The organism is Bergeyella porcorum (assembly GCF_042427575.1).
Taxonomy (GTDB): Bacteria; Bacteroidota; Bacteroidia; order Flavobacteriales; family Weeksellaceae; genus Bergeyella; species Bergeyella porcorum.
On the sequence record NZ_JBHMFD010000001.1, the window covers coordinates 288,356 to 346,026 of the forward strand.

Here is a 57,671-nt window from a genome sequence, read left to right on the forward strand (position 1 = left end):
AAATACAACAATTCGTTACCAGTCAGCATATCTATTCGGGTACGCGTATCGCTTTGGCAATTGTAATTCCGAGCGTTATTTTAGCCTACTTGGGAGTACTGAAAGAATTTTTCCTCTTTCCATTGGGTACCAGCTTCGTAGGACTTACAGATATGGTAGGCCCTTTCATCAGACGCCGAAATGCTCTGATTTTATCTGTTTGCTTATTCATTTTCATAGCCATCACTGCTACCATTCTGAAGGATGTACCTATTTTGGTTTACGCTGAAATTGCTTTCTTTGGAATTTTTCTCACAATGCTGGGGGTATATGGGCAGAGGCTTACCTCTGTGGGCGGTTTGGGTTTGGTGGTCTTATCCATTTTCATAGATGGACATCTTATAGGTCAAAATCCTGTGCATAGCCTTGTGGCTTTTTCGCTTGGCTGTATATGGTTTTTCGTGGTCTTTATGGTGATGACGAAACTGCAACCCTACAAGCTGCCCAGTCAAATGATTGGCGAAAACTATATCCAACTTGCCGAATATCTGAAACTGAAATCACGGTTTTATCAGAAAAATGCAGATATAGAAACCTTGCAAAGAGAAGTTATTGCCAAGCAAGTGATCATCAAAAATCTACAAGAAGATACCAGAGAGGTGGTCTTTAAGACCAGAACCATTGTCAATGAATCTACTACCACTAGCCGACTGCTGATGCTGTTGTTTCTCAATGCCATAGACCTCTATGAAAAACTCATCACTAGTGAGCTGAATTATCAAAAACTTCACCAGAAGTTTGACCACCACTCTATCCTTCCCAAGGTACACTCTTTTCTCAATCTATTGGCAGAGGAACTTGTGAACATTGGTATTGCATTGCAAAGTGGCACCAAAGCTAAAGCCATCAGAAACATCAATGCAGAAATAGACGCCATCTACCAAGACTATTATCAACTCCGAAATAAAGAAATGAGTGCCAATACGCTAGAAGATTTTATGTCTCTTAGGTTGGTATTTCTCCGCTTGGGCGAACTTTCTAATGAGGTAAAAACCATCTATCGCGTATTTTCTCAGGATTTAAAAAATGCCAAAAGCCTTTCCACAGGATTGGATTTTGAAAAATTTGTTCCAAAGCAAGAAAAGCTCAATTCCAAAGTATTTTTTAATAATTTTTCCTTAAAATCTGGGATGTTTCGCCACGCCATTAGGATTACCACAGCATTGCTGGTAGGCTATTCTATTTCCAGATTAGAGTTTTTGGGTATAGGGCATTCTTATTGGATTCTCATTACCATCATCGCCATTATGCGTCCTGCATATAGCACCACCAAGCACCGCAATATTCTACGCCTTTATGGTACCGTTTCTGGAGCTATGGTAGCGTATCTTATCCTCATAGGCATTGAGAGCGATTCGGTAAAGCTGGGCATCTTACTATCCTCTATGATTCTCTGCTTTACCTTCCTGAAAGACAAATATGCGTGGGCAGTATTCTTTATGACGATTTATATTTTCATCAGTTTTAATTTCCTTAATCCGGGAAATATCAATCTGATTTTCAAAGACAGAATCATAGATACAGCCATAGCGGGTGTTATTGCTTTTGGAGCAGCTTATTTTGTGCTTCCCGTTTGGGAGCATACCATCAATAGTGTATTGATGCAGAAAGCAGCGAAGTCTAATCTTATCTACTTCCAAAATGTGTGGGAACGGTTTACCAAAAAAATACCTCATAGCGAAAGTTATAAAATTGCCAGAAAAGACGCGATTATCAACCTTGCCAATCTATCGGATAACTTCCAAAGAATGCTTTCTGACCCTAAAAATCAGCAGAAGAAAATGCAAGCGGTACACCAGTTTGTAAATACCTCTCATCTCATCACGGCATACACGGCATCACTAGCCCAATACGCCAACTCCGAGAATGAGTTTGAAGAAATAGACCACGAAAAATGGTACAAAAAGATTAGTTTTGAACTGAAACGCATCACCTTGCTTCTAGAGGATAAAAAGAACCTAATTCCTGAAGAATTGCCACAGGAAGAACCAGAAAATATCTTGGAAAACCTTCTCCAGCAGAGAAAACAAGAAATCAGCGAAAATGAGTTTTTTGACATTCGTGACCCTAAACGCATCACCAAACTTACCGAACTGAAAAACATCCAAGAAATCCTTGAGCTCCTCTGCGATGTAACCCACGAACAACGAAAAGCCGTGGAACGATACATTGAAGTAAAACAATAAAAAAACTCCTCCTTTAAATAATTTCAAAGGAGGAGACTTATTAGCCATTACTTTTTGCTTCTTCGAGCAATGGTTTCATTCATTTCATTAAAGACTTGGGCTACGGTGGCAGCAAAGCTTTGATGTTTTCCTACCTCTTTCGTTGCGATAAGATAGTTCATTAATTTCACATTCAATAAGTCTAAAAGTGGCTTTTTCAATGATGATGCCGATGGCGTAGCACCCAGCTCAGAAAGGCTTTTTTCGTACGCCATTCGTTCTGTATTGAAGGTGGTTTGTCGCTCTTGCAGTTCTTCTAAAATCTCCTTTACACCGGCTAATTTTTCCACCAACGCTAGTGCCGACTCTGTGGAAAAATCGCGAAGCATAGAGTCTATGTGTCCCGACTGGCTGGCGTAGTTTTCCCGTATCACTTTCAGTCCGTAGCGTTCAAAAATCGTGAGCAGTTGCTCTGCACTTTCCCTGATTTCCGCTGTGCGAAGCGAGGCGTAGCCCACCAAGGCATTTTTTAAGTCGCGGATGGTGTTGTCGCGTTGCTCATCCAATTCTTCCAGTTTAGAGATGGCGTTTTCCTTTTTTATGGCTATGGATAGTGCCAATGCTTGCTCTTTTATTTGGTCAAATAATGGTTTGAAGAACGAATCTTCCGCCAAGGAAGTTTCACTTTTGTAGATTTCTACTAGCCTTGCTGATACATCTGCCAGCTCGGCAACTCTTAATCGGTTGTTTAGTCTTTTCATTTTTAATATTATTTAAATGGATTTGATTACAAATATAAATAAAATTATTTAAAAATTTATTAAAAATTTTAGCCCGAAGTTTCCCTCTTGTTGAAACTACTTTTGAGCAATTGCTCGAAGCTTCCCCCAAAGTGAAATAAGGTTTGAGCAACTGCTCGAAGCTTCCCCCAAAGTGAAATAAGGTTTAAGCAACTGCTAGAAGCTTCCCCCAAAGTGAAATAAGGTTTGAGCAACTGCTCGAAGCTTCCCCCGAGGTGAAACAGGCTTCGGGATTTTCCTGATGGAGGGGCATTTAGATTAGAATAAATCCTAATTTGTAAAGGCATAAAAAAGGCTTTAACCGAACTATTGGGCTAAAGCCGTTTGCTTTTCTCTTTTTGGTATCGGGCTAAAGCCCGACGCTATTGATATTTTTGCAATTTTTAATGATAAATAAAACCCTATTCTACTGATGTTTTTATGAGTCATATAATAACAAAAAACTACCTCACCACCGCAAAATAGCCATCTTCCATTGGGCTTACTTTCGCGGTATAGACATCGGTAAACTGCTCATCAAAAACGCAACATTGTATTGAGGAAAGGTCATTCAGAGAAAAAGGCTCTACTTCATAATGCTTCTTCAAAGACCAATATTTAGAAGGGTGAAGTTTGTACAACGCCTCTTTAATTGCCCAAATTACCGTGAGATATTCGGTTTCTTGTTCAGATGGTAGCCATTCTTGTTCTCTATCGGTAAGAAATTTATGTTTTATTTTCAAAATTTTAGGCTGTATTTTTTCCCAATCTATCCCAATATTTTGTGTAGAAATAGCCAATGCCGCCCACGGGAAAGAATGCGAGATGGAAATTTTAAAATCTTCTGGAGAAAGGCGTGGCTGCCCATTGTCTTCATAGACAATCTGATGCTGGGGCAGTTTCAGCTTCAGCATCTGGCGTACCATCATATATTCTTTTTGTTTTTTAGGGTGCAGGACTTCTATCTGCTCTTGGCGATGAGGTTCTACAAGATGCTGAAAACAAAAAGCATCAGTTTCATCGTATTTCCAAACGAGTATTGTAGTGTCTTGATGGGATAGTTCTTGGTATAAAGGCATATTTTGATACGCAAAATTAAGTTCGTAAATTTGCGAAAATTTTTTGAATTAATGGAAACAAAAACCCAATACCTTCCTTATAAGGTAAAAGATATTTCCCTTGCAGAATGGGGAAGAAAGGAAATAGAATTGGCAGAGGCAGAGATGCCAGGGCTTATGGCAATCCGCGAAGAGTATGGCCCTTCGCAACCGTTAAAAGGTGCCAGAATTGCAGGTTGTCTGCATATGACCATTCAGACCGCTGTACTCATAGAGACTTTAGTGGCTCTGGGTGCAGAAGTTACTTGGTCTTCTTGTAACATTTTCTCTACGCAAGACCACGCCGCAGCAGCGATTGCCGCTGCGGGTATTCCTGTGTACGCTTGGAAAGGGATGACGGCAGAGGAGTTTGACTGGTGTATAGAGCAGACTTTGTTCTTCGGAGAAGAAAGAAAACCGCTTAATATGATTTTGGATGATGGTGGAGACCTTACCAATATGGTGTTTGACCAATATCCAGAATTAGCGAAAGAAATCAAAGGACTTTCTGAGGAAACTACTACAGGTGTTCATAGACTCTATGAAAGAATGAAAAACGGAACGCTTTTAGTGCCTGCCATCAATGTTAATGATTCTGTTACAAAATCTAAATTTGATAACAAATACGGTTGTCGCGAGTCTGCTGTAGATGCCATCAGAAGAGCTACCGATGTAATGCTTGCCGGGAAACGCGTAGTGGTTTGTGGCTATGGTGATGTGGGGAAAGGTACGGCGGCTTCTTTCCGTGGAGCTGGTTCCATTGTTACCGTTACAGAGATAGACCCTATCTGTGCATTGCAAGCTGCTATGGAAGGCTATGAAGTGAAAAAATTGGATACCGTAATAGAAACGGCGGACATCGTGATCACCACCACGGGGAATTTCAACATTGTGAGGGCTGAGCACTTCAAAAAGATGAAAGATAAAACCATTGTTTGCAACATTGGTCACTTTGATAACGAAATTGATATGGCTTGGCTGAATGCCAACTACGGTGCTACTAAGACAACGGTAAAACCTCAAGTGGATATTTATAATATTGATGGCAATGATATTATTATCTTAGCTGAAGGGCGTTTGGTAAACCTAGGTTGTGCTACGGGACATCCATCGTTTGTGATGAGTAATTCGTTCTCCAACCAAACATTGGCTCAGATTGAACTTTGGACTAATGGTGAAGCTTACGAAAACCAAGTGTATATGCTTCCTAAAAAATTAGATGAGAAAGTGGCAGCACTTCACTTGAAAAAGATTGGAGTAGAGCTAGAAACCCTTTCTGCTGAGCAAGCCAAATACATCGGTGTAGAAGTAGAAGGACCTTTCAAACCTGAGTATTATAGATACTAAAAAAAATAATCTACTGAAAAACAATATCTTGACCTAAAAAACATAAAAATATTTAAAATTTTCTACGAAGAATACTTTTTGGCACGGATATTGTTTCTATACAAACAGATTCTCATGTTTAATTTGAGTTTTCATGGTTATTAGTTTTTACCCAGCTTCGGCTGGGTTTTTTGTTTTATCTTATGGCTTGTTCTTCGGCTTCTTCCATCAGTTTTAGGTAAGTCATATAGCGGGATTCCTCTATTCCCCCCTCTTCTATAGCTTGTAAAACTGCACATTTAGGCTCATTGATATGCAAGCAATTATGAAATTTACAATCCCTTCCCTTTTCAAAAATTTCTGGAAAATAATGCTGTATTTCTTCTTTTTCTACATCTATCATTGCAAACTCTCTCACTCCTGGAGTATCTATTACAGCTCCTCCAAAATCCCAAAAGTGCATCTGTGCAAATGTGGTGGTATGTTTTCCTTTCAGATGGGTTTCTGAAATTTCCCCTGTTTTCAAATTCAAATCAGGCTGTAGGGCATTGACCAAAGTAGATTTTCCACTTCCTGAATGTCCAAAGAATACGGAGGTTTTATCTTGAATCAAGGTTTTTAAATGGGATAAGTTTAATTTTGAATAAGATGAGATTTCTAAGGTTTCATAGCCTATTTCTTGATAAATGGTTTTAATCTCTTCTACAATTGCCCATTCTTCTTCCTCCAATACATCTATCTTGTTGAATAATATCAAAGGCTGAATATTATACGCCTCACAACAGGCTAAAAATCGGTCTAAAAATCCTAATGAAGTCTCTGGATGTTTCAATGTGAAAATAAAACACGCCAAATCTATATTAGAGGCAATGATATGAGCTTCCTTGGAAAGGTTTACCGATTTTCTGATGAGATAATTTTTACGAGGTTCTATTTTGGTAATCCACGCAATGTCATCTTGCTCTAGCTGAAATTCTACCCAGTCGCCCACCGCCAAAGGATTGGTTAGCCTTGTTTTGAGCAACTTAAATTTTCCCCGAATGCGGGCTTCGTAGATGGTATGCTGCTGGGTATCTAACACTTGATACCAGCTACCCGTGGATTTTATGATTAATCCTTTCAAATTCATACGCTTGATTCCTTAAATTCAAAACAAAAAGGCTAAGTCCACACCCTTAGCCTTCTTTACCTTTTTAGTGAGATTTTATCATTACATTGTTCTGTACCTCAATAGATTCTTCGTGAATGGCTTTGAAGATTTTTTCTATAAACTCTTGAGACATTCCCGTTTCTGCTGCTTTTTGAGAGGCATATTCCGTAATCTCTTTCCAGCGTTCTGGTTGGAAGATGGCAATATTATTTTCCTTTTTCACTTGCCCTATTTTTTCGGCAATTTTCATCCTTTGGGAGAATAGTTCTATGAGATTAAAGTCTATATCCGAAATCAATGTACGGTGTTTGCCCAATTCATCCTCGTATCCAGAAATATCTGAATTTCTAATCTGAAAATTAGAAATCATCTCAGCCAAAACTTCTGGCGTAATCTGCTGTGCTGCATCACTCCAAGCTTCATCTGGCGAGCAATGGCTTTCTATAATGGCACCACTGTATCCCACATTAAGAGCTTCCTGAGCTACCGCTGCCAGCCCCGTTCTATTCCCACAGATGTGAGACGGGTCCACCAGCATTGGGATATTCGGAAATTGATTTTTGAAGTCCAAAGCGATTTGCCAATTGGGAATATTTCTATATTTCGTTTTTTGATAACTTGAAAATCCTCTGTGGATTACCCCAAGATTATGAATGCCTTGCCCCAATAGCCTTTCTAGAGCACCTATCCAAAGAGCTAAATCTGGATTGACTGGGTTTTTCACCAATACGGGCTTATCTGTTCCACGAAGTGCCATCGCAATTTCTTGCACAGTAAAAGGGTTCACCGTAGAACGAGCTCCAATCCAAAGAATATCTACATCTGCTTCCAAAGCGGCAAATACGTGATGGGCATTGGCAACCTCCGTAGCCGTTTTAAAGCCAAATTCCTCTTTTACTTTTTTAAGCCAATTCAGTCCGATAACACCCACGCCCTCAAAGCCATTGGGTTTAGTTCTTGGTTTCCAAATGCCTGCTCTGAAAATAGGAACACCAGCCCCAGAGTTTTTTATTCTCTGAGCCGTTTCTAGCATTTGGCTTTCGCTTTCTGCACTACAAGGTCCTGCTATGATAAGTGGCTGATTGAATTCATTAATCCAATCATTTTTTAAATCTTTTAATTCCATATTAAATAAGTAAAATAAAGCTAAAAGCATTCTTTTAGCCTAAAAATAAAATGCAAATAAATAAAATAATTATGAGAAATCAAATTTTAGTAAATCATCTAAATCCTTCAGTAACGGATTTTTCTCCATCATTTTTTCAAAAAGGCTTCTTTTGGTTTCTATTTCCTTTTTCAAAGCGACATCCATTTGATAGATTACTTCTATCTTAAAATGTTTTACTTTATGCTTGAAATGATTGAAAAAATTGCCTTGTACCTTTGAAAACTCAGCCCTTGCTGTATCTGAAGGGTAATTGACTTGTATGGTATTTTCATCTTTCTTAGAGAGTCTAAAACCATAGATAGCATTGAAAATGAGAGGCTCTTTTTTCCTAAGTTCCCCTAGAAACAATCGCCATTCCTCTCGCAAATCCGTTTCGGTGAAATGATTGGTAGGCAAAGATTCTTCATTGCCTTCCTCTAAAACTTCCTCTTCTTGCTCCGTTTCGTTCAACTTGGTTTCAATGCTAAATTTCCCTGCTCTTTTCCCATTGGAAATGGGCGCTGTAGCCTTCTTTATAGGAGAAACCTCTTCTTTTGAAGGTTCTATAGCCTTTGCTGGTGTTTTTTCTTTAGATTGAATAAGCTCTTCCGCCGCTTTCTCAAGGAGTGGTGCTAAGATTCTGAACTTTTTTTTTTAGAATTTCCCTCTACCGATAGCGATGCCAATTGCATCAACGCAATCTCCACCGTAAGTCTTGGGTTTTTAGAATTTTTATAATTGATATCTGCGTGGTTGCATATCTCTATAGCGTCTATTAGCTCTTGTGCCGTCCAACTTTTGGCTTGAGTGGCAAATTTTTCCTTAGTTTTTTCTCCTACTTCAATCAGATTGAGTGTTGTAGGATTCTGTGCCATCATCAAATCTCGGAAGTGATTGCCTAATCCTCCAATAAAAATATGAGCATCAAATCCTTTTTTAATGATTTCGTTAAACGCAGACAAAAGCCCAGAAATATCATTCGCTTTAGCTAAATCTGCAATATTAAGATATTGGTCGTAATCTAAAATATTGAGAACCTCAGCAGCCTTGGTAAGGGTGATATTTTTCTGGCTGAAAGTCGCCAATCTATCAAAGATGGATAAGGCATCCCGAAGGGCTCCATCAGCCTTCTGAGCAATAAGATAAAGGGCATCATCTTCATATTGTATGCCTTCTTTATCCGCTATTTTTCTTAAATGCTCTTGGATGTCCTCTATTGTAATCCTTTTAAAGTCATAAATTTGACAACGGGACAAAATGGTAGGAATAATTTTATGCTTCTCCGTAGTTGCCAAAATAAAAATGGCGTGGGCAGGCGGTTCTTCTAATGTTTTAAGAAAAGCATTAAATGCTTGGTTAGAAAGCATATGCACCTCGTCTATAATATAGACTTTGTATTTTCCCACTTGTGGAGCAAAACGCACTTGATCAATCAACTCCCGAATGTCATCCACCGAGTTATTAGAAGCGGCATCCAATTCATAAATATTGTAAGCAAAGCCATCTTCTGAGGTAGAGCCATCTTTCTCATTAATTTTCCTTGCTAGAATCCTTGCACAAGTGGTCTTCCCCACCCCACGAGGCCCGCAAAACAATAATGCCTGAGCCAGCTGATTGTTATCAATAGCGTGTTCTAGAGTATCAGTAACGTGAGATTGCCCCACAACGGTGTCAAACTCCTGTGGACGATACTTTCGTGCTGATACTATAAAATTTTCCATACGCCAAAAGTATGAAATTTATTTCATTTCGTAAAATAAAAATCTCATCAAGACATTCTGAAAAATTATATCACTTTGATTTACAAATATTTTTAGATTTAGCCGTTCTTTAATTCCATTTTTACCATTGGCATTTGCTGGTTTTTTATTTTATTCTTAAATTTGAGGAAAACTAAATTGAAGTAAAAATGAAAACATTCATCTTGTCGGTTTCTGTATTGGCAATGGCGTTATCTTGCAGTAAAAAAACAGAGTCTATTGCAGTAAAAAACACCGATTCTACAGGGGTATTTTCAGATACGGAAAGTGTTGCAGACTCCACACTTTCAGCCACATCTCATTGTTATATTCTAGCAAAAGGAAACGATACGCTCTTCGCTTCCATAGACGACAATCTGGGTACCATCTCTGGAAAACTCTATTATAAAAACGCCAATAAAGAACATTCTTTTGGAGAAATTTTAGGATTTTCTACCGATGACACTCTAAAAGTAGATTACTCCTATGTTTCTAATGGGACAACGGGAGTCAAAGAAATTTGGTTTCTCAAAAAAGACAATAAACTCTACGAAGGTACTGGCAAATACGATGCTTCTGGTGAAAAATATGCTAATGGAAAATCGGTAACCTTTGATACTGAAAACTACTTAAAATCTGAAGATTGTAAAGTAATTAATCCTATCATAACAGCCGCAGAAGTAAAATCTCAAACCCCTTCTAGCGATAAACAATAATCTAGTTCAATTTCATAAAATATTTTCTATGTCTTATTATCCATTAAATTCAATTCCAGATTATTATTCCTTAGACCATTTACTTACAGACGAGCATAAACTAATTCGCCAATCGGTGAGGGATTGGGTGGAAAGTTTTGTAATGCCTCAGATAGATGAAGCCGCACAGCATCATAAAGATATTCCTAATCTAATGAAGGAGTTAGGAAGCATTGGAGCCTTAGGCCCTTATATTCCAGAAGAATATGGCGGTGCAGGTCTTGACCAAATTTCCTATGGTATCATTATGCAAGAGTTAGAAAGAGGAGATTCTGCCGTGCGTTCTGCGGCGTCTGTTCAGAGTTCCCTTGTGATGTTTCCTATCTATGAGTATGGTTCTGAAGAACAGAAAAGAAAATACCTCCCTCAATTGGCAACGGGGGACCTCATTGGAGCTTTTGGACTTACAGAGCCTAACCACGGATCTGACCCAGGGTCTATGGAAACCCATTTTGAAGACAAAGGAGACCATTATTTATTAAATGGTGCCAAAATGTGGATTACTAATGCCCCTCTGTGCGATATTGCAGTAGTATGGGCTAAAAACGAAAATGGTGTAGTACACGGTCTCATTGTAGAACGAGGAATGGAAGGTTTTACTACGCCTGAGACCCATAACAAATGGTCGCTAAGAGCTTCCAAAACAGGGGAATTGGTTTTTGATAATGTAAAAGTTCCTAAGGAAAATCTACTTCCTAATATCTCTGGACTGAAAGGACCTCTATCTTGTCTCAATTCTGCAAGATATGGTATTTCTTGGGGTGTTATAGGTGCTGCTATCGATTGCTATTGTACTGCATTGCAATACACTAAAGAAAGAAAACAATTTGGCAAACCAATAGCTTCTTTCCAACTTCAACAGAAAAAATTGGCTGAATTTCTCACCGAGATTACAAAGGCTCAATTGCTTTGCTGGCAACTAGGAAACCTAAAAAATGCTCACACCGCCTCTCCTGCCCAGATTTCTATGGCTAAAAGAAATAATGTAAAAATGGCAATAGACATCGCTAGAGAATCGCGTCAAATGCTTGGTGGAATGGGTATAATGGGTGATTTTTCAATAATGCGTCACGCGGCTAATTTAGAATCGGTGATTACCTATGAAGGCACCCACGATATTCACCTTCTCATTACAGGATTGGATATTACGGGGATTAATGCATTTTCGTAAATCAATTTTTTATAAAATTAAATAATAAAAAAGCGTTTCGGGCAATCTCCGAAACGCTTTTTTATTAATATTCTAATATCAAATAATATTGAATTAAACCTTCATAATATCCGCTTCCTTCAGTTTCACGTGTTCATCTACGCTTTTCACATATTTATCCGTAAGCTCTTGGATATCCGCTTCTGTATTTTTGATTAAATCTTCAGAAACGCCTTCTAATTTTTTCAAATGTTTCATTCCATCTTGTCTAGCATTTCTGAGGGTTACCTTTGTCTGCTCCCCTTCTGCTTTGGCTTGCTTAGCCAAATCTTTTCTTCTTTCTTCGGTAAGAGGCGGTACATTAAGAATGATGGTATCACCATTATTAGATGGAGCGAAACCTAAATTGGAAACAATAATCGCCTTTTCAATGGCTTGAATAGCAGATCTATCCCAAGGCTGAATAGAAATGGTCATTGCATCTGGTATAGAAACATTGGCCACCTGTGTAATGGGCGTCATAGAGCCGTAGTATTCTACCATTACATCTTGTACCATTGTGGTAGAAGCTCTACCTGCACGAATTTTTTGAAATGCGTGATCCAAATGCTTCATTGCTGCTTCCATCTCGCTTTTCACTGTGTCTATGATTAAATCTAATTCTTCCATTTACTTTAATTTTAAATTATAACTAGAGTTTTGAGTTTTGAATGTTGAGTTTTAAGTTAATACTTTGAATATTGAATATTAAACATTGAACCTTTAATTCACCAATGTTCCTACCTGCTCCCCTTGTACGATTTTCAATAAATTATCCTTTTGATTCATATCAAACACAAGGATTGGCAAGTGATTTTCGTGGCTAAGGGTGAATGCCGTCATATCCATCACTTTCAAATTTTTCTCGAAAACTTCTTCAAAAGAAAGGGAATTAAACTTCACAGCATTATCATTTTTCTCAGGGTCACTATCATAGATACCATCTACACGCGTTCCTTTGAGGATAACATCTGCCCCTATTTCTATTGCTCTAAGTGTAGCAGCAGTATCTGTAGTGAAATAAGGATTGCCCGTTCCTGCTCCAAAAATGACTACCCTTCCCTTTTCCAAATGTCTGGTAGCTCTTCTTTTAATGAACGGTTCTGCCACTTTATCCATTTCTATTGCACTTTGCAATCTGGTATGGATGCCAAGGTTTTCCAATGCTCCTTGCAATGCCATTCCATTGATTACCGTAGCCAGCATTCCCATATAATCTCCCTGCACTCTATCCATTCCATTGGCTGCACCTGCCAATCCGCGGAAAATATTACCACCTCCGATGACAATCGCCACCTCGCAGCCCAAATCAACCACTTTTTTGATTTCCTCGGCGTATTCTTTTAGTCTATCGTTATCAATACCATACTGTCGGCTTCCCATTAACGCTTCGCCACTTAGTTTCAGAAGAATTCTTTTGTATTTCATTTGAATGTTGATTTTTAGGTTGTGCAAAGATAATGAAATGTAAATAATTTCGTTAGTATAAAATAATTTATATAATAATTTTTCCTCAAACACAAAATAAGTTATTTTTGCAAGGTTGTAATCTTATGAAGTTAAAGTCGATTTTTGCTATTATTCTAGGAGTTAGTTCCGTGTCTTTATGGGCACAAAACGGAGCTAATGTCTATCCTTTTCTTAATCTTCCTGTTTCGGCAAGGCAAGCCGCTTTGGGAGGTGATGCGGTATCCATCAGGGATTATGATGTTAATTTCACTGGCGTTAATCCATCACTTAATCATTTGGATATGGACAATAGATTGGCTATCAACTACGCTTCTTATCTCGCAGATTCCAAATATGGGACAATGGCTTATGCCAAAGACTTAAATCACGGTCATCTCATTTCGGCTTATGCCAAATATATGGATTACGGAAGTATGCCCAGAACGGATGAAAGTGGCATTACCTCTGGAGAATTTAATGCCATAGATGCCGCTGTGGGCGTGGGCTATGCTTATCAGTTTGAAGAAAACTGGACCATAGGGGGAAGCATTGGCTTTGTAAGTTCTAAAATTGACAATTTTACTTCTATGGGGATTGCGGCTACGGGTGCCATTACTTACCACAATAATAAGGATAAGGAAACCCTCAGTTTGGTGGCAAGAAACTTCGGTTATCAGTTTAAAACTTACAATGGCGTTAGAGAGCGTTTACCTTTCAGGATAGATTTGGGATATACCAAAATTTTGGAGCAATTTCCCATAGCCATCACCATCACAGCACACGATTTGCAAAAATTTGACATCTCTTCCGAGTACAATAACAATGAACAAAAAGTGGGCTTTGGAAGAAAGGTGATGGATCATTTCTCCTTCGGGGCAGAGCTATTTCCAGAAGATGCCTTCAATATCCGATTGGGGTACAACATCAAGCGTGGTAATGAACTTGCCGTAATGGACCAAAGAAGCTTTGCAGGACTTTCCGCAGGATTTGGGGTAAAAATTTCCTCGTTTAGGTTTGATTATACCCACGCCAGATACCACAATGCTTCCCACCTCAATATGCTGGGTCTCACCTTAGATATTACCGAACTTTCAGGAAATAGAAGATAAATTATGAATAGAAAACCAGTTATTGCCATAGACGGATACTCCTCCACAGGTAAAAGTTCCATTTCCAAAATCATTGCCGAACGCTTAGGCATTGTGCATATGGATACGGGAGCCCTTTACAGAGGTATTACCTACTTTGCTTTACAGCATTGCTTTAGTAATGATGAGATAGACACCGCATTGCTTTTCAGTTCATTGAAAGATGTGGTTTTAGAATTTAAAGACCTTGATGGGCAGCTGGTACTCTTTCTCAACGGAAAGGATATTTCCAAAGAAATACGCCAGCCCGAGGTTTCAGAATGGGTGAGCTTCATTGCAAAGCAACCCGAAGTAAGAGCCTTCTTACTGCACACCCAAAGAAGCATTGCCGAGAATGGTGGCGTCATTATGGATGGCAGAGATATTGGCACTACGGTACTTCCCAATGCTGATTATAAATTTTTTCTTACCGCCAGCATAGAAGAGCGTACCAAAAGACGATACCAAGAGCTGCTCTCAATGGGAGAAAACACCACCGAAACGGAAGTAAGAGACAACCTCATAAAACGAGATAAAATAGATAGCGAACGAGAAATCTCTCCTCTAAAACAGGCTGAAGATGCCATCCTCATTGACAATAGCCACATCAACAAAGAAGAAACCATAGATTTGATTTTATCGTATATTAAAAAATAAATCTTCTATCCTCAAGCCATTATATTCTTATTAATGGCTTTTTTGTTTTGTGGAAACCATCTCAGAAGTCGGGTTAAAACCCGACCCTATTGAATGAAATTGAAACCTCATTTCACCTTGTGGAAAGCTTCGAGCAGTTGCTCAAACCTTATTTCACCTCTGCGGGAAGCTTCAAGCAATTGCTCAAACCCTATTTTACCTTGCGGGAAGCATCGGGCAATTGCTCAAACCTCATTTCACCTTGTGGGAAGCTTCGGGCAATTGCTCAAACCCTATTTCACCTTGCGGGAAGCTTCGAGCAATTGCTCAAACCCTATTTCACCTTGTGGGAAGCTTCGGGCAATTGCTCAAACCCTATTTTACCTTGCGGGAAGCTTCGAGCAATTGCTCAAACTTTATTTCACCTTGCGGGAAGCTTCGAGCAATTGCCTAAAAGTAGTTTCAACAAGGGGAAAAGTTTGGAGTAGATAAATAAACGCGTGTTAAAGTTTGTTAAAACCTCTGTTTTTAAATGAATTTTCACTACCTTAGACCTACAAATTTAAAAACATTAAGATTATGGTTATTATCATCAATTCAGACAATAATGTAGATACATCAGCGGAATTCAAAACTTATTTTCAAGGAGAATTGGAAAAAGATTTAAAACGATTTGAAAGCTATGTAACACGCTATGAAGTGTTCTTTTCAGACGAAACCAGTAATAAAGACACTCCAGGAGAAATCAAATGTGTGATAGAAGCGAGGGTAAAAGGTAAAAACCCTGAAAGAGTTTCTAACCACGCCGATACGCCTAAAGCGGCATTTGACGGTGCAGTAAGCAAAATGAAAACCGTTTTGGATAAAGCTGTAAGCAAGTAATTTAACGCATTTCTAACTAAACTCCCCAGCCTAAGTAAGTTGGGGAGTTTTTATTGAACATTGGAAGTATTTTATATTTCACTTAACACTCTGGTACATTTACGGCAATTGCCAGTCCGCCCTCGGAGGTTTCTTTAAAGCGTTCGTTCATACTTTGTGCCGTATCCCACATAGATTGTATCACTTCATCTAAGCGTTTTCTTCATTCACAGCTAAGGCAAAGCAAGATACCCATTTATTGATATTATTGAAGGTCTTTTCCTCATTTACTACCAAACTAAACCATTCTTCCATAGAATGATATGACTTTCAGTTTACCAATTTCTTATTCAATCCTGCGGCTCTTCGGGTTACATTGAGCCCCCCAGGCAAAGTACCTTCCTTATTAATACTCCTCTAAACATTGATTTAAAACACTCGGATTCAGTGAACTAAACGCTCTGTTAAAAGTATCGTGAGAAGGTATTCCATTAGGAAGCTGACAATATTCTTTTACAAAATCGTAATGATTTTCAGCAAATAATACCATTTCCTCATAGTCTTCACCGCCACTTAAATAAGCAAACAAGCCAATCAATAAAATATCCGAAAGCAAATAGTTACACTTTTATTCACTATTCTATAATCCTCAATATCCGAAAAGTATCCTGCTAAATCCATAAAACGAATATATGAAATTTCGTGCGTTTAGCTTACTTTAACATATTTTAAGAAAATTAAATTTAACCTACGCTGATTAATATCATCTAAGCATTCGGAGTGGCAATAGCTTCTCCGAATATTTTTTATACAAAATACTTATATATAAACGATTACTCAATGAACCAAACTGAAATCATTCAAAACTTCACAAAAAAATCCTTAGGATTAACGCTGGTACTATCAGCGGCGGCTTTTGCTTTTGCACAAGAAAAAGTAAATGTAACAGGGAAAATTGTGGACAAGCAAAACAATCCTATTCCCTACGCTTCTGTCACCTTTAGCCATCCTAGCAATAAGCTCTTTAGTGATGCTACTCTTACAGATGAAAAAGGACAATACAGTTTGCAACTGGTACCTGCCCATTATAACATTACCATAGAAGCGGTAGATTTTAAAAAACAAAACTTTGCACAACAGATTTCTGGGGGCAATGTAAAAAACTTTGTTTTGGATGCAGAGAGTACTGCTACCCTTACCCCTACTAAAAATATAGAAGGAGTAACCATTACAGCCGTATCTTCCAAAGCTTACAATGTAGAGATTGATAAAAAAGTTTATAATCCTGCTCAAGACCTTATCAGTAAAGGGGGAAGTCTTCAAGATGTTCTTCAGAATGTTCCTTCGGTTTCGGTGGAGTCTGATGGTACAGTCTCTATGAGAGGTGGGAGCAATGTTACTTTCTTAATTAATGGTAAGCCCTCTTCCATCTTAGGAATGGATGATAGCAATGCCCTACAATCTATCCCTGCAGACCAGATTGAAAAAATAGAAGTAATCACCAACCCTTCTTCTAAATTTGAATCCGCAGGAACAGCCGGTATCCTAAACATCATCTTGAAAAAAACACGCCAGATGGGATTCAATGGAAGTGTAGAGGGAATGATAGGCTACCTACCACAAACAAGGCTGAATACCAACCTGAGCTGGAGACGTGGTAACCTTACTTATTATGTGAATGGCGGTGGTGGATACAACCAATGGCGTTCTACATCCAGGTCTAATTTTACCCTTAACAACAGAACGGGAATCTCGCAAGGCACTACTTTGAGCTCCAATCAAGAAAGTATTACAAACAGCTATAATAAGACTTACAACCTTACCTCTGGATTGGTGTATGATTTTAATGATAAAACCTCTGTGAACTTCTCTGCAATGGTGAGAGGTAACAGAAATAGCAGTGAAAACGAAACCAATTACTATGAAGACCTTTACCTCACAGGCTTAGACAATGTACTGCGTACCAGCGATGGATTTACCAAAGGATTGGCCTATCAGTTTGATGCTGGGTTGGATAAAAAACTTAATGACCGAGGACATAACCTAACCTTTGCAGCAAGTTTTCAAAAAAATGACAACACCACAGATAGAACCATCTTGGAAAACTCTGCCTTTGGTAATTCTCTTAGCGTGATTGAAAATCAAATCAATAATAATACAACTTATCTCGCCAAGATAGACCACGAACTACCAATTGGCGAAAAATCAAAATTTGAATCTGGTTTGCGATGGGATAGAAATGAGAACAACTACGATTATACCGTAGATCAAAGTATTGCCAATGCGGCTTACCAACCCGTAAATGACTTTACCTTTGATGCATTTTATAATGAAATGTTCTCCGCAGCGTACGCACAATTTAAAAGTAAAATCGGAGAAAAGTTTGGCTATCAATTGGGAGCAAGAGTAGAAAATAGCATCATCGATTTTGATTTCACCCGTTTGGATGGAAACAATCAGAAAGGGGATAAAAACTATACCAATGTTTTCCCTTCCGCATTTTTGAGTTATAATCTTTCTAAAAACAATCAGTTATTATTTAATTTTACCCAAAGAATCCGAAGACCAAGAGCCTTTTTCCTAATCCCAGTGCGTTCTTATCAAGATAATAGAAACCAATTTATTGGAAATATTGATTTGAACCCCGCTTATGTAGATTCTTTTGAATTGGGCTACGCACTTCAGAAATCTAAAATCACAATAAATCCTACCTTGTATTTTAGACATACAAAGGATGATTTTAAGATGTACCAGTCCAGAAACATTGATGCCTACGGTAATACGGTAATCCAAACCACTCCTATGAACATCGGAGACGAATCTACCTATGGATTGGATTTAAACGCTTCGTTTGACCCTTATTCTTGGTGGAAAATTATTGCCAATGTGGATTTATTTGGCTACAAAACCACTGGTCGCTACGAAAGTATGGACTATGATGGGCAAGGTTTTTCATCCAGATTGAGATTAACCAATACCTTCAAGCCAGATAAAAAGACCAGCTTGCAAATCCAAACCTTCTACAGAGGAGGGCAGAAAACCAATAGTATGGACCGTAAGGCGATGTACTCTATCAGCTTAGGAGGAAGCCGCCAGATTTGGAATAATACCGCTACAATTGGTTTTAATATCCAAGATATCTTCAATACCAGAGCAATGGAGAATGTAGTTTCCACAGCAGAATTTGATAGATACAATTACAATCAATGGATGCCGAGAACCTTCAACCTCACATTCAGCTATCGTTTCAAGCAAGGCGATAAAGTGGAACAACCGAAGAAAAAACGCGATACCAACAACAATGCCGATGCTGGCGGTGATTATGAAGGTATATAATTCTCTTGATTATTTAGCTCCACTACTTATTACAAAGAAGCTGTCCAAAACTTTTCGGACAGCTTCTTTTTCAAGAATAGTTTTGCTCATTTAATGCAATCCAAATGGGATAGAATGACAAAAAATAAAGCTCTACACTCCTCCCCTACACTTAAAATACATCATTTTGTAAATACTATTTTTAATTTTATTAAAATATATTTTAACTTTATTTAGTTTTTGAATTATTTTATGTACATTTGTAGCCATAAAAATAAACCATTCTGCTATGACCAAACTCCCTACGGTTTGTCCGAGTTGTGATAATGCACTGAGTGTTAGCCAAATGAAATGTACCCATTGCTCTACAGAGGTATCGGGTGTGTATGAATTGCCTCTCTATCTGAAACTTACAAGAGAAGAGCAAGAGTTTATCCTCAATTTTTTCCTGTCAAGTGGTAGCATTAAGGAAATGGCAAAACAAGCCGAGCTTTCCTATCCCACAATGCGAAATAAAATGGACGATTTAATAGAGAAAATCAAACAACTAAACGATTTGAAATAATGAAAAAGAACTCCTTTGAATTGAAACACCTCTTCAACCCTTTTTTGAAATATTCCGAGCAAAAATTGCTTGTTACAAGTCTTTTGGGTTGGGTAATGCTTAATGTAAGTTGTGTGATGTTTAATCATAAAATGAACGGTTTGTTGCATTTTTCTACTCATAACAATTCGTGGCTTGATTCATTAAAAACAACTAACATTGTATTGATTATCAATCTATTGTTGTTTTATATTTTAGGAAAAATCATCAACCGAAAAACGCGTTTTATTGATATTTTCAATGCTATTTTGGTTGGAATTATTCCTCTTGTATTGATTACAGGGATTAGTGAAATTCCCATTTTTGCCAATGCTCTTGAAAAAGTCGCTCATTCTGCCTACCAATTAGAAAACTTTTCTGAAATGAAATGGGAATTAATGCTCGTAGCTATTAGTTCGTTGATCATACTTCCTTTGTTGGTGTACGCTATCGCGTTGATGTTCAATGGATTTCGAGTAGCTACCAATTCAAAAAATGGCTTGCATATTGCCTTGTTTTTTATCGTGCTATTTATATTAAATTCAATCACTCAATTTTATTTTTAAACGTATGAAAATCAGATTTTTTACTTTCATTTTGTTGTTTGCCGTACAACATATTTTTGCTCAAATTGAAGGAACTTGGAAAGGCGATTTGTCCATTCAAGGAATAAAATTACCTTTGGTTATCGAAATCGAATCGGGAGAAAACGGCTATAAATCAACCTTATACAGTCCGAAACAAAGTTCGCAAGGATTTCCGACTTCTAAATTTACTTTTGAAAATTCGGAATTGTTTTTTGAAAATAAACTTCTTCAAGCCCAATACAAAGGTACGCTGAAAGACGGAAAAATCACCGGGACTTTCACCCAAGGAGGAATGAATATGCCTTTGATTTTGGAAAAAGCCGAAAAAACAGCCGCACAAGCTCATTCTGTGCCCAATATTGGAAATCGAGAAATCAACACAGAAAAACTCACCCGATACATTGAGTATTTCGCAGAAAAACAACACGGTGTAGGCAGTGTTTCTATCTCCCGAAATGGAAAGAAAATCTATCAGAAAAGTTTCGGACAAAATCAGTTGCCTCATCAGAATTACAACGAAAATACGGGGTATCAAATCGGTTCGATTACCAAACTTTTCCTCGCTACAATGATTATGCAAGATGTGGAAAAAGGAAAGTTGAACCTTTCGGACAAACTTTCAAAATTTTATCCTCACTTGCCCAATGCAGATAAAATCACCCTAAAAAATATGCTAAACCACACCAGCGGATTGGGCGACTATGTAGGAGAAACTGGCGAATGGCTTATGAATGAAACGGTTAGTGAAAAAATGGTTTTAGACAGCATTGCCAAACAAGGCGTGCTTTTTGAACCCAATGAAAAGGTAAAATATTCTAATTCAGCATACTATCTATTGTGCAAAATATTAGAAAAAAAACATAAAAAGCCTTTTAATGTGCTTTTAAAAGACCGTATTACCAAAAAATTGGGACTGAAAAATACGTTCTCCGTACTCGATTACCCTAAAAATATTTTTGCTTCGTATCAATTCACAGACGGAAAATACGTTCTTGTAAAAGATTTCAATTTCGTAAATGCTTTGGGGGCTGGCGATATTACTTCCACAACGGACGAGCTCAACGTGTTTATCCAAGCTCTTTTTAGCGGAAAACTTCTGAAAAAAGAAACCGTACAAATGATGCTTCCTGTTGATAGTAACTTTGGACTATGCGTGATGAAAGTACCGTTTTACAATCAAACGTATTACGGACACGGTGGCACTACTTTGGGAACAGATGCTCTAATGGCGTATAACCCTACCGACGACATTGCCATCAGCGTTTGTGTCAACGGCAGAGGGCTCTATTCTACCAACGAATTTAACATTGGAATTTTGAGCATTATTTACGACGAGCCGTTTGAGTTTGAGAAGGAATAAAACAACAAAAACCACAAGTCTTAGAATTTGTGGTTTTTATTTTAAGAAGTTTCAGAGCTTATGGATTAAATCTGGGTTTTCAGAACATCATAAAAACTAGGCATTATATTATTTCAAATCTGGTCTGGTAGGGCGTATTTCTATTTTACTTGGCAATGTTCTTGGGTTCATTTCAAGCATATCTACGATTAACGCTCCTATGTCTTCTGGCTGAATTTTCCAAGCATCACTTTCTGAAGGAGTATGTCCATTGAAGTTAGACGAAACACTTCCCGGCATAATGGTAGAAACTTTGATATTATACTTCCTTAAATCCAGCATTGCGGCTTGAGTAAAGCCTACCACACCAAATTTACTAGCATTATAGCCTGTTCCATTTTCAAAAAAATTAGTTCCTGCCAAACTGGAAATGCTTATGTAATAACCTTCTGTTTTTTTCAACGCCTCTACGCTTGCTTTTAGAGTAAAGAACGCTCCCGTAAGGTTGGTGGTAATCATTGCATTCCAATCTTCTTCGGAAAGTTCATCTATCGGTTTAAAGATGCCCAACCCTGCATTGGCAATGACAGCATCTATCCTGCCAAAACGCTCCACGATTTGTTGCACAGCATTTTGCTCATCGGTCAATTGGGTAACATCTGACGCCACCCCCATCACGAATGGAGCTACTTTTTGCAATTCTAGTTCTGCTTGTTTTACATCTTCAGCCTTTCTACCACTGAAAGCTACAGCATAGCCTTTTTCTAGTAAAACCTTCGCTACCCCGAAACCAATACCTTTGGTTCCTCCTGTAATGTATATCACTTTTTGTTTCATAGGGCTAAAATAAAAAAAAACGCTCCCGAACGGAAGCGTGTATATGAGTTTAATATTTTTTTAACCTTTAGCATAATTTTCAAAGAATAAAGGAATACTCTCTATACCTTTATAAAAATTGGCTAAGCCGTAATGTTCATTCGGAGAATGAATGGCATCTGAACCTAAACCAAAGCCCATCAACACAGATTTTGCTCCCAAAACTTCTTCAAATAAAGCCGTGATAGGAATACTGCCTCCACTTCGGAATGGCAAAACCTCTTTTCCAAATGCGGATTCCATTGCTTTTTTAGCCGCTTGAAACTCTTTGGTATCACTTGGCAACACATAAGGCATCCCACCGTGGTGAGGAGTTACCTTTACACGCACATTATCGGGAGCTATTTTCTCAAAGTATTTCGTAAACTTTTCGGTGATTTCATCAGGGGTTTGGTAAGGTACCAATCTCATAGAAATTTTCGCAAACGCTTTAGAAGGGATTACCGTTTTAGCTCCTTCACCTATATAGCCTCCCCAGATACCATTACAATCTAATGTTGGACGGATGGAGGTTCTCTCCAAAGTGGTATAGCCTTTCTCGCCCTCTACCCCTTCTAATCCGATGGATTTTTTGAAAGCCTCAGGGTCATCTTTCAGTTTGTTCATTTCAGCTCTTTCTTCATCAGATACCACTAGAACATTGTCATAAAATCCGTCTATGGTAATATGCCCGTCTTCATCTATCAGCTGTGCAATCATTCTTGCCAATGTGTGAATAGGGTTGGGAACGGCACCGCCATACAACCCAGAATGCAAATCTCTATTAGGACCTTCTACTTCCACTTCTATGTAGCTGAGTCCTCTCAACCCTGTGGTAACGGTAGGCTGCTCCATAGAATATAAACTGGTATCCGAAATTAAGATACAGTCGCAAGACAATTTGTCCTTGTATGTTTTAATGAATTTTTCAAGGTTTACAGAGCCTACTTCCTCCTCCCCTTCAATGATGAATTTAACATTACAAGGTAACGCATTGGTTTTCATCATTGCTTCAAAAGCTTTAAGGTGCATAAAGAATTGTCCCTTATCATCTGCTGCACCTCTTGCAAAGATGGCTCCTTCTGGGTGGATGTCTGTAGCTTCTACATAAGGCTCAAAAGGTGGTTTTTTCCACAAATCTAATGGATCTGGCGGTTGTACATCATAATGCCCATATACCAATACGGTAGGCAACTCTGGATTCAAAAGTTTTTCTCCATATACAATAGGATAGCCCTCTGTATCGCAAACTTCTACATTATCTGCCCCTGCATTTCTAAGATGCTCTGCCACTTTATCTGCACAGTCTAGCACATCTTGGTTATAAGCTGGGTCTGCACTGATGGAAGCTATTCTCAACAATTCAAAAAGTTCATCTACGAAGCGTTGTTTGTTTTCGTGGATGTAATTTAATGTATTTTGCATTGATAAAATTTTGATATTACTTGGGGTAAAGTTAAAAAAAATGCCTCGCTACTGCAAGACATTTTTTAATTATCATTTATATGGCGTCCTAAAAAGCAATATAATAAGACTTTCTAAAACTAAATAGAATCTATAATCTCATTCAAAGTGGCACTTGGACGCATTGCTGCGTAAGTTTTCTCTTCGTTTGGATGATAATATCCTCCAATCTCCTGAGCCTTACCTTGAGCACCTATCAACTCTTCATTGATTTTAGCTTCGTTGTCTTGCATTGCCTTTGCTACAGGTGCAAACTGTGCTGCCAACTCTGCATCTGCCGTCTGTGCTGCCAAAGCTTCTGCCCAATACATCGCCAGATAGAAGTGAGAACCTCTGTTATCAATACCGCCCACTTTTCTCGCTGGAGATTTGTCCGTAGCCAAGAATTTTGCATTGGCTGCATCTAAAGCATTGGATAACACCATCGCTTTACCATTGTTTTGAGTCTGAGCCAAATGCTCCAATGATGCTTGAAGTGCCAAGAACTCTCCCAGAGAATCCCAACGCAGGTAGCCTTCTTCTAAGAATTGCTCCACGTGCTTCGGTGCGGAACCTCCCGCTCCTGTTTCAAACAAGCCTCCGCCGTTCATCAATGGTACTATCGAAAGCATCTTGGCAGAAGTTCCTAATTCCAAAATCGGGAACATATCTGTAAGGTAATCTCTCAATACATTTCCAGAAACAGAAATGGTGTCTTTACCTTCTCTAGCTCTCTTCAGGGTTTCTAGCATCGCATCTTTCACATCCATAATGCGGATATCTAGTCCTTCGGTATTGTGGTCTTTTAGATATTGTTCTACTTTTTTGATGATTTGAGCATCGTGAGCTCTTCCCTTGTCCAACCAGAAAATGGCAGGGGTGTTGCTTAGCCTTGCTCTATTCACAGCCAGTTTTACCCAATCCTGAATTGGAGCATCTTTCGTTTGGCACATTCTGAAAATGTCCCCTTTCTGAACTTTTTGCTGAAGCAATACATTACCGTTTTCATCCAAAACTTTCACTTCACCATCGCCTTCCACTTGGAATGTCTTATCGTGAGAACCATACTCTTCTGCTTTCTGAGCCATCAATCCCACATTCGGTACAGAGCCAAAAGTACGAGGGTCTATTGCTCCATTTTTCTTCATATCCTGAATAATGGCATCATAGAAACCTGCATAAGTTCTATCTGGAATAATGCAAACGGTATCTTCCTCTTTTCCATCTTTGTTCCACATTTTACCGCCTCCTCTCACCAAGGCTGCCATAGAAGCATCTACAATGACATCCGAAGAAACATGGAAATTGGTAATGCCGTTATCCGAATTTACCATTGCTATTCTTGGTCCGTTTTCGATAGCTTTAGCAATATCCGCTTTAATCTCTGCTTCCTTCGGAGTTCCGGAGATTTTCTCAAACAATGTTGCCAAACCAAAATTAGGATTGATATCCAACGCATCAAATTCTGCTTGATATTTAGCAAAAACATCTTTGAAATACACTTCTACAATAGCTCCGAAAATAATAGGGTCTGAAACCTTCATCATTGTCGCTTTAAGGTGAGCCGAAAGCAAGACATCTTTTTCTTTTGCTTCATTGATGGCATCTTGTACAAAAGATTTCAAAGCAGCAAGGTTCATCACAGAGGAATCTATCACCTCGCCAGCCTTCAATGGTGCTAAGTCTTTCAATACTTTTTCAGAACCATCGTTCCCAAAGAAAACAATTTTGAATTTTCCTTCGTTTTCTACCGTTGTAGAAGTTTCTGTTCCATAGAAATCTCCTGCCTGCATATGAGCCACAGAGGTTTTAGAATCTGCCTTCCACTCGCCCATTCTGTGCGGATTGGCTTTAGCGTAATCTTTCACAGATTTAGGAGCTCTCCTATCCGAGTTGCCTTCACGCAATACAGGATTTACCGCACTTCCCAATACTTTAGAATATCTCGCTTTGATTTCCTTTTCCTCGTCATTTTTAGGTTCAGCAGGATAGTTTGGTACATTGAATCCTTGCTTTTGAAGCTCTGCAACAGCCTCTTCCAACTGTGGTACAGAAGCCGAAATATTAGGAAGTTTGATGATATTCGCCTCTGGCTGTGTTGCCAATTGTCCCAATTCTGCTAAATAATCTGGGATTTTTTGTTCATCGGTAAGGGCATCTGGAAAGTTTGCCAAGATTCTTCCCGAAAGGGAAATATCTGGGACTACGATTTCAATATCTGCGGTTTTCGCAAAAGCCTTTACCATTGGCAAAAAGGAATGCGTTGCTAGCATTGGAGCTTCATCCGTAAGGGTGTAATAAATTTTTGCTTGTGACATTATTATTCTTTTTATTTTTTTAGATTAATGATTTACAAATTTAATATTTTTAAGGGAAAACAACCTCATAAAATAGTAGAAAAAAAACAGCGTGATTTTAATCAGAAATGAGGTAAGCTATAATCTTAAAGCTTATTTTTGCAATAGCAATAAAAATATAAAACATTATGCAAGAGAAGGATAATAACTCTAAATTTAAAAAGTGGTTTAAGCGTGTAGGCTGGGCAGGCTTAGCATTTTTCACCATTAAAGGCTTGGTTTGGCTGGTAATTTTCTACTTCGGAGCAGATGCTCTTTCTGGCTGTTTTCAAAAGTAATTATTAAAGTTTTTAAACATCATTTTTACTATTCTGCCCAAATTAAAAAGCCTCTAGCAAAACTGCTAAAGGCTTTCTAACCATAAAACTTTAATACTATGAAAAAACAAATTTTTAACTGTTTTTCAAGGCTTCTGCACCAGATACAATCTCCAAAATCTCGTTGGTAATCGCAGCTTGTCTCGCTTTATTATAATAGATTACCAATTCATTTTTGAGGGCTTGTGCGTTATCCGTCGCTTTGTGCATTGCCGTCATTCTCGCACCGTGTTCTGATGCAATAGAGTCCAAAATTGCTTTATAAAACTGTGTTTTAATAGACTTCGGAATCAAATTATCCAAAATATCATTGCGATTTGGCTCAAAGATATAGTCTGTATCTACCTGTGTCTCATCCACTTCTGGCATAGAAATCGGTAAAAGCTGTTCTGTCTGTACCACTTGCGTAGCAGCATTTACAAACTTGTTGTAGATTAGATGAACTTCATCAAATTTACCTTCTACAAAATCCTTCATCACCACCTCAGTAAGGTTTGCAACCAAATCAAAACTCAGATGGTCTAAGATTGAACTTTGATTGTCATAAACTGTCTTGGTTCTTCTCACAGCGTCATACACTTTCTTACCTATGGTAAGGATTTCGATGTCTTTATCAGCATTTACAGCCAATTGCTGGTTGAGCTCCTTTACGATAGAAGAATTAAAAGCTCCCGCCAATCCTTTATTAGAAGTAATCGGGATGAAAAGAATTCTCTTAGACTCTCTCTTCTGAGCGTAAACCGAAACTTTATCTGGATCGGAACTTGAATTCACATTTTGGATGATTTCTTGTAACTTTTCCGAATAAGGTCTTAGCATCACGATAGCGTCTTGTGCTCTTTTCAGTTTCGAAGCTGAAACCATTTTCATCGCACTAGTAATCTGCATCGTAGATGAGATGGACGAGATTCTTCCTCTAATTTCTTTTAAGTTTGCCATTATCGTTATTGGGTTCTTGGTTGGGACATTTGGCTGGTAACAGAGTACCAACCAAAAGCCATCAACACATCATTATTTTTTAGTATTTAGAAGCAAGGTCTGCTGCAGCTTGTCTCAATACGCCAGTGATATTATCATCAATCTTACCAGCTTTGATAGCTGCCATAGTTTCAGGGTGTTTCGTTCTCAAGAACTCTACATAATCCTTCATAAACTCCTTCACTTTATTCACAGGAACATTTCTCAACAAGTTTTCTGTACCTGCGTAGATCATTGCTACTTGGTTTTCTACCGGTAGCGGAGAGTTTACTGGTTGCTTCAAGATTTCCACATTTTTCTCCCCCTTAGAGATTACCGCTTGTGTAGCAGCATCTAGGTCTGAACCAAACTTAGCGAAAGCTTCCAATTCTTTGTATTGAGCTTGGTCTAGTTTCAATGTACCAGACACTTTCTTCATAGATTTAATCTGAGCATTACCTCCTACACGAGATACAGAAATACCCACATTAATCGCTGGTCTTACCCCAGAGTTGAATAAATCAGACTCTAAGAAAATCTGTCCGTCTGTAATGGAAATCACATTGGTTGGGATATATGCAGATACATCTCCTGCTTGTGTTTCAATGATTGGAAGAGCCGTAAGTGAACCACCTCCTTTTACTAGTGGTCTTAGAGACTCTGGCAAATCATTCATTTGCTTCGCGATTTCATCATCTTTGATAACCTTCGCTGCTCTTTCTAACAATCTTGAATGTAGGTAGAATACATCCCCTGGATAAGCCTCACGACCTGGTGGTCTTCTCAATAGAAGAGAAAGCTCACGGTAAGCTACCGCTTGTTTAGAAAGGTCATCATAAATGATTAAAGCTGGACGACCTGTATCACGGAAGTATTCTCCAATAGCAGCTCCCGCCATAGGTGCATACACCTGCATAGGCGAAGGGTCTGAAGCATTAGCCGCTACTACTACCGTATAAGGCATTGCTCCCTTATCTGTAAGGGTCTGTACTATCTGTGCTACGGTAGAACCTTTTTGCCCTACAGCAACATAGATACAATATACTGGCTGACCAGCGTCATAAAATTCTTTTTGATTGATAATCGTGTCAATAGCCACAGTAGTTTTCCCTGTCTGTCTATCCCCGATGATCAACTCTCTCTGTCCTCTACCTACAGGAATCATAGAGTCAATGGCTACGATACCTGTTTGCAAAGGCTCATTTACCGGCTGTCTGTAGATAACCCCAGGTGCTTTTCTTTCCAAAGGCATTTCATAAAGGTCTCCACCGATAGGTCCTTTACCATCGATAGGGTTACCCAAAGTATCCACTACTCTTCCTAGCATACCTTCCCCTACTTTGATAGAAGAAATTCTCTGAGTTCTCTTTACGGTATCTCCTTCTTTTACCAATTTGGATTCACCTAGCAAAGCTACCCCTACATTATCTTCTTCAAGGTTGAGTACGATACCTTCTACTCCGCTTTCAAATTTTACCAATTCCCCGTATTGTACATTTTCAAGACCGTAAACACGAGCAATACCATCACCAATTTGAAGTACTGTACCTACTTCCTCCACATTGGATTGCGTATCAAAATTCGCTAATTGTTGTTTCAAAATTGCTGAAACTTCAGCTGGATTTATTTCTGCCATTTTATGGTTGTTTTAATCTTAGTTTAATTGAAATTCTTTTCTAATGTTATTCAGTTTTGATTTTACTGAAGCATCGATCTGCTGGTCTCCCACTCTTAGAATATATCCTCCCAAAATGTCTGGATTGATATTGATGCTAAGTGAGAACTTAGAGCTATCATTCACCAAGTGAGATGATTTCAAGATTTCATCAATATTAGATTGGGACAATTGAGATGCAGTCGTAAGGGTTACCTTCTGGATACCTCTCATCTGCTCCACTTTATTAATGAACTCTTGTGCGATATCTCTTAAATGCGTTTCTCTGCCCTGTTTAATGACCAAACTAATAATATTTTTACTCACTGGGGAGAAGTCTTTGAAGATTTCGCTAGCAATACCGATTTTCTTTTTCCCATCAATGATAGGTGATGCAAAGAAACTACGAAGCTCCTTAGAAGTGTCTAGAATCTTCACTACATCTTGCATTTCAGAGAATACAGACTCTGTAAGCCCTGCCTCTTGCGAGAAATCGATTAAGCCTTGTGCGTATCTTTTTGCTACTTTAGATGTAAGCATCGCTATTAGTTAAGATTATTGTTATTCAAATAGTTTTCAACCAAAGTATTCTGAGCATCGCTATTATCAAGCTTTTGCTTAAGGATAGATTCTGCAATACTCACAGAAAGAGCACCAATCTGAGACTTAATATCTGCCATTGCTGCATTTTTCTCTGCCAAGATAGTTTCTCTTGCAGAAGCAATCATTTTATCACCTTCCATTTTAGCGATATCTTTAGCCTCTCCTACGATTCTATCTTTAATTTCTCTCGCTTCTTTCAAAATAGCATCTCTTTCAATTTTAGCATCTCTGATGATTCTTTCATTATCAGCCTTCAGTGCCTCCATTTCTTTTTTAGCCAGTTTTGCTTGGTTCAAAGCATCTATGATGTTTGTTTCTCTTTCGTTTACTGCAGAAAGAATAGGTTTCCAAGCAAATTTTGAAAGTAAAAGCAATAAAATAACGAATACTACTGCTGTCCAAAAAATATTACCTACTGCGGGTGTTAATAAATCCATTTTAGTATATGTTTTATTTTGATTTAACTTTTTAAAAAGAATTCCACAGACCAACCGTCTGTAGAATTCTGTTCACTTTTTATCCGTTACCAAGTAATGCTACTACGATACCGAATAGACCAGCACCCTCGATAAGAGCGGCTGCGATAATCATTGCAGTTTGGATTTTTCCAGATTGTTCTGGCTGTCTAGCGATTCCGTCCATTGCAGAACCACCAATTTTACCAATTCCTAATCCTACTCCTAGAACTGCTAATCCAGCTCCGATTGCTGCGATACTACCTGTCATAATATAAAAATTTAAAAAAGTTAGTTTTTATTGTTTTATTTGTTATCAATTAGTGGTCGTGATGTGGCTCTTCTACTGCAGAACCAATGAACAACGCTGTGAGCATTGTGAAGATATACGCTTGCAATGCCGCTACCAATACTTCCAATACATAGATAAAGAGTGAAAGTCCTAAGGACACTGGCGTTATCATATAGGTTTTCATAATGAAAATCAATGAAATCAATGCCATAATGATGATATGCCCTGCGGTCATATTCGCAAAAAGACGAATCATCAATGCGAAAGGCTTAGTGATAATCCCCAATAATTCTACAGGAACCAAGATGAGATACACCAAAATCTTTCCTGCCCAAGGCATATTATTTCCAAGTGGGTCAAACATATGCCCCCAATAAGTTTTTCTACCGCTAAAGTTCACCACCAACAATGTAAATACTGCTAAAACCATTGTAAAGGCAATATTCCCTGTAGTATTTGCTGCTCCTGGTACCAATCCCAAAATATTAAGCACCCAAATGAATAAGAACAAAGTTACCAAATAAGGTACATACTTTTTATATCTCAAAGAACCAATGTTTTGCAAAGCAATATCATCTCTTACAAAAACCACGATAGGCTCCATAAACTTAGCCAATCCAGAAGGCACATTAGATTTCTTATAAGCAGAAGCCGCTCCAAAGCCTAATATCAAAAGAATCAACCCCGCCAAAAACATTTGTGCTACCACCTTGGTGATAGAAAAATCCAATGGCATCTTATTAGTAGGATGATCACCTTCCATTTGCAATGTCCCTTGTGCGTCTGTTTCGTAGATTTTATTATGATAAAGTTTATAAAACTTTCCATCCACCTCCGCTACTTGATCTTCGTGATGACCAAATTTTGAAGAACTAAAAACCTTTAAACCTTCATCAAACAAAATCACAGGCAAAGAAAACCCGAAAGAATTATCTCCCTCACCCCATAGGTGCCAGCTGTGAGAATCCTGAATATGGTGCATAATGAAAGGCACCGGATTATACTTACCTCCGTCTTCGGCAGACGCTCCGTGGTCGCTATGCACTTCTGCGGAAGCTAGTCCAAACCACATAGCACAGAAAATAACTATCAGTTTTTTAAAATTCATCGTGAACCTCTTTTCTTATTTTTTGCAAAAATAACAAATATTTTTCTCTAATAAAAAATTATATCAAAATGTTTTTATGATTTATGTCTTATTTTTTCTTCAGAAAATTGACTACCAGCGTTGCCTCCACTGCCAAATAAATCCAAAAAATCACAAAATAAACCAGTAGATACTCTCTAAAACCATTCTGAAATACAGCCAAATAACCTATTCCAAACATTTTGAATATTACAAAGCCCAAATATACAAATCCTATCTTATCTGACGAAGAAAAAATATAAAATATCGCGATTGACACAACAACAATAAAGGTCAAGACAAATAATAAAATATGAATATTAAAATCTGAAGGGAACCACGCTTTTCCAGAGAACAGCCAATGCAACCCAAATAATATCCCCGAAATTATCAGAAAATACAAACATTGCCTTAATGCTAACATCACTTTCGTTGAATCCATATCGCAAAAATACCAATTTTGAATCAATATCTGAATATGTTACCCAAATATTCCTCCCCTATTTTTCTAATCCTCTCAACAAAATACACTTCCCAACAAACCAATCATTTTAGACGATATCATAAAAATCCACCTGAAAACCTCCAATTATAGCAAGAGTTTCTCCCACTCTCCTTGCTGTTTCCTTGCGGAATCCTTCCCCAAAAACGCATTTTTTGGGAAGATTTGGGAAGAACTCCCGAAGAACTCCCGAAGAAAACTCCTAAAATATAGGACAAGAGATGACAAGAAAAGACAGAATGTGCCAACTAAAGACAAGCTGAAGGTAAATTAAGGACAAACGATGCCAAATAAAGACAATTTAGCTTTATAAACCGTGATGATTGCCCAATTTTTTCACAAGGTATGATATTGTAAATTGGATAAAAATATGCGCGTAAAAGTCATTAAAAGCCAATCGTAGAAATCTGACAATCAACATTCATTAGATAACGCCTTGAAATACAATTTTGTGCGTTTAACCTAAAATAGTTTTTAAAATTATTAAAATTCCTTATTTTTGCAATTCTTAAATATAAAGTATGTTCAATAGTTTACAAGAAAAATTAGATAAGGCGTTACACAATATCCAAGGACGCGGGAAAATTACAGAAATCAATGTGGCGGAAACCGTGAAGGAAATCCGTAGAGCCTTGGTGGATGCCGATGTTAACTATAAAGTAGCCAAAGACCTTACCAAAAGAGTTCAGGATAAGGCTTTGGGGCAAAATGTACTCACCAGCCTTACACCAGGGCAACTGATGACCAAAATTGTTCACGATGAGTTGGTAGAACTTATGGGAGGTTCCCAAGAGGGGATTAATCTTTCGGGGAAACCTTCGGTAATCCTCATCGCGGGGCTTCAAGGTTCTGGTAAAACCACTTTCTCGGGAAAACTCGCCAACTATCTTAAAACAAAAAGAAATAAAAAACCGCTTCTAGTAGCGTGTGATGTTTATAGACCTGCCGCGATAGACCAGCTTAAAGTTTTGGGAGGGCAAGTAGGTGTAGAAGTTTATACCGAAGATGGTGCCACCAACCCTTCTACCATTGCTGAAAACGCTGTAAACTATGCTAAATCCAACGGTTATGATGTCGTAATTGTGGACACCGCAGGACGCTTGGCTGTGGATGAGCAAATGATGAACGAAATAAAATCTGTACACTATTTCATCAAACCACAGGAAACGCTTTTCGTAGTAGATTCTATGACGGGGCAAGATGCTGTGAATACGGCAAAAGCCTTTAATGATGCCCTTAATTTTGACGGGGTAGTCCTTACCAAGCTAGATGGAGATACGCGTGGTGGTGCAGCACTTACCATCCGCTCCGTGGTAGAAAAACCGATTAAATTCATCTCCACAGGGGAAAAAATGGAGGCTCTAGACCTCTTCTACCCAGAAAGAATGGCAGATAGAATCCTCGGAATGGGAGATGTGGTTTCCCTTGTAGAAAGAGCTCAAGAGCAATTTGATGAAGAGGAAGCTAAAAAACTCCACAAGAAAATTGCTAAAAATGAATTTGGTTTTGATGATTTCTTAAAACAAATCAACCAAATCAAAAAAATGGGGAATATGAAAGACCTTATGGGAATGATTCCAGGGGTAGGAAAAGCGATAAAAGATGTGGATATTAATGATGATGCTTTCAAACACATTGAAGCCATTATCTATTCTATGACGCCAGAGGAAAGACGCCGCCCTTCTATTATTGATATGAACAGAAAAAAGCGTATTGCGAAGGGGTCGGGAAGAAAGTTGGAGGAAGTTAATCAACTGATGAAGCAGTTTGACCAAATGGGCAAGATGATGAAAATGATGCAAGGCCCACAAGGAAAACAACTGATGCAGATGATGAGCAAAATGGGAGGTGCAGGAATGCCCAACCTAGGTGGTCTTGGTGGAATGTTTGGAAAAAGATAACTATTGGAATAAGCGATACTATAAAAAGCGTTTTGGTGAATACCGAAACGCTTTTTTTACTACTCTACTCCCCTATCTATCCACTTAACAGGCTAAACGCACGAAATTTATAAACTACTAATAACTAACGATTTGTATTTCAGTCACTTTCTATAAAAGTAATCAAGGTTAAAATATAATGAACTGATATTCAATGTGTATATTTATCAAATGTCTTCAAAATATAATTTCGTGCGTTTAATCTATTAGATTTGTTGTAAGTAATAAAAATTAACACAAATAAAACAACTAAAACGCATCTGCTCAATAATGGACTATTTTTTCTGTCAATACATCCATTTACCAAAAGTTGATTCAAAATAATACATTAAAAATCAACTCATTAAAACAAAACAATTGTTTAACTCTAACAAAATTAACTTTTTTTTAACATATTACAATATACTATGCACGCATAATATTTGTACATTTGGTTCAGAACATTTTGATAAACTATGGAACAGAACAACGAAAAAATTGAAAGTATAGATTTAATCCTAAAATCAACTTGGCTCGCCGTTTCCAAAATGTATTCAGAAATGGCTCACAACCACGATGCTACCGTAGTACAAGGACTCACCCTCCTGAAAATAGACCCTAAAAACGGTACCAAAAGTACACAGCTAGGCCCTAAAATGGCTATTGAACCTACCTCGCTCACCCGAATCATCAAACTACTAGAGGACAATGGCTATATTTATAAGGAAAAAACAACTAACGACAAACGAGAAGTTGTAATAAAACTAACGGATAAGGGCATTAATTACAGAAATGTAACAAAAGAAATTGTCCTAAGCTTTAACAAAATCATTGTGGACCGAATACCCTCTGAAAAATTAAACACATTCAAAGAAGTAATGAGGGAAATTCAAAATATTACAGCTGAGTTTAATAAAAATAAACATTAACCCCAAAATGAACAATATGAAAAAACGCATCAAACACGTTACTGTACTCGGTTCGGGGATTATGGGAAGCGGTATCGCTGCTCACTTTGCCAATATCGGCGTGGAAGTGTTGCTGCTAGACATTGTCCCATTTGAACTATCCGAAGCGGAACAAAAAAAAGGTCTCACTAAAGAAGATAAAACGGTACGAAACCGCATCGCTACAGAAAACCTCGCGAAACTAAAAAAATCTTCCCCAGCCCTACTCTACTCACAGGCTTTTGCAGAGAGAATCAAGGTAGGCAACTTTGATGATGATTTGCACAAAATCAAAAACACCGATTGGATTATCGAAGTAGTGGTAGAACGCCTAGACATCAAAAAACAGGTTTATGAAAAGATAGAACAATTCCGAAAACCAGGTACTTTGGTTTCTTCCAATACTTCGGGAATTCCTATCAATCTCCTAGTAGAAGGCAGAAGCGACGATTTTAAAAAATATTTTGCAGGAACGCACTTTTTCAACCCCGTAAGATACCTCCCACTATTGGAAATTATCCCTACAAAAGACACCGCTCCAGAGGTGGTTCAGTTCTATATGGAGTATGGGCAGAAGTTCTTGGGGAAAACCACCGTTTTAGCCAAAGATACTCCAGCATTCATTGCCAATCGCGTAGGGGTTTTCAGTATGATGGATTTGCTTCATCGTGTGAAAGAACTGGGACTTACCGTTTCTGATGTGGATAAACTCACTGGCCCCGTAATTGGTCGTCCAAAATCGGCTACTTTCCGTACTGCCGATGTGGTGGGACTAGATACCTTGGTAATGGTAGCACAGGGCGTTCATAAAAGTGGTGCCGAAGCTCCAGAGTTTGCTTCTGTCTTTGAACTTCCTCCTTACCTTCAAACGATGATGGACAACCAATGGCTCGGAAGTAAAACCGATGGCGGCTTCTACAAAAAAGTGAAAAACGCCGAAGGAAAATCTGAAATACACGGATTAAATCTGGATTCCTTACAATACGAACTCCAAGATAAATCCAGCTTCCCTACTCTGGAACTGACTAAAAATATCGACAAACCTTTAGACCGATTTAAAGTCTTGATTTCTGGGAAAGACAAAGCTGCTGAGCTTTACAGAAAAACTCTAGGAGGTCTTTTCGCCTATGTATCGCACAAAGTTCCAGAAATTTCCGATGAACTCTACAAAATAGATGATGCAATGCGTGCAGGATTCGGTTGGGAAAACGGACCTTTCGAGATTTGGGATGCTGTGGGCGTAGCTAAGGGTGTAGAACTAGCTTCCGAAGCGGGCTATACGGTCTCCGATTGGGTTAAAGAATTAGCAGAAAAAGGTGGTGTTTTTTATCAAATCAATGATGAAGGACAAACCATTTTCTTTAATAAAGACCAACAAGCATACGCTAAAATTCCAGGGCAAGAATCCTTTATCATCTTGGATAATATCCGCAAAAACAAAACCCTATGGAGTAATTCGGGGGCGGCAATTCAAGACCTTGGCGATGGTATCATCAATTTTGAAATTCGTTCTAAAATGAATTCCCTCGGTGGAGAGGTTTTAGATGGTCTCAACCGAGCTATAGACCTTGCCGAGAAAGATTATGACGGGCTAGTTATCGCCAATCAAGGGGCTAATTTCTCTGTGGGTGCCAACCTCGCAATGATTCTGATGATGGCAGTAGATCAAGATTGGGACGACTTGAATATGGCGATTGCTTATTTCCAAAAATCAATGATGAGGGTAAGATATTCTTCCGTTCCTGTGGTGGTAGCTCCTTTTGGAATGACCCTAGGTGGTGGTTGCGAAATGACCCTCCACGCCGACCGTGTAGTGGCTGCCGCTGAAACCTATATCGGCTTGGTAGAAGTAGGCGTAGGGGTAATCCCTGGCGGTGGTGGTACCAAAGAAATGACCCTGAGAACTTCCCGTGAGTTTGCAAAAGATGATGTGAAAAACAACCGCCTAAGAGATGCCTTTATGAATATCGCAATGGGTAAAGTGGCAACTTCTGCTTACGAAGCTTTTGATATGGGCATTTTAGAAAAAGGAAAAGATTGGGTAGTAGTAAATAAAAATGCTCAAATCCAAACGGCAAAATCTGTGGCTAAGCAAATGGCTGATATGGGCTATACCCAGCCGATAGAACAAAAAGTAACGGTATTAGGAAAAGATGCCCTCGGAATGTTCTATGTAGGAACCGACCAAATGTTGGCAGGGAATTTCATCTCCGAACACGATAAAAAAATAGCAGATAAACTCGCCAATGTAATGGTGGGAGGTCCACTCTCTGAGCCTACTCAAGTGAGCGAACAATATCTATTGAATCTGGAACGAGAAACCTTCCTCTCCCTCTGTGGCGAAAGAAAAACCCTCGAAAGAATTCAATATATGCTCCAAAAAGGAAAGCCGTTGAGAAATTAAGTAGATGTTAGAATTTAGATATTAGAATTTAGATGAAAGCACATAAGTTACAAGACTTGAAAGTTTGGACAAAAGCAATCGGGCTAGCGAAAGAGGCTTATCTATTAACAGAAACCCTACCCGATGAGGAAAAGTTTGGATTAAAAAGTCAAATCCGAAGATGTGCTATATCTATTCCTTCTAATATAGCGGAAGGGGCAGGAAGGAATCATCCTAATGAATTCATTCAATTTTTAGGAATAGCTTCTGGTTCTACATATGAATTAGAAACACAGTTGATTCTATTAATTGAGCTAAACTTTATAAGTGAAGATGCTATCCAACCCCTATTAAATGAACTAACAGAAATCCAAAAAATGATTTATTCATTTAAACTAAAACTAAAAACCGGTTAGAATGTTCTAATTTCTAACCTCTAATTTCTAAAATCTAAAAAAATGAAATCAGCATACATAGTAAAAGGATACAGAACCGCAGTGGGCAAAGCACCAAAAGGTAGCCTTAGGTTCACAAGACCCGATGTGATGGCAGCAGCCGTTATCGAAAGATTGATGGCAGACTTTCCACAGTTGGATAAAAATAGAATAGACGACCTTATCGTGGGCAACGCAATGCCCGAAGCTGAACAAGGTCTTAATGTTGCCAGATTGATTTCCCTAATGGGGCTCAATACCGATAAAGTACCAGGCGTTACCATCAATAGATATTGTGCATCTGGCTCAGAGGCTATTGCCATTGCTTCGGCTAAAATTCAGGCAGGGATGGCAGATTGTATCCTCGCAGGAGGTACAGAAAGTATGAGCTACATCCCAATGGGGGGCTACAAACCCGTTCCTGAAACCGATATTGCAAAATCTAACCCCGACTATTATTGGGGAATGGGATACACCGCCGAAGCCGTAGCCAAGGAGTTTAACATCAGCCGAGAAGAGCAAGATTTATTCGCCTTTGAATCTCATCAAAAAGCCCTAAAAGCCAATGCCGATGGCAGATTTAAAGACCAGATTGTTCCCATCAAAGTAGAGCAAAGCTTTGTAGGTGAAAACCAAAAATTGCAAACCCAATCTTTTGAATTTTCAGTGGACGAAGGCCCGCGTGCCGATACTTCTTTGGAAGGCTTAGCCAAACTAAAACCCGTCTTTGCCAATGGCGGTTCGGTTACGGCAGGAAATTCCTCCCAGATGAGTGATGGTGCAGCTTTCGTATTGGTAATGAGCGAAGAGATGGTGAAGGAACTCAACCTAGAACCAGAAGCCCGTTTGGTAGCCTATGCTGCAGCAGGGCTTGAGCCGAGAATTATGGGAATGGGGCCTATCTATGCCATTCCAAAAGCTTTGAAACAAGCAGGGCTCCAGCTGAAAGACATTGACTTAATTGAACTCAATGAAGCCTTTGCCTCACAGTCGGTAGCGATAAAAAAAGAATTGGATTTAAACCCCGATATTCTGAATGTGAATGGTGGGGCTATTGCCCTAGGACACCCACTGGGCTGCACTGGCACAAAACTCACCGTGCAACTTCTCGACGAGATGAGAAAACGCGGTAACCAATACGGAATGGTCTCTATGTGCGTAGGAACAGGGCAAGGTGCCGCAAGTATTTTTGAACTTTTATAAAGTTTTGAGTGTTGAATTTTAAGTTTTGAATTACCGAAATGGAAATCACAATACAAGAAAGAACTTTATCCTTCGCTTTAAAAATTATTGAACTATACAAAGTTTGCAAAGCACAGAACGAGTATATTTTATCCAAACAATTATTGAAAAGCGGAACGAGTATCGGTGCCAATATCCGTGAAGCTGGTGCTGGGTTTTCTAAGAAAGATTTTCTACATAAGATGACCATTGCCAGTAAGGAAGCACGAGAAACCCAGTATTGGATTTTGCTACTTTCGGAGTCAAAACTTGTACAATTTGATGCCAAAGAGTATTTAGATGAAATTCAAAACATCATTAATATTCTGACCTCAATTGTAAAAACAACACAGAAAAACCTTAACGATAATATTTGAAATAACATTTCTTACTGATTTTGAGTTCCAATTAAAAAACTCAAAACTCAACACACTCAAAACTCAAAACTCAAAACTTAAAACTCAAAAACTCAACACTAAAAACTGAATACAATGAATACAGTAAACAAAGGTGGCGAATTTCTCATCAAGGAAACGCCTGCACAAAGTATCTTCACACTAGAAGATTTGAACGAAGAACAAAGAATGCTAAGGGATTCCATCAAGGAGTTCATCGATAAAGAAGTGATTCCTCATAAGGAACGATTTGAAAAGAAAGACTATGCCCTCACAGAGGAAAAAATGAAAACCCTCGGGGAAATGGGCGTTCTTGGCATTGCTGTTCCAGAGGCGTATGGCGGTTTGGGATTAGGATTTATCTCCACCCTTTTGGCTTGCGATTACGCTTCGGGGGCTAATGGCTCTTTAGCCACAGCTTATGGGGCTCATACTGGGATTGGAACCTTGCCTATCTTGCTCTATGGCACCGAAGAACAAAAACAAAAATACCTTCCAGACTTAGCCGCAGGAACCAAATTCGGGGCTTATTGCCTTACCGAGCCTGATGCTGGCTCTGATGCCAATAGCGGCAAAACCAAAGCTCGACTGTCTGATGATGGCAAACACTACATCATCAACGGACAAAAAATGTGGATTTCTAATGCAGGATTTGCCGATACCTTCACCCTATTTGCCAAGATAGATGATGATAAAAACATCACAGGATTTGTGGTAAACAGAAGTGAATTGGAAGACCCTAATTCTCTTACCCTCGGGGAGGAAGAGCATAAACTCGGTATCAGAAGCTCCTCTACGCGTCAGGTCTTTTTCAATGAAATGAAAATCCCTACGGAAAACCTTTTGGGTGAGAGAAACAACGGTTTCAAAATCGCCCTCAATGCCCTTAATGTCGGTAGAATAAAACTAGCTGCGGCTTCCTTAGACGGACAAAGAAGAATCATCAACCACGCCATACAATATGCCAATGAGAGAAAGCAATTTGGAACGCCTATCGCTTCTTTCGGAGCTATTCGCAAAAAAATTGCAGAGATGGCTACGGCTACCTTTGTTTCCGAGGCTGGAACTTACCGTGCAGGGCAAAACATTCAAGACAAAATCAATGAACTGATAGACAACGGAACCAACCACCAAGTAGCCGAGCTAAAAGGCGTGGAAGAGTTTGCCGTGGAATGCTCTATCCTGAAAGTTTTTGTATCAGACATTACCCAAAAAATAGCCGATGAAGGTATCCAAATCTATGGTGGTATGGGCTTCTCCGAAGATGCACCAATGGAAGCCGCTTGGCGTGATGCCCGCATCGGAAGAATCTATGAGGGTACCAATGAGATTAACCGATTACTCTCCGTGGGAATGCTCATTAAGCGTACAATGAAAGGCGAGATAGACCTCCTAAGCCCTGCAATGACTATTGCAAAAGAGCTGATGGGCATTCCGTCCTTTGATATTCCAGACTACTCCGAATATATGAGCGAGGAAAAAGCCCTCATTGCCAATCTGAAAAAAGTATTCCTAATGGTATCTGGAGCCGCTCTACAAAAGTATATGATGGAGATAGAAAAGCAGCAGCACTTGCTCCTTAATGCTTCGGAAATTCTCAATCAAATCTATATGGCAGAGTCTGCAATACTGAGAGCAGAGAAACATTTTGACACCGATTCTGTAGAGGCTGCTATGGCAAGGCTCAACCTTTACAAGGCGGTAGAAAGCATCATCACAGCAGCGAAGGAAGGTATCATTTCTTTTGCAGAAGGCGATGAGCAGAGAATGATGCTCTCGGGGCTTAGAAGATTTACCAAATATACCAATCATCCTAATGTGGTGGCACTTACAGAGAAAGTTGCTGCTCACTTCGTGGAAAAAGGAAGATACTAAAGTGTTTTTCAGCTAAAAGCATTCAGCTCCTCCTCGCTAATTTGTGGGGAGGAGTTTTTTTATTCAGTAGGAAGTTCCGCAGGAGTCTTTCTACACGGCGAGAAGCTTTCGGGAATTTATTATTGAAACAGCCGATGAGATACCTCGTTTTTAAATATTTATTCTTGCATTTTGATTTAGATTAACACCAGTATTACTCCCCCCTCCCTCTCCTGCACAGTATTTACCATCTTTGCCTATTTTTTAGCCTATTTAGTATTATTCACTTTCATTCTATATTAATTCATTTTACAAAAAAATAGATTAAAAAATTTTGTTCGTTATGTTTTTTTTTCTTTTTTTTGCAAAGAATCTTAAAACATTAATAAATGAAACATTTAATTTTATTTTCAGTGGCTGCCCTCAGCCTTACAGCGTGTAGAAACGATGATGATAACAGTAGTACAGAACCATCCATCGTTGGAACTTGGAAACTATCCAAAGGCAATATCTATGATGGGAAAACTAATAAACTGATAGAAACAGATACCTATGATGAGTGTGAATCTAAATCTAATACTACTTTGTCTGCTGATGGTAAATTCGTTACTATCAATTATACATCTGACTACAACAATCAGTGCGTTTCTGAGAACATCAGTGGAACATACAGCTACAACGCTGCTAATAAGAAATTAGTTTCCACAATAAACGGCGAAAAAGATGAATCTACAGTGCGTAATCTTACTTCAACCGAATTAGAAGTTGATAATGGTGAGAGAATTGACATAAATGGAGATGGAGTACAAGATGTTATAACCACAGTTCTTACCAGAGTAAAATAATCTTCAAAAAAAATCAAAACAAAAAACCACGAGCCAAATGCCCGTGGTTTTTGTTATTTTATAAAGAAACTACCATTCTGTGGTATTTTTAATGCCCAATTTTTCTGGTTCAAAGACTGGGTTTTTGCCCTCTTTCTTTTGGTTTTCGTAGTCCTTCAAAGTTACCAACGCTGTTTTATGAAGAATTAAAATTGCAATAATATTCAGCCAAGCCATAATGCCTACCCCAATATCTCCTAAGCCCCACGCCTCTCCACCAGAGGTGGTAGCTCCATAAACAATACTCGCAAAAAATGGAATTCTAATTACCCAAAGCCAAAGGTGGTTCATCTTCTTTTTAAAGAGATAAAATAGATTAGACTCTGCAATGAAATAATACGCCAAAGCCGTAGTAAAAGCAAAGAACAATAGTGCAAATGCTACAAAAGAATGCCCAATAGCTGGGAAATGTACAGAAATAGCCTGCTGGGTAAAAGCGGAGCCTTCTTCTACCCCTGGTAACGCTTCATATAGGAAACCACCCTTACCATCTTTCACATTATACAACCCAGAAAACAAAATGATAAGTGCCGTAGCGGTGCATACAAAAAGCGTATCTATATACACCGAGAAAGCTTGTAAAATCCCTTGCTTAGCAGGGTGTGTGGTAGCTGCTGCCGCCGCTGCGTGAGGGGCAGTACCTTGTCCTGCCTCATTAGAATAGATACCTCGCTTCACGCCCCAAGCAATTGCAGAACCTATAATACCACCGAAAGTAGCATCAGTACCGAATGCCGAGGAAACAATCAGTTTCAGAACTGCTGGAACTTCGGTAATATTTAATCCGATGATAACTACCGCCATTAGAATATAAGATGCTGCCATAAAGGTAACTGTAATCTCTGCAAAACGCCCAATACGCTTTACGCCCCCTATTACAATAAGGGCTAAAACTGCTGCAACCGCTATTCCCACCCAAAGTTTATCAAACTTGAAGGCTTCTTTCATACTCTCCGCGATACTATTAGACTGTACGCCTGGTAAAAATATGGTGCAAGAAATCATTGTAGAAACCGCAAAAAGCACCGCATACCACCTTTTCCCTATTCCTTTTTCTATATAGAATGCAGGGCCTCCGCGGTAGTGTCCATTTTTTTCCTCTTTGTAGATTTGCCCTAAAACCGCTTCTACAAACGCCGTAGCACTTCCCAAAAATGCTATAATCCACATCCAAAAAACAGCCCCAGGCCCTCCCATAGCAATGGCAGTAGCAACCCCTGCAATGTTCCCTGTGCCTACTCTACCTGCAATAGCTAGAGAAAACGCCTGAAAGGGCGATACCCCTTTATCATCAGAATTTTCTTTGAAAAGCTGCTGTACCATATCTTTCAAAAAACGAACCTGCAAAAATTTGGTTCTTATACTGAAATACAGTCCTACTCCTATACAAAGTACAATGAATACATTAGACCAAATAATGGCATTGGCAACCTCTATGAACTGCTCTAAAAAAGATTTTGTAGCTAATAGTTTTGTCATAATAAATAAAGAAATTTCACAAGCCCTAATGTTACAAAAAAATCTAAAACCTGACAAATTTCATTTTTATTACTGATTAAAAACACTTTAACTGATTTTTATCACTTTATTTTCACCTTTCAATTACTCCAAAAATCTTATGATAAACTCATTTTTAATAAAGTAAAGTCCTTTTCTATTTTTCCAATCTTTAAATTTTAATTAACTTTGTAGCCATATTTTTAGTTACATTTATTAAAATAAAATGATGGATATTTTTGATAGAATCAAGCAAAATCCAGGTCCATTGGGACAATTTGCTGATTATGGTGAAGGTTACTTTATCTTCCCAAGACTTGAAGGCCCTATTGGCCCAAGAATGAAGTTTCAAGGTCGCGAAGTGATTTTTTGGAGTGCCAATGATTATTTGGGACTTTGCAACCATCCAGAAGTATTAGAAGCCGATGCTAAAGCTGCCGCAGAATACGGTATGTTTTACCCAATGGGTGCTAGAGCAATGTCTGGAGAGACAGACCAACACTTACAATTAGAAAGAGAATTGGCAAGCTTTGTAAATAAAGAATCTGCTTATTTGCTCAATTTTGGTTACCAAGGGATGGTTTCTACCATAGATGCTTTAACTTCTAGACACGATGTGATTGTCTATGACTCTGACTCCCACGCTTGTATTGTAGATGGCGTGCGTCTGCATATGGGTAAAAGTTTTATGTATCGTCATAACGATATGGAAAGCTTTGAAAAAAACATTAAAAGAGCTACCAAAGTTGCCGAAGAAACTGGCGGAGGTATTCTGGTAATTACAGAAGGTGTATTTGGAATGACTGGACAGCAAGGTAAATTGAAAGAAATAGCAGCATTCAAATCTCAATATAAATTCAGGCTATTGGTGGATGATGCCCACGGTTTTGGTACTTTGGGTAAAACAGGAGCGGGTGCAGGAGAAGAGCAAGGTTGCCAAGACCAGATAGATGTTTACTTCTCTACATTTGCCAAGTCTATGGCAGGTTTCGGAGCGTTTATCGCTGGCGATAAAGAGATTATTCGTTATCTGAAATTCAATCTTCGTTCGCAGATTTTTGCTAAGTCGCTTACAATGCCAATGGTCATTGGTGGACTAAAAAGATTGGAACTCCTAAGAACCAGACCAGAAATCAAAGCGAAGCTTTGGGAAAATGTCAATAAATTACAAAATGGTCTTAAAGAAAGAGGATTCAATCTTGGTAATACCAATACTTGCGTTACCCCTGTAATGATGCAAGGTACCCCTGTAGAAGCTACGCTATTGGTGAAAGATTTAAGAGAAAACTTTGGAATCTTTACCTCTGTGGTGGTTTATCCTGTAATTCCAAAAGGAATGATTCTCCTTAGATTAATTCCTACGGCAACCCACACCGATGCAGAGATTAATGAAACACTGGATGCATTTGATGCCATCCACGATAAACTGGTAAATGGCTACTATAAAGAACAAGCCGACCAGCTTTTAAAAGAACAAGGGTTAAGCTTTAAGCCTTTGTAATAGTAAATTTTTCATAATATTCTTTTCCCCTTTTTGATGATTTTCAGGAAGGGGATTTTTTATCTTCAAATCCCTAACTTTACAAACGAATCTACAACCTTGATAATAGTAGCTTATCCCAAATAAACTGCCATCAAGCTTTCTGCAATGGTTTGGTCGTTAAACTTTTGCACAAAGATTTTTCCACATTCTGCACGGCGTTGTCGCTCTGCGGCATTGTGCCATAGGAAATTTATTTTAGCCCGAATATCGGCTACATCGTGAGGATTTACATAGAGGGAATCTCTGCCCCCTGCTTCGGGGAGGCAACTGGTATTGCTGGTAATCACGGGCGTTCCAGAGAACAAAGCTTCTATCACGGGAATACCAAATCCCTCAAAAAAACTTGGGTATATAAAAACCTCTGCCAAACGATAAATCCCTGCCAATTCTGGCATAGAAACTCCTTGTAATACTTGTATTTTGATATTATGCTTCCGAGAAAATCGCTCGATTTTTTTATAATATTTGGTCTTCTTTCCTACTACTACTAGAGGTATATCAGAACCTTCTAAGGCTTTGACTACATTGAGTAAATTTTTCCTTGGTTCAATGGTACCTACATTGAGCAAAAATCGCTCGGGCAATTGAAATTTTTGTTTGATGTGTTCCAGTTCCTCATTGGATATTGGTGCTTTAAATGCCTGATGACATCCTTGATAGACCACTTTGATTTTAGATTCAGGAACTTTGAGAAAGTCTATAATATCTCGCTTCGTTTGCTCCGAAATTGCGATAATAACATCGGCAGCTTGAGCTGCTTTTTTAAACTTCCAAAAGTGAATTTTTCTATCAAACCACGAGTAATATTCCGGATAGCGAACAAAAATCAAATCGTGAATGGTCACAATTTTTTTGATGGGTTTATTTTCCCATTTTAAGGGCAACTCCCCAGATAAGCCGTGGAAAATATCCGCTCCTAAACTTTGAGCCTCTTTACCCAATTGCAATTGTCGGGCAAAGGTTTTGGAGGAAGTTGCTTTATAGGAAACATTGGGCAAAGCCAAAATGTCTTTGCCCCGTTCCGATTGGTTTTTATTCAGTATATAATAGGTGTGTTCTGGAAAATGGGTGGCTAATATCCGTACCAAATCGCGAGAGTAATTGCCTAATCCCGATGCGTTATGAAAGAAACGCTTTCCATCGTACGCTATTTTCATACTATCTGAAATGATATATTATTTTCTTATACAACTTTTGCAAGCGTCTCGATAAAAATCTAAAAGCTCCTGAACGCTTATTACCAATTAATGTACTTACATTTCCATTAATACTACCTTGCGTAGCAATAGTAGGATGCGACCAATAAATTTTTAGAATTCCTTTTTTATCTAAACTATCATAAAACCAGTCTATTGGTTGATTGCATTTATTGGTTTTTACATAATTAAGGATATTTTTTGCTGCTAGTTGATCTATTAATAATGCTCCTGTAAAACGAACTCTATCTTTCTTATACAGATAAACTCCTTTCTCTCTTACAGAAGCTTCTATAAATTTCATATTACTATCCTCTAGCGAAATAACACTTGGATGCAGAACTCTTCTATCTATTTCTTTAACGAATAAGTTAATTTTTTCACAAAAGTCCTTATTTACAATAATATCATCTTCTAAAACGATAGCATATTTCTCCTCAGACTGCACAAGTTTTTCTAACGCTAAAAAATGTTTCAGAGCACAAGAAACTTGTGAGTTCATCATACCATTTTTAGAAAAATACTTATTTAATATTTCTTCATTAAAAGATGAAATATCTCCTTCTGTTATCCAATCAGCTTTTAAGCACGGATTAGCCTTCAACAGATCAAGCATATGTATTTCCCTATCTGTTGCTGTGGAAACATGAATGATATAAGTTTTCATTACACCGCTACATTATTGTCTCTCAAAGCGTCGTTTAGAGAGGTTTTCTTATCGGTTGATTCTTTTCTTTTTCCAATAATTAATGCACAAGGTACCTGATATTCTCCTGCTGGAAACTTCTTGGTATAACTCCCTGGAATCACCACCGAGCGGGCAGGCACTCTTCCTTTGATTTCCACAGGCTCATCTCCTGTTACATCTATAATTTTAGTAGATGCGGTAAGCACCACATTGGCTCCCAATACGGCTTCTTTCTCCACGTGTACGCCTTCTACTACAATACATCTAGACCCTACAAAAACATCATCTTCTATAATGACTGGTGCCGCCTGTAATGGCTCCAAAACACCACCTATGCCTACGCCTCCACTCAAATGTACATTTTTACCAATCTGTGCACAAGACCCTACCGTAGCCCAAGTATCTACCATTGTACCACTATCTACATACGCCCCAATATTTACATAAGAAGGCATCATAATAACACCAGATGCTACAAAAGCTCCTTCTCTTGCAATGGCGTGTGGCACTACTCTTACTCCCTTTTCTGCATAGTTTTTCTTCAAAGGAATTTTATCGTGAAACTCAAAAGGCCCTACCTCTATGGTTTCCATTTTTTGGATAGGGAAATACATTACTACGGCTTTCTTTACCCACTCATTAACTTGCCAACCGTTTTCTGTAGGTTCTGCCACACGAAGCTCACCAATATCCAATTTAGAAACCACTTCTCTAATGGCTTTCTGGCTGTCTTCGTTTTGTAGTAATTCTCTATTATCCCAAATATGTTCTATGGTCTGTTGTAAATTCATTTCAATTATTTTTTTAATGTTGGCAAAGATAATTCTTTTAGGAAGACAAAAAAAACCTTTAAGCATTTTATACTCAAAGGCGATAGATGATATTTTATAATACTCTGGTTGCGTGAAGATAGGCTTTATTCCAATATTTCTCATTCAGTGAAGAGATAATAACACCTTTGGAGGTAGAGGCGTGGATGAATTTTACCTCGCCATCTTCTCCTATATCGTGCACGATGCCTACGTGTGAAATTCTACCCCCCCCAGCTGTGGCAAAGAAAAGTAAATCTCCAGGTTTTACATTTTTAATATCTATGGTATTTCCCACAGCGGCTTGGTCTGCCGATCTTCTTGGTAGTTTAAAAGAGTTTTGCTCAAAAACTGTGAGGGTAAATCCAGAGCAATCAAACCCTGAAGAGGATGCCCCTCCAAATTTATATGGAGCACCGAGATATTTCCTGGCATCTTTCAGTAATTTTTCTATTTCAGAATTGGTTTTCCCTGAAAATCGGGAATTTAATGTTCTCAATCCTTCTGTTTTTTCCACTGTTTTTGTAGGAGCGGGTCTTTTTACAGGGGTATGGGCAACCTTAGATGCACCGCACGATACTAAAAAAAGTAACAAACCTGTGGTTAAAAATATATTTTTAAAATTCATTCTTGGAGTTATCTGATTGTGTTTTAACGATAATATTTTGTTTTTATTATTAGAACAGCACCACAAAGATAAGGAATGTTTCTGCAAGAATAAAGCAGCATTCCATCAATAGAACACTGCTTTACACAAAATAACATAGATATGAAGAAATATTACTATTTCACGATAAAGTCTTTAATCAGCTGCTGAGCTTCTTGATGCTGATTAGGATTTAGTTTCATCAAAGGAGTGTAGAGATACGTATCTTTTACCCCTTCTTTTACATACAAATCTTTCTTCTGAGCCATTCTATCATCCCAAGTTTGCCTTATGGTTTTCCAGAGAGGTGCATATTCTTTCCAGTAATTGGCTGCGATGATACACTTGCCGTCATCTACTTTTTTATAATATTCTAAGCCTTTTTCTTCTGCGATAATTACATCCGTGCTTCCTTCCGTTCTAAGGACTTTCTTATTGTCTTGGTTATGAAGCCACCCCCACGAGAAAAGCTCTTGTCTATTGGTTCTGTTCAAAACATTATAATCATTTCTTGTAGTATACTCTCTTCTCGGAAGCGGTGCATCTGCATTACTTTCCCAATAGTGTTTTCCATCAGCATGTATCCAAGTTCCAGAGCCAGAATACCTTGGTGAATCATCTACCTGATAAACCACCTGGGTCCATTGTCCTTTTACGGCTTCTGGAGATAGTTTTTGGTATTTCCAATGGTTACCTTTGTCAAAGGTGTATAGGTCTGTGTTTTGATAAAGCCAATCTTGTCGCCAATGTTTTACGATGGCGTCCTTACCTTCTCCTTTGGGATTGACAACGAGGATATGCTGAAGTACAATTTTATTGGGCGATTCTTCGGCTACTCCTATCCATTCTAAAGCCTTAGAAGTATAGTTTTTTTTCTTTTCATAATCTTTGTTGGGCGAGAATGTTTCCGCAAAGTTGAACGAAACCTCATAACATCCCGTCATTGCTTTAATGGCATTAATATCCTCTTGTTTCTGTGCCCCTGCAAGGGCAAAAGCCATCATAGAAAGGCTTAGCACTGCTTTTTTCATAATCATTTATTTAATAATATGTTTTGTTTTGATTTTTTTTATTGCTTTACGATATAGGCTTTAAGCAATAAGCCTTAACTTTAATCAAATAATTAATATCTTTTCTATTAGCTCAATAAGTTTATCTCATATTTTTATTATTTTGATAAACATTTCCATTTTTACTATCTACATCTTTAAAAAACGGATTTACATCTTCAAAAAACGGAATGCATTTGGATTTTTTCTTATTACATCTGCGTAAAACGGGCTTACATTGGCTTATTTTCACATTACATCAGTTCATTTTCCTTTTACATCGGTGTATTTTGGTGTTACATCCGTTTATTTTTCTTCTACATTAGGTTATTTGTTTAATATTATTCATAACAATGATATTTTTTTTGAGAATTATCAAAATATCACCCCGATATACCATAGGTTTTAGTTAAAAAAACAGAAATATCTTTTCTACTGAGTCATTGGGGTGAGTTTCAAAATCACAAAGGTTGGTATTCAAACTCTGGGTATCCTCTATAGCCTTCTTCGTTGGACATTTTCATCATTCTAAGTTTGAAATAAAATCCTTCAGCATCTTTAATGATATAAAACCTATCACTGAAGACCTCTGCACCATTAGCCCCCGTAGTGGTACGCCAATGGCTCCCTAAAGCCCTTTGGTCATTATACACAAAGCGGCTCTCATCTACATCCGCTTTTTGAAAGGCTTTATAAGCCACTTCGCCCTGCCCTGCCTCTGTGGTAACTTGGTAAACACCCGTATGGTCTAATGTATTGTGAAGAATCATATCCGAAAAGGTATAAGATGTGAAGTATGAGCCTGCATCTACAGCATTGGTGAACACAGTGAAGCATAAATCCCATTTCTTCTTAGGCGGTTGAATTTTTACCAACGATTTTTGGCGAAGGCTAAAATAATTGAAATGGTAGTCTGTATCTTTCTCTATGGTGAGTTCCTCGTGGGTAGGGCTATCCAACTCTGCAAATTGGATTTTGTATTCCGTAGCCGTTCTTAGGATTCTTATCTTCATCCAACCTCGCTCTGCTCCTCCTACAAACGCTCTTTTGGGAGCAATACTTCCTGTATAAAGCTCACGCCCCATATTGAGAAGGTAAACGGTATTTTGAGACTCTGATTCATTAATCTCTGCAATCCCTGAAGTTTGATTAAGAAAATCTCCCGATGGCACATCGATATACTGCACATTATCCTGAAAATTTCCCACTTGAACTTTTGATTTTAGCTCTGCTACCGTCTGAGAATTAACCTGGTCTATATCTGTATAGCCCTCCACCTTGCCTACTGCCATCATTATAGATGAATTAATGAGTACTCTGAACTGGCTTCCATTATAAAATGCCAAATCCCAACGATCCCTTTGGTTGAAGGTTTGTGTATTTTCGCTAAGGTCTATCCACACCTGATTGGGTTGCGTGGCTCCTCCTACATTGGCAGCAATGGTAGCCCCCTCTATCGGTGGTATTACTACGGGCGTATCATCTTCTCTGATGCAAGATGCTAACATCCCCAAAGACATCAATAAAATAAAATGTATTGTTTTCATTCGCTAAAAGTTAAAATTGATTCTACCAAAATAGCTTCTACCATAGAAGAGCATCTGTGCATTTTCCCCTGTTCCGTGAGCTCCTCCCGTGGAAGTGGTATTTCTAACATTGGTAACATCCAAGAGATTTCGCACGCCCATTGTTAATGAAAAGCGTTCCTTGAAAAAAGATTGAGAAACCGATGCATCTAAAAGAGAAAAGCCTTTCCTCTTGGTTAAAATATATTGGGTAACGCCCAAAGATTGGTCTTCCATTATATCATAATTACTACCTACCCCTTTATAATACACGGCAAAAGAAGTTTGCGTTTGAGGTATTGTATAATGGGCTGAAGCATTCCACTCCGCAGAAAATCTGTATTGGTCTTTCAAAATTTCATAAATCTCCTGCGACCTTCCCATTATAGATGCTCCCGCTCTGATAGACCATTGGTGGGTATTCAGCTTTCCAGATACGCTGGTAACCCAGCTTTCAAAAGCATCTACATTGATAAATCTGAACTGCAACGGAGCGTTGTTTACCACAGCTGAATGAATCTTATCCCGAATCTGAAGATACATTGTATTGGCATCAAAACTCCACCTTATTCCAGCATTATTTTGCCCTGAAATGGTATAAAGTATAGAGCCAGAATAAGCATTTTCTGGTTTCAGATTTTCGTTACCCCGAATGTCGTGGTTGCTATCTACAAAATAGGTAAACAGTTCCTCAAAGTTGGGATTTCTATTGGATGTTCCTATAATGGCTCTCACCTCAGATTTTTCGTTCAACAAAGTTTTTAACACTAGAGAATAGGTAGGTTTGGCTTTGAATGTATCAGAAAAATTATAACGAATACCAGGTCTTATAAACCATTGCGGCAATAGTTGAAATTCTCCTGAGGCGAAAATACCCCCAGAAAATACAGAACGGCGGATGTCTGATTGATTATAACTTCCCGCAGCCCAATTGGAAAATCCTTTGGTATAATCTACCTCATAACCCAGCTGAACATCTGTATTGTCTTTCCTGATAAAATTGGAAATATTCCCTCTGGAATAAAGTGTTTCCGACTGATAATATGTGGTTTCATCTCCCGTCAATAAGATATTTCTTGCAGGAATATCAAAGCGAACATCTTGGCTGTTTCTGGTTTGTTTTTGATGAGAAAGGTCTATATTCAGACGCGTTTTTTCAAAAATCTGCGTACTGATGCCCATATGATTTAGCCATCGGGTGGTAAAATAGTTTCTATCATTGGAAATATAAGTTCTATTCCCTCCGCCCAAACTTAGCAATTGAACAAGTGGATTGTAATAATTGACATCCTCCGAAAGGAAATCCAGCTTGTAAAACCATTTGGTATTTCCACGATTGTACCTTAGCGACAATGCTGAATTGACTTGCTCTTTTGGTTGCCATTCATAGCCTCTTTTATTATCCTGTTCAAAATAGTTTTTTCCTTTTTGCTCACCCCAAAACCCTTGAAAATCGGTTCTGTTAAAGGAAAGATTTACAAACCAATTCTCATTGATATTATGAGAAATCCCCAAAGACTGAATATGTTTTCCCTTGCCATAATCTATCCAATCATATTCATTGTTTACGGTTTCTTCCTGCACAAAACCACGGATGTCCCATTTTTTCTTATCCGAATTTTTCGTGATAATATTGATAATGCCTGCCATTGCATTATTCCCAAACTCTACTCCCATAGAGCCTTTCACTATTTCAATGCGTTCCACATTATCCAGATTGATTTTCGTCAAATCAATATTACTTCCCAAGCCTTCATCTCCGATTAAAGGCACATTATCCACCAAAATTTTGGTATAATTAGCTCCCAATCCCATAATATTCGCTTTTGAGTTTCCAGAATTGCGTTCAGGAATGATGAGGATATTCAGATTTTGGTTCAGCACTTCAGCTACAGAATTTTGAGACATTTTTTTGATATCTTCCTTAGTAATCACCTCTACCTTGTGCAGTGATTTTTTGATGGTACTTATACCATATTGTCCCGTTATGACCACTTCTTCTATGCTACGCTCCAAAGAATCTCTTGATGCTTTCAGCCTCACATTCTGAGCATAAACATTTACAACACAAACAGTTGACATCAAACACAGCCCAATTAATTTCATCTTTCAGGTTTTATTTTTTCGCAAAGTTAATTTTTATTTAGAATAAATCAAAATAAATTTTATAATTTTGCATCGTTAAATAAATTTAGTCTATTTAAAAATTATATCAAAAATGAAAACAAAACTATTCTCTATTGCCCTATTAGCGGTAATCCAAAATGGAATGCAAGCCCAGCAAACAGATGCCAATGGCTACACTACTGTAGAAGCTTCTATGGGAGCTGCTTATGCCAATCGTTTGTTTTTTGATTTATCTGAAAATCAATTAACTTCCCAACCTGCTAATACTTGGGACATTGCGTTTTGGAGAAATAGTGCAATGCAACTGGGAACCAGAATTAATGATGCTAAAAACATCTTGGTTTATCAGGTCTCTACAGACATTGCCAGCTGGGACTCTATTGATGTGAGCAATATCGGGAACTGGGGAACACCCCTCTACAATCCAGACCAGACAACAGACCTTAGCCGCGGTGCTTTGGAAACATCAACCATCAATACTGCCTGCTCAGGAGCTTTCAATATGGGCTGGGGCTGCTATAACATTGCTACCCACGAGGTGGAAGGCAAGGTAATTTTCGTGCTGAAATATTCAGACCAGTTGTATTACAAACTTTTTATTGAGAAATATTATGGCGGCTATACTTTCAAATATGCTAAATATGATGGAACCGCGTGGGGAGAGACCATCACCAAAACTGTAGCTAACGGAAATGCAGACCAATATTTTAATTATTTTTCATTTGATAATAATGAGGTAGTGACCAATATGGAACCATCTAAAAATCAATGGGACTTGATGTTTACAAGATATTGGACTTTTTATAACAATGTGATGATGTACAGAATGTCTGGGGTTATCCAAAACCCGAGAATTACCGTTGCAAAAACTTCTGAAACCCAAGAAACCTCTGCGGTAAATCTACCCGATGCCTCGGTATTTTCTTCTACCATTACTACCATAGGACACAGCTGGAAACCAACTTCTGGACTTATTCCTAATGTGGTGTATTATATCAAAGAAAACGACCAATATTACAGACTGTATTTTACGCAAAATGGTGGTGCTAGTACGGGAAATATGTATTTCAAGTACAAAAATATCACAGAGAACCTATCCACTTCGGAGATAGATTCTAAGATAAACTTTGGGCTCTACCCCAACCCTGCTCCTAATAAACAAGTTACCCTACTCTATGACAACAAAAATGCACTAGACCAAAAAGGACTTATCCAAATCTATGACTTCTCTGGTAAAAAAGTTTATGAAACCGAAATATCAAAATCGGCAGGTTTTTATCAAAAAGAGCTTCACTTGTCTCATCTAAATGCTGGGACTTACTTGGTTACACTTAAAATAGGACACCGTACAGAAACTAAAAAGCTGATTATAAAATAGTTTAAAATATTTATCTAAAAATAGTGAAGCTGTCCGAAAAGGACAGCTTCTTTTGTAAAATTTGAGTAATTATTTTTTCTGAAGGGCTTCTTCCTTCGCTTTAAATTCTTTGAATTTAGCTTCGTTTCCTGTAGATTGGTACAAGCCTTTCAAAAGAGAGACAGCATCTATATTGTTAGGTTCTGTAGCATACCATTTTTCTGCGTATGGCAATGCTTTTCTGAATCGTTCTCTACGAGCCTCGATAATTTTATTGGCTTCTGCCGCTTTCCCCGCTTTTCTCAATGCATTGTACTCATCAATGTGTTTACCATCATTATCCAAGTCCATTAGCATATGCGTTAAGTTTTGGTAAGCTGGTCCGTAGTTAGAATCAATTTCCACTGCTTTTTTGAAATAAGATTCTGCTTCTTCTTTTTTGCTTGGATCTTTACTTGCTAAAACACCTAAGTTATACCAACTGATTTTATCTTGAGGATTTTTAGCTACCAAATCTTTCAAACTTGCCATAAACTGCTCAGTTTTACCAGATTTATAGTATGCCATACCTTGTATTTCGGTTAGCTTGGCATTTTTTGGGAATTTTTGAGTTCCTTTTTTAGTAAGTTCTATAGCCTCATCATATCGCTCTGCATCTAGAAGTAGCTGAGCATTAGTTTCGTACAACTCTTCCTCTACGCTTTTAGTAACTTCGGTTTTAAAATCGGTGTAGTCTGCACTTGCCCCCGCTTTTTTCATCAAATCCCAAGAAGCTTTGTCCAACTCTTCTACATTACCAGATTTTTTGTTTTTAGCCAAATATTTGGTTGTTACGCCTGTATATCCAGAGTTAATCAACTCATTATAAGCCGATATGGCATTGTTTCTATCTTCGCCCAAGGCATAAGCAATAGCAGAATAATAAAGGTATTGCTTGTTATCTTGCCCTGCCGCTTTCAATAGATTATAAACCTCTCCAAATTTATTAGCCGCCGTTGCATAGTTTTTAGCATTATAAGCTTCTATAGCTGTTTTATTAGAACTTTCCACCAAAGGACTTACCAACTCTACGATTTTTGGCGTAAGCGATGGCGAAAATTTATCAGTTTTCAAATCGCTAATTTTAGCAAAGCTTTTTGCACCACCAGCAATATCTCCAGATTTTAACTGGGCTAAACCTTTGGCATAGTACAATTTTTCTAATAAATCTGGTGCTACGGTTCCAGCATTAGCCACAGCAGCTTCTGCAACTTCAACCTGAGATTTTGTTTTTGCAATATCTCCAGATTCAGCAGCCTTAAATGCAGCGTTTATTTCTTTCTTTTGTGCAAACGAAACCGTTGCAGATACTAATGCTAAACTTAAAATGATTCTTTTCATTTTCTAATATTTTAATTGATACTTAAATTATTCTTTATCTTCTGTATCTTGATTTTCAGAAGTGTTTTCTATGGTTGGGTTATTAGAGTCATCGTTAATGATTTCTGCATCAGCAATATCCTCTGTCTCCTCCTCTACTTCCTTATCCATTTCCACTTTGGCAATGGCAGCTATCTCATCATTATTTTTCAAGTTGATAAGCTTCACACCTTGGGTATTTCTTCCCATCACGCGGAGTTCATCTACACTCATTCTGATGGCAACGCCAGATTTGTTGATAATCATCAATCCATCACCATCTACCACATTCTGAATCGCGATAAGGTTTCCTGTTTTTTCAGTAACATTTAGGGTAATCACGCCTTTTCCACCACGGTTGGTGATACGATAATCTTCTACCGCCGAGCGTTTACCATACCCTTTTTCTGAAACCACCAAAACACTTTCATTGGCTACATCATTCACAACAATCATACCAATTACCTCGTCATCATCTTCCATAGAGATCCCTCGCACTCCAATGGAGCCTCTACCCACAGCTCTTGCCTTTTCTTCTGGGAATCGGATACATTTACCAGATTTGGTAGCAATCATTATTTCGGATTGTCCATCGGTAAGTTTTGCTCCGAGCAATTGGTCGTTATCACGAATTTCTATGGCATTAATACCATTGGTTCTCGGTCTAGAATAAGCCTCAAGGGAAGTTTTCTTCACCGTACCATTTTTGGTAATCATCACCACATACATTTGTTTCACATACTCGGCATCTTTCAGATCATTGGTTCTGATATAGGCTTTTACTTTATCGTCAGATTCTATATTAATCAAGTTTTGGATAGCTCTCCCCTTCGCTGTTCTAGAACCTTCTGGGATTTCAAACACCCTTAGCCAATAACATTTTCCTTTCTCTGTAAAGAAGAGCATATATTGGTGGTTGGTAGCAGAAACGATGTATTCTAAGAAATCTTCATCTCTGGTAGTTGCCGCTTTATTCCCTACTCCTCCTCTACTCTGTACACGATACTCAGAAAGGGAAGTTCTCTTAATATAACCTGCGTGAGAGATGGTTACTACCACCGTTTCATTCGGGATAAAGTCTTCTATAGACATATCACCACCTGCATAGTCTATTTCTGTTCTACGCTCGTCACCATATTTTTCTTTGATTTCGAGCATTTCGTTTTTAATGATTTCAAACCTTCTGCCTTCGTTGGAAAGGATGTCTTCCAAATCCTTGATGAGAGCCATAATTTCTTCATACTCTGCACGGATTTTGTCCAATTCCATTCCGGTAAGCCTTGCCAATCTCAAATCTAAGATGGCTTGTGCTTGGATTTCCGAAAGTTCAAACTCCGCCATTAAGCCTTCTTTCGCTTCTTGTGGCGTAGCACTATGGCGGATGATGTAGATGGCTCTATCCAAGGTATCTTGCGAAGCAATCACCTTCATAAAGCCTTCTAAAATATGAGCTCTTTCTTTGGCTTTTTTCAGTTCGTACTCGGTTCTTCTTACCACAACTTCGTGACGGTGGTCAACGAAATGGCGGATGATGTCTTTCAGATTGAGCTGCTCTGGTCTTCCATTGACCAAGGCAATATTATTCACACTGAAAGAGGTTTGAAGTGCCGTATATTTATAAAGTAGATTGAGTACCACATTTGGGATAGCATCGTTTTTCAATTCATAAACGATACGCATCCCTCTTCTATCAGATTCATCTCGGATTTCGTGGATGCCTGGTATTTTATCTTCTTTTACCAATTCTGCAGCACGGGCAATCATCTCGGCTTTGTTTACCTGATACGGAATCTCTGTTACAATGATGGCATTTCTATTACCCACTTCCTCAAAATTCACTTTAGCACGCAATACAATTCTTCCTCTACCCGTATGGAATGCATCTCTCACGCCATCATAGCCATAGATGATACCG

General features: G+C 38.4%; 53 protein-coding genes and 1 pseudogene (2 of these 54 running past the window's edge). 23 read left to right on the forward strand and 31 right to left on the reverse strand.

The window, feature by feature from the left end:
* A protein-coding gene (locus ACFFUE_RS01235) for an FUSC family protein (protein WP_376832095.1) crosses the window boundary here: on the forward strand, nucleotides 1-2,225 show its 3' portion. The gene continues 16 nt to the left of window position 1, outside the view; 2,225 of the gene's 2,241 nt are visible here — the last part of the coding sequence; its start codon lies off the left edge, out of view; the stop codon is at nucleotides 2,223-2,225.
* Nucleotides 2,226-2,272: 47 nt separating this feature from the next.
* Here the strand turns inward: ACFFUE_RS01235 and ACFFUE_RS01240 are convergent, their stop codons facing one another.
* From ACFFUE_RS01240 to ACFFUE_RS01250, 3 genes are all read right to left on the reverse strand, one after another.
* On the reverse strand, nucleotides 2,273-2,965 hold the full coding sequence (locus tag ACFFUE_RS01240) for a DUF6261 family protein (RefSeq protein ID WP_376832097.1): 693 nt from the start codon (nucleotides 2,963-2,965) through the stop codon (nucleotides 2,273-2,275).
* A 68-nt stretch (nucleotides 2,966-3,033) separates the two neighbouring features.
* Nucleotides 3,034-3,291, reverse strand: coding sequence for a hypothetical protein (locus ACFFUE_RS01245; protein WP_376832099.1), 258 nt, complete (start codon nucleotides 3,289-3,291; stop codon nucleotides 3,034-3,036).
* A gap of 156 nt (nucleotides 3,292-3,447) precedes the next feature.
* Nucleotides 3,448-4,062 carry a 4'-phosphopantetheinyl transferase family protein gene (locus tag ACFFUE_RS01250; protein WP_376832101.1) on the reverse strand — a complete coding sequence of 205 codons (615 nt, stop codon included), beginning with the start codon at nucleotides 4,060-4,062 and terminating at the stop codon, nucleotides 3,448-3,450.
* Between the two features lie 51 nt (nucleotides 4,063-4,113).
* Here ACFFUE_RS01250 and ahcY point away from each other — a divergent pair, with 51 nt between their 5' ends.
* Nucleotides 4,114-5,427, forward strand: a complete 1,314-nt coding sequence (ahcY, locus tag ACFFUE_RS01255) for an adenosylhomocysteinase (RefSeq protein ID WP_376832103.1) — start codon at nucleotides 4,114-4,116, stop codon at nucleotides 5,425-5,427.
* A 175-nt stretch (nucleotides 5,428-5,602) separates the two neighbouring features.
* Here ahcY and rsgA read toward each other — a convergent pair whose 3' ends face one another.
* The 4 genes from rsgA to dnaX all read right to left on the reverse strand — a co-directional run bounded on the left by rsgA (nucleotide 5,603) and on the right by dnaX (nucleotide 9,424).
* Entirely contained in the window at nucleotides 5,603-6,529 is a 927-nt protein-coding gene (rsgA, locus tag ACFFUE_RS01260) for a ribosome small subunit-dependent GTPase A (RefSeq protein ID WP_376832212.1), read from the reverse strand.
* 70 nt (nucleotides 6,530-6,599) lie between these two features.
* Complete coding sequence (locus tag ACFFUE_RS01265) at nucleotides 6,600-7,682, reverse strand: chorismate mutase (protein WP_376832105.1); 1,083 nt, start codon at nucleotides 7,680-7,682, stop codon at nucleotides 6,600-6,602.
* A 69-nt stretch (nucleotides 7,683-7,751) separates the two neighbouring features.
* Nucleotides 7,752-8,174, reverse strand: a complete 423-nt coding sequence (locus tag ACFFUE_RS01270; protein ID WP_376832107.1) for a DUF8439 domain-containing protein — start codon at nucleotides 8,172-8,174, stop codon at nucleotides 7,752-7,754.
* Nucleotides 8,175-8,335: 161 nt separating this feature from the next.
* Nucleotides 8,336-9,424: a DNA polymerase III subunit gamma/tau gene (gene dnaX / locus ACFFUE_RS01275; RefSeq protein ID WP_376832108.1), complete on the reverse strand. Its 1,089-nt coding sequence runs from the start codon at nucleotides 9,422-9,424 to the stop codon at nucleotides 8,336-8,338.
* A gap of 188 nt (nucleotides 9,425-9,612) precedes the next feature.
* Here dnaX and ACFFUE_RS01280 point away from each other — a divergent pair, with 188 nt between their 5' ends.
* Nucleotides 9,613-10,158 carry a hypothetical protein gene (locus ACFFUE_RS01280; RefSeq protein WP_376832110.1) on the forward strand — a complete coding sequence of 182 codons (546 nt, stop codon included), beginning with the start codon at nucleotides 9,613-9,615 and terminating at the stop codon, nucleotides 10,156-10,158.
* A 28-nt stretch (nucleotides 10,159-10,186) separates the two neighbouring features.
* Nucleotides 10,187-11,368 (forward strand): acyl-CoA dehydrogenase family protein, encoded by a 1,182-nt coding sequence (locus tag ACFFUE_RS01285; protein ID WP_376832112.1) that lies wholly within the window; start codon nucleotides 10,187-10,189, stop codon nucleotides 11,366-11,368.
* A gap of 93 nt (nucleotides 11,369-11,461) precedes the next feature.
* Here the strand turns inward: ACFFUE_RS01285 and frr are convergent, their stop codons facing one another.
* Both frr and pyrH read right to left on the reverse strand, forming a co-directional pair.
* The gene (gene frr / locus ACFFUE_RS01290; RefSeq protein ID WP_376832114.1) at nucleotides 11,462-12,016 is read right to left on the reverse strand and encodes a ribosome recycling factor; all 555 of its coding nucleotides are present in this window, start codon (nucleotides 12,014-12,016) and stop codon (nucleotides 11,462-11,464) included.
* A gap of 93 nt (nucleotides 12,017-12,109) precedes the next feature.
* A complete protein-coding gene (gene pyrH / locus ACFFUE_RS01295) occupies nucleotides 12,110-12,814 on the reverse strand; it encodes a UMP kinase (RefSeq protein WP_327984683.1) in 705 nt (234 codons plus the stop codon).
* A 125-nt stretch (nucleotides 12,815-12,939) separates the two neighbouring features.
* Between pyrH and porQ the strand changes: the two genes are divergently transcribed.
* From porQ to ACFFUE_RS01315, 4 genes are all read left to right on the forward strand, one after another.
* Entirely contained in the window at nucleotides 12,940-13,944 is a 1,005-nt protein-coding gene (gene porQ / locus ACFFUE_RS01300; RefSeq protein WP_376832116.1) for a type IX secretion system protein PorQ, read from the forward strand.
* Between the two features lie 3 nt (nucleotides 13,945-13,947).
* Nucleotides 13,948-14,619 (forward strand): (d)CMP kinase, encoded by a 672-nt coding sequence (gene cmk, locus ACFFUE_RS01305; protein WP_327984685.1) that lies wholly within the window; start codon nucleotides 13,948-13,950, stop codon nucleotides 14,617-14,619.
* An 89-nt stretch (nucleotides 14,620-14,708) separates the two neighbouring features.
* A complete protein-coding gene (locus ACFFUE_RS01310) occupies nucleotides 14,709-15,086 on the forward strand; it encodes a hypothetical protein (RefSeq protein ID WP_376832120.1) in 378 nt (125 codons plus the stop codon).
* 91 nt (nucleotides 15,087-15,177) lie between these two features.
* Nucleotides 15,178-15,480: an HPF/RaiA family ribosome-associated protein gene (locus tag ACFFUE_RS01315; protein ID WP_327984686.1), complete on the forward strand. Its 303-nt coding sequence runs from the start codon at nucleotides 15,178-15,180 to the stop codon at nucleotides 15,478-15,480.
* 192 nt (nucleotides 15,481-15,672) lie between these two features.
* On the opposite strand, the pseudogene ACFFUE_RS01320 reads toward ACFFUE_RS01315, so the two are convergent.
* Nucleotides 15,673-15,876, reverse strand: a pseudogene (locus ACFFUE_RS01320) (L-serine ammonia-lyase); the annotation flags it as partial.
* The gene (locus ACFFUE_RS01325; RefSeq protein ID WP_376832123.1) at nucleotides 15,866-16,075 is read right to left on the reverse strand and encodes a transposase family protein; all 210 of its coding nucleotides are present in this window, start codon (nucleotides 16,073-16,075) and stop codon (nucleotides 15,866-15,868) included. The pseudogene ACFFUE_RS01320 and the gene ACFFUE_RS01325, both read right to left, overlap by 11 nt.
* A gap of 224 nt (nucleotides 16,076-16,299) precedes the next feature.
* Here ACFFUE_RS01325 and ACFFUE_RS01330 point away from each other — a divergent pair, with 224 nt between their 5' ends.
* From ACFFUE_RS01330 to ACFFUE_RS01345, 4 genes are all read left to right on the forward strand, one after another.
* Nucleotides 16,300-18,795, forward strand: a complete 2,496-nt coding sequence (locus ACFFUE_RS01330) for a TonB-dependent receptor domain-containing protein (protein WP_376832126.1) — start codon at nucleotides 16,300-16,302, stop codon at nucleotides 18,793-18,795.
* Between the two features lie 268 nt (nucleotides 18,796-19,063).
* Nucleotides 19,064-19,339, forward strand: coding sequence for a DUF2089 family protein (locus ACFFUE_RS01335; RefSeq protein ID WP_376832128.1), 276 nt, complete (start codon nucleotides 19,064-19,066; stop codon nucleotides 19,337-19,339).
* A complete protein-coding gene (locus ACFFUE_RS01340; RefSeq protein WP_376832130.1) occupies nucleotides 19,339-19,923 on the forward strand; it encodes a hypothetical protein in 585 nt (194 codons plus the stop codon). Before ACFFUE_RS01335 ends, ACFFUE_RS01340 begins: the two co-directional genes overlap by 1 nt.
* A 4-nt stretch (nucleotides 19,924-19,927) precedes the next feature.
* A complete protein-coding gene (locus ACFFUE_RS01345; protein ID WP_376832132.1) occupies nucleotides 19,928-21,304 on the forward strand; it encodes a serine hydrolase domain-containing protein in 1,377 nt (458 codons plus the stop codon).
* 108 nt (nucleotides 21,305-21,412) lie between these two features.
* Here ACFFUE_RS01345 and ACFFUE_RS01350 read toward each other — a convergent pair whose 3' ends face one another.
* The 3 genes from ACFFUE_RS01350 to ACFFUE_RS01360 all read right to left on the reverse strand — a co-directional run bounded on the left by ACFFUE_RS01350 (nucleotide 21,413) and on the right by ACFFUE_RS01360 (nucleotide 25,899).
* Complete coding sequence (locus tag ACFFUE_RS01350; protein WP_376832134.1) at nucleotides 21,413-22,120, reverse strand: SDR family oxidoreductase; 708 nt, start codon at nucleotides 22,118-22,120, stop codon at nucleotides 21,413-21,415.
* 60 nt (nucleotides 22,121-22,180) lie between these two features.
* On the reverse strand, nucleotides 22,181-23,563 hold the full coding sequence (locus ACFFUE_RS01355; protein ID WP_376832136.1) for a dipeptidase: 1,383 nt from the start codon (nucleotides 23,561-23,563) through the stop codon (nucleotides 22,181-22,183).
* A gap of 119 nt (nucleotides 23,564-23,682) precedes the next feature.
* A complete protein-coding gene (locus ACFFUE_RS01360) occupies nucleotides 23,683-25,899 on the reverse strand; it encodes an NADP-dependent isocitrate dehydrogenase (protein WP_376832138.1) in 2,217 nt (738 codons plus the stop codon).
* 167 nt (nucleotides 25,900-26,066) lie between these two features.
* Between ACFFUE_RS01360 and ACFFUE_RS01365 the strand changes: the two genes are divergently transcribed.
* Nucleotides 26,067-26,216, forward strand: a complete 150-nt coding sequence (locus ACFFUE_RS01365; protein ID WP_327984732.1) for a hypothetical protein — start codon at nucleotides 26,067-26,069, stop codon at nucleotides 26,214-26,216.
* Nucleotides 26,217-26,330: 114 nt separating this feature from the next.
* Here the strand turns inward: ACFFUE_RS01365 and atpG are convergent, their stop codons facing one another.
* The 7 genes from atpG to ACFFUE_RS01400 form a co-directional block, all read right to left on the reverse strand.
* Nucleotides 26,331-27,194 carry an ATP synthase F1 subunit gamma gene (gene atpG, locus ACFFUE_RS01370; protein WP_376832140.1) on the reverse strand — a complete coding sequence of 288 codons (864 nt, stop codon included), beginning with the start codon at nucleotides 27,192-27,194 and terminating at the stop codon, nucleotides 26,331-26,333.
* Nucleotides 27,195-27,273: 79 nt separating this feature from the next.
* A complete protein-coding gene (gene atpA, locus ACFFUE_RS01375; RefSeq protein ID WP_376832142.1) occupies nucleotides 27,274-28,848 on the reverse strand; it encodes a F0F1 ATP synthase subunit alpha in 1,575 nt (524 codons plus the stop codon).
* 18 nt (nucleotides 28,849-28,866) lie between these two features.
* The gene (gene atpH / locus ACFFUE_RS01380; RefSeq protein WP_376832144.1) at nucleotides 28,867-29,406 is read right to left on the reverse strand and encodes an ATP synthase F1 subunit delta; all 540 of its coding nucleotides are present in this window, start codon (nucleotides 29,404-29,406) and stop codon (nucleotides 28,867-28,869) included.
* Between the two features lie 5 nt (nucleotides 29,407-29,411).
* Nucleotides 29,412-29,906: a F0F1 ATP synthase subunit B gene (locus tag ACFFUE_RS01385; protein ID WP_376832146.1), complete on the reverse strand. Its 495-nt coding sequence runs from the start codon at nucleotides 29,904-29,906 to the stop codon at nucleotides 29,412-29,414.
* Between the two features lie 79 nt (nucleotides 29,907-29,985).
* Nucleotides 29,986-30,195, reverse strand: coding sequence for an ATP synthase F0 subunit C (gene atpE, locus ACFFUE_RS01390; protein ID WP_002664302.1), 210 nt, complete (start codon nucleotides 30,193-30,195; stop codon nucleotides 29,986-29,988).
* Nucleotides 30,196-30,244: 49 nt separating this feature from the next.
* Nucleotides 30,245-31,324, reverse strand: a complete 1,080-nt coding sequence (gene atpB, locus ACFFUE_RS01395; protein ID WP_327984737.1) for a F0F1 ATP synthase subunit A — start codon at nucleotides 31,322-31,324, stop codon at nucleotides 30,245-30,247.
* An 88-nt stretch (nucleotides 31,325-31,412) separates the two neighbouring features.
* On the reverse strand, nucleotides 31,413-31,784 hold the full coding sequence (locus ACFFUE_RS01400; RefSeq protein WP_376832150.1) for a hypothetical protein: 372 nt from the start codon (nucleotides 31,782-31,784) through the stop codon (nucleotides 31,413-31,415).
* 581 nt (nucleotides 31,785-32,365) lie between these two features.
* Between ACFFUE_RS01400 and ffh the strand changes: the two genes are divergently transcribed.
* The 8 genes from ffh (at nucleotide 32,366) to ACFFUE_RS01440 (ending at nucleotide 41,842) form a co-directional block, all read left to right on the forward strand.
* Nucleotides 32,366-33,745 (forward strand): signal recognition particle protein, encoded by a 1,380-nt coding sequence (gene ffh / locus ACFFUE_RS01405; protein ID WP_327984739.1) that lies wholly within the window; start codon nucleotides 32,366-32,368, stop codon nucleotides 33,743-33,745.
* 494 nt (nucleotides 33,746-34,239) lie between these two features.
* Entirely contained in the window at nucleotides 34,240-34,692 is a 453-nt protein-coding gene (locus tag ACFFUE_RS01410; protein WP_376832152.1) for a MarR family winged helix-turn-helix transcriptional regulator, read from the forward strand.
* A 16-nt stretch (nucleotides 34,693-34,708) separates the two neighbouring features.
* Nucleotides 34,709-37,114, forward strand: coding sequence for a 3-hydroxyacyl-CoA dehydrogenase/enoyl-CoA hydratase family protein (locus tag ACFFUE_RS01415; RefSeq protein ID WP_376832154.1), 2,406 nt, complete (start codon nucleotides 34,709-34,711; stop codon nucleotides 37,112-37,114).
* Between the two features lie 32 nt (nucleotides 37,115-37,146).
* Complete coding sequence (locus ACFFUE_RS01420; protein WP_376832156.1) at nucleotides 37,147-37,509, forward strand: four helix bundle protein; 363 nt, start codon at nucleotides 37,147-37,149, stop codon at nucleotides 37,507-37,509.
* A 42-nt stretch (nucleotides 37,510-37,551) separates the two neighbouring features.
* Nucleotides 37,552-38,730, forward strand: a complete 1,179-nt coding sequence (locus tag ACFFUE_RS01425) for a thiolase family protein (protein WP_376832158.1) — start codon at nucleotides 37,552-37,554, stop codon at nucleotides 38,728-38,730.
* Between the two features lie 38 nt (nucleotides 38,731-38,768).
* A complete protein-coding gene (locus ACFFUE_RS01430) occupies nucleotides 38,769-39,125 on the forward strand; it encodes a four helix bundle protein (RefSeq protein ID WP_327984744.1) in 357 nt (118 codons plus the stop codon).
* A gap of 114 nt (nucleotides 39,126-39,239) precedes the next feature.
* Complete coding sequence (locus ACFFUE_RS01435) at nucleotides 39,240-41,018, forward strand: acyl-CoA dehydrogenase FadE (RefSeq protein ID WP_376832160.1); 1,779 nt, start codon at nucleotides 39,240-39,242, stop codon at nucleotides 41,016-41,018.
* Nucleotides 41,019-41,386: 368 nt separating this feature from the next.
* On the forward strand, nucleotides 41,387-41,842 hold the full coding sequence (locus tag ACFFUE_RS01440) for a lipocalin-like domain-containing protein (protein WP_376832162.1): 456 nt from the start codon (nucleotides 41,387-41,389) through the stop codon (nucleotides 41,840-41,842).
* 69 nt (nucleotides 41,843-41,911) lie between these two features.
* Here the strand turns inward: ACFFUE_RS01440 and ACFFUE_RS01445 are convergent, their stop codons facing one another.
* Nucleotides 41,912-43,360: an alanine/glycine:cation symporter family protein gene (locus tag ACFFUE_RS01445; protein ID WP_376832164.1), complete on the reverse strand. Its 1,449-nt coding sequence runs from the start codon at nucleotides 43,358-43,360 to the stop codon at nucleotides 41,912-41,914.
* A gap of 247 nt (nucleotides 43,361-43,607) precedes the next feature.
* On the opposite strand from ACFFUE_RS01445, the gene ACFFUE_RS01450 reads away from it, so the two are divergent.
* Nucleotides 43,608-44,879 (forward strand): aminotransferase class I/II-fold pyridoxal phosphate-dependent enzyme, encoded by a 1,272-nt coding sequence (locus tag ACFFUE_RS01450; protein WP_376832214.1) that lies wholly within the window; start codon nucleotides 43,608-43,610, stop codon nucleotides 44,877-44,879.
* A gap of 113 nt (nucleotides 44,880-44,992) precedes the next feature.
* Here the strand turns inward: ACFFUE_RS01450 and ACFFUE_RS01455 are convergent, their stop codons facing one another.
* From ACFFUE_RS01455 to ACFFUE_RS01485, 7 genes are all read right to left on the reverse strand, one after another.
* On the reverse strand, nucleotides 44,993-46,078 hold the full coding sequence (locus ACFFUE_RS01455) for a glycosyltransferase family 4 protein (protein WP_376832166.1): 1,086 nt from the start codon (nucleotides 46,076-46,078) through the stop codon (nucleotides 44,993-44,995).
* 1 nt (nucleotide 46,079) lies between these two features.
* A complete protein-coding gene (locus ACFFUE_RS01460; RefSeq protein ID WP_376832168.1) occupies nucleotides 46,080-46,784 on the reverse strand; it encodes a glycosyltransferase family 25 protein in 705 nt (234 codons plus the stop codon).
* Nucleotides 46,784-47,596: a 2,3,4,5-tetrahydropyridine-2,6-dicarboxylate N-succinyltransferase gene (locus ACFFUE_RS01465; RefSeq protein ID WP_376832170.1), complete on the reverse strand. Its 813-nt coding sequence runs from the start codon at nucleotides 47,594-47,596 to the stop codon at nucleotides 46,784-46,786. Before ACFFUE_RS01465 ends, ACFFUE_RS01460 begins: the two co-directional genes overlap by 1 nt.
* A gap of 94 nt (nucleotides 47,597-47,690) precedes the next feature.
* The gene (locus ACFFUE_RS01470) at nucleotides 47,691-48,242 is read right to left on the reverse strand and encodes a C40 family peptidase (RefSeq protein ID WP_376832172.1); all 552 of its coding nucleotides are present in this window, start codon (nucleotides 48,240-48,242) and stop codon (nucleotides 47,691-47,693) included.
* Between the two features lie 155 nt (nucleotides 48,243-48,397).
* Nucleotides 48,398-49,297 carry a DUF6607 family protein gene (locus ACFFUE_RS01475; protein ID WP_376832174.1) on the reverse strand — a complete coding sequence of 300 codons (900 nt, stop codon included), beginning with the start codon at nucleotides 49,295-49,297 and terminating at the stop codon, nucleotides 48,398-48,400.
* A gap of 473 nt (nucleotides 49,298-49,770) precedes the next feature.
* Nucleotides 49,771-50,856 carry an HmuY family protein gene (locus ACFFUE_RS01480; protein WP_376832176.1) on the reverse strand — a complete coding sequence of 362 codons (1,086 nt, stop codon included), beginning with the start codon at nucleotides 50,854-50,856 and terminating at the stop codon, nucleotides 49,771-49,773.
* A 3-nt stretch (nucleotides 50,857-50,859) separates the two neighbouring features.
* Nucleotides 50,860-52,980: a TonB-dependent receptor plug domain-containing protein gene (locus ACFFUE_RS01485; RefSeq protein ID WP_376832178.1), complete on the reverse strand. Its 2,121-nt coding sequence runs from the start codon at nucleotides 52,978-52,980 to the stop codon at nucleotides 50,860-50,862.
* Nucleotides 52,981-53,092: 112 nt separating this feature from the next.
* Here ACFFUE_RS01485 and ACFFUE_RS01490 point away from each other — a divergent pair, with 112 nt between their 5' ends.
* Entirely contained in the window at nucleotides 53,093-54,379 is a 1,287-nt protein-coding gene (locus tag ACFFUE_RS01490) for a T9SS type A sorting domain-containing protein (RefSeq protein ID WP_376832180.1), read from the forward strand.
* A gap of 69 nt (nucleotides 54,380-54,448) precedes the next feature.
* Here ACFFUE_RS01490 and ACFFUE_RS01495 read toward each other — a convergent pair whose 3' ends face one another.
* Complete coding sequence (locus tag ACFFUE_RS01495) at nucleotides 54,449-55,738, reverse strand: tetratricopeptide repeat protein (protein WP_376832182.1); 1,290 nt, start codon at nucleotides 55,736-55,738, stop codon at nucleotides 54,449-54,451.
* A gap of 27 nt (nucleotides 55,739-55,765) precedes the next feature.
* On the reverse strand, nucleotides 55,766-57,671 hold the 3' portion of the coding sequence (gene gyrA / locus ACFFUE_RS01500) for a DNA gyrase subunit A (protein WP_376832184.1). 659 nt of this gene lie beyond the right edge of the window; 1,906 of the gene's 2,565 nt are visible here — the last part of the coding sequence; the start codon falls outside the window, past its right edge; it ends in the stop codon at nucleotides 55,766-55,768.

Coding starts and splice junctions, on each gene's coding strand:
- ACFFUE_RS01240 (WP_376832097.1), bottom strand. CDS start 2,965: ATGAAAAGACTAAACAACCGATTAAGAGTTGCCGAGCTGGCAGATGTA.
- ACFFUE_RS01245 (WP_376832099.1), bottom strand. CDS start 3,291: ATGCCTTTACAAATTAGGATTTATTCTAATCTAAATGCCCCTCCATCA.
- ACFFUE_RS01250 (WP_376832101.1), bottom strand. CDS start 4,062: ATGCCTTTATACCAAGAACTATCCCATCAAGACACTACAATACTCGTT.
- ahcY (WP_376832103.1), top strand. CDS start 4,114: ATGGAAACAAAAACCCAATACCTTCCTTATAAGGTAAAAGATATTTCC.
- ACFFUE_RS01265 (WP_376832105.1), bottom strand. CDS start 7,682: ATGGAATTAAAAGATTTAAAAAATGATTGGATTAATGAATTCAATCAG.
- dnaX (WP_376832108.1), bottom strand. CDS start 9,424: ATGGAAAATTTTATAGTATCAGCACGAAAGTATCGTCCACAGGAGTTT.
- ACFFUE_RS01280 (WP_376832110.1), top strand. CDS start 9,613: ATGAAAACATTCATCTTGTCGGTTTCTGTATTGGCAATGGCGTTATCT.
- ACFFUE_RS01285 (WP_376832112.1), top strand. CDS start 10,187: ATGTCTTATTATCCATTAAATTCAATTCCAGATTATTATTCCTTAGAC.
- frr (WP_376832114.1), bottom strand. CDS start 12,016: ATGGAAGAATTAGATTTAATCATAGACACAGTGAAAAGCGAGATGGAA.
- pyrH (WP_327984683.1), bottom strand. CDS start 12,814: ATGAAATACAAAAGAATTCTTCTGAAACTAAGTGGCGAAGCGTTAATG.
- porQ (WP_376832116.1), top strand. CDS start 12,940: ATGAAGTTAAAGTCGATTTTTGCTATTATTCTAGGAGTTAGTTCCGTG.
- cmk (WP_327984685.1), top strand. CDS start 13,948: ATGAATAGAAAACCAGTTATTGCCATAGACGGATACTCCTCCACAGGT.
- ACFFUE_RS01315 (WP_327984686.1), top strand. CDS start 15,178: ATGGTTATTATCATCAATTCAGACAATAATGTAGATACATCAGCGGAA.
- ACFFUE_RS01330 (WP_376832126.1), top strand. CDS start 16,300: ATGAACCAAACTGAAATCATTCAAAACTTCACAAAAAAATCCTTAGGA.
- ACFFUE_RS01335 (WP_376832128.1), top strand. CDS start 19,064: ATGACCAAACTCCCTACGGTTTGTCCGAGTTGTGATAATGCACTGAGT.
- ACFFUE_RS01340 (WP_376832130.1), top strand. CDS start 19,339: ATGAAAAAGAACTCCTTTGAATTGAAACACCTCTTCAACCCTTTTTTG.
- ACFFUE_RS01345 (WP_376832132.1), top strand. CDS start 19,928: ATGAAAATCAGATTTTTTACTTTCATTTTGTTGTTTGCCGTACAACAT.
- ACFFUE_RS01350 (WP_376832134.1), bottom strand. CDS start 22,120: ATGAAACAAAAAGTGATATACATTACAGGAGGAACCAAAGGTATTGGT.
- ACFFUE_RS01355 (WP_376832136.1), bottom strand. CDS start 23,563: ATGCAAAATACATTAAATTACATCCACGAAAACAAACAACGCTTCGTA.
- ACFFUE_RS01360 (WP_376832138.1), bottom strand. CDS start 25,899: ATGTCACAAGCAAAAATTTATTACACCCTTACGGATGAAGCTCCAATG.
- ACFFUE_RS01365 (WP_327984732.1), top strand. CDS start 26,067: ATGCAAGAGAAGGATAATAACTCTAAATTTAAAAAGTGGTTTAAGCGT.
- atpG (WP_376832140.1), bottom strand. CDS start 27,194: ATGGCAAACTTAAAAGAAATTAGAGGAAGAATCTCGTCCATCTCATCT.
- atpA (WP_376832142.1), bottom strand. CDS start 28,848: ATGGCAGAAATAAATCCAGCTGAAGTTTCAGCAATTTTGAAACAACAA.
- atpH (WP_376832144.1), bottom strand. CDS start 29,406: ATGCTTACATCTAAAGTAGCAAAAAGATACGCACAAGGCTTAATCGAT.
- ACFFUE_RS01385 (WP_376832146.1), bottom strand. CDS start 29,906: ATGGATTTATTAACACCCGCAGTAGGTAATATTTTTTGGACAGCAGTA.
- atpE (WP_002664302.1), bottom strand. CDS start 30,195: ATGACAGGTAGTATCGCAGCAATCGGAGCTGGATTAGCAGTTCTAGGA.
- atpB (WP_327984737.1), bottom strand. CDS start 31,324: ATGAATTTTAAAAAACTGATAGTTATTTTCTGTGCTATGTGGTTTGGA.
- ACFFUE_RS01400 (WP_376832150.1), bottom strand. CDS start 31,784: ATGGATTCAACGAAAGTGATGTTAGCATTAAGGCAATGTTTGTATTTT.
- ffh (WP_327984739.1), top strand. CDS start 32,366: ATGTTCAATAGTTTACAAGAAAAATTAGATAAGGCGTTACACAATATC.
- ACFFUE_RS01410 (WP_376832152.1), top strand. CDS start 34,240: ATGGAACAGAACAACGAAAAAATTGAAAGTATAGATTTAATCCTAAAA.
- ACFFUE_RS01415 (WP_376832154.1), top strand. CDS start 34,709: ATGAAAAAACGCATCAAACACGTTACTGTACTCGGTTCGGGGATTATG.
- ACFFUE_RS01420 (WP_376832156.1), top strand. CDS start 37,147: ATGAAAGCACATAAGTTACAAGACTTGAAAGTTTGGACAAAAGCAATC.
- ACFFUE_RS01425 (WP_376832158.1), top strand. CDS start 37,552: ATGAAATCAGCATACATAGTAAAAGGATACAGAACCGCAGTGGGCAAA.
- ACFFUE_RS01430 (WP_327984744.1), top strand. CDS start 38,769: ATGGAAATCACAATACAAGAAAGAACTTTATCCTTCGCTTTAAAAATT.
- ACFFUE_RS01435 (WP_376832160.1), top strand. CDS start 39,240: ATGAATACAGTAAACAAAGGTGGCGAATTTCTCATCAAGGAAACGCCT.
- ACFFUE_RS01440 (WP_376832162.1), top strand. CDS start 41,387: ATGAAACATTTAATTTTATTTTCAGTGGCTGCCCTCAGCCTTACAGCG.
- ACFFUE_RS01445 (WP_376832164.1), bottom strand. CDS start 43,360: ATGACAAAACTATTAGCTACAAAATCTTTTTTAGAGCAGTTCATAGAG.
- ACFFUE_RS01450 (WP_376832214.1), top strand. CDS start 43,608: ATGGATATTTTTGATAGAATCAAGCAAAATCCAGGTCCATTGGGACAA.
- ACFFUE_RS01455 (WP_376832166.1), bottom strand. CDS start 46,078: ATGAAAATAGCGTACGATGGAAAGCGTTTCTTTCATAACGCATCGGGA.
- ACFFUE_RS01460 (WP_376832168.1), bottom strand. CDS start 46,784: ATGAAAACTTATATCATTCATGTTTCCACAGCAACAGATAGGGAAATA.
- ACFFUE_RS01465 (WP_376832170.1), bottom strand. CDS start 47,596: ATGAATTTACAACAGACCATAGAACATATTTGGGATAATAGAGAATTA.
- ACFFUE_RS01470 (WP_376832172.1), bottom strand. CDS start 48,242: ATGAATTTTAAAAATATATTTTTAACCACAGGTTTGTTACTTTTTTTA.
- ACFFUE_RS01475 (WP_376832174.1), bottom strand. CDS start 49,297: ATGATTATGAAAAAAGCAGTGCTAAGCCTTTCTATGATGGCTTTTGCC.
- ACFFUE_RS01480 (WP_376832176.1), bottom strand. CDS start 50,856: ATGAAAACAATACATTTTATTTTATTGATGTCTTTGGGGATGTTAGCA.
- ACFFUE_RS01485 (WP_376832178.1), bottom strand. CDS start 52,980: ATGAAATTAATTGGGCTGTGTTTGATGTCAACTGTTTGTGTTGTAAAT.
- ACFFUE_RS01490 (WP_376832180.1), top strand. CDS start 53,093: ATGAAAACAAAACTATTCTCTATTGCCCTATTAGCGGTAATCCAAAAT.
- ACFFUE_RS01495 (WP_376832182.1), bottom strand. CDS start 55,738: ATGAAAAGAATCATTTTAAGTTTAGCATTAGTATCTGCAACGGTTTCG.